Genomic DNA, 57,671 nt, shown 5'->3' on the forward strand with positions numbered 1-57,671 from the left:
CCGACAGGTCGTGGGAGAGTAGGACACCGCCGGAACACCCGACCACCCCCACACCCGGGGTCGGCAACAGCACCGACGGCTCGCAGGAGCCGTCACGAGATCGAGCAGGACCTCAACGGGCAGGACTCCGGCCGGAGCCCTGCCCGTTCGCATGTCCACAGGAGGTCGTCCATGTCGTCCGACCCGTCGGAGGGCGCCGGCGCTCGCGGAGGCGACGACGGCGGTCGGCGCGGCAGGACCGCGGGTGCACCACGCGACGACCAACCGTCCGGTGGCGGCCGTCCGCCCGGTGGCCGCAGTGGTCCCCGGACGGGCGGACCCCGCGGCGGCGGCCAGGGATCGAGCGGGCGCTCGGCGGGTCGCGATCGCGGTCCGCGCGAGGACCGTGGTGGCGAGCGCCCTCGCGGCGGTGGCCCCGACCGGCGATCGGCCGGCGAGCAGGGCTCCGGTCGTCCGGACCGCGGCGGCCCCCGTCGACCGAGCGGTGACGACCGTGGCGCCGGGCGCGGCGGGCAGCGCTCCGACCGCTCCGCGGGCCCACCGCGCGATCGTGGTGGAGCTCCCGGGTCCCGCGGACGCCCCGACGACCGCACGACCGGCGGTGGTCCGCGCGGTCCGCGCTCGGGTGGCGACGGTGGCCGGGACGAGCGGCGCGGCCCCGACCGGCGTGACGACCGGCCGCGCGACAATCGGCAGCGCAGCGGCTGGTCGCGGGACGACCGTCCCCAGGGCGGGCGTCCCCGGGACGACCGCCGCCAGGACGACCGCCGCCAGAACGACCGCGGACGCGACGACCGGCCCCGTGGTGAGCGCCCGCAGGGTGACCGCCCCCGGGGTGACCGTCCGCGCGACGACCGTCCCCGCGGCGACCGTCCGCGCGACGACCGCCCTCGTGGTGACCGCCCGCACGGCGACCGGCCTCGTGGTGACCGTCCGCGCGACGACCGGCCTCGTGGTGAACGCCCGCAGGGCGACCGGCCTCGTGGTGACCGTCCGCGCGACGACCGGCCTCGTGGTGACCGGCCGCGCGACGACCGCCGCTCGGGCCTCTCGGGCGGCCCGCGCCGGGACGAGCGGCCCGGCGCCGACCGTGGTCGTGGCGGACGTCCGGACGGCGGGCGCCGCGGACCCGACCGCGACCGCCAGGGCCCGCGCGGGGACCGTCCGTACGAGCAGACCCGCGATCGCGGTGACCGTCGCGAGGAGCCGGCGGTCCAGCGCCACCAGGACGCGGCGCCGCGTCCGGTCGCGCCGCCCCTGCCCGACGACATCACGCCCGACCTGCTCGACCAGGAGGCCCGCCGCGACCTGCGCGGGCTGCCGAAGGACCTGGCGGACACGGTCGCCCGGCACCTCGTCGCGGTCGGCGAGCTCGTCGACGACGACCCGGAGCAGGCCCTCGCGCACGCCCGCTTCGCGCGGCACCGGGCGAGCCGGGTGGCGATCGTCCGAGAGGCCGCGGGTCTCGCGGCGTACCACGCCGGCGAGTGGGCCGAGGCGCTCTCCGAGCTGCGGGCGAGCCGGCGGATGGGCGGTGACGGCCACCTGCCGGTGATGGCCGACGCCGAGCGCGCCCTCGGCCGTCCCGAGCGCGCGATCGAGCTGTCCCGCAGCCCCGAGGCCCGCGACCTCAGCACCGAGGACGCCGTCGAGCTCCTCATCGTGGTGTCGGGCGCCCGGCGCGACCTGGGCGAGTACGACGCGGCGGTGGTCGGGCTCCAGGTGCCCGCGCTCGACGCGTCCCGCGACGACCCGTGGGTGCCGCGCCTCTTCTACGCCTACGCCGAGGCCCTGCAGGCGGCCGGGCGCACCGACGACGCGGTCCGCGCGTTCCTCGAGGCCGCCCGCACCGACGTCGAGGGCGAGACCGACGCCGAGGAGCGGGCGATCATGCTCGGCGTCGGCGAGACGGCCGTCGCGGTCGACCCGGAGCCGGTGGACGCCGCCGAGGCCGCTGACGTCGACGACCTCGCCGCCGACGACGACGCCGACGACCTCGAGGCCGACGCCGCCGACGGCGAGGAGGCCGCCGTCGCGACGGACGCCGACGCCGAGGACACCGCCGTCGCCTCGGACGCCGTCAGTGGTGACGACGGCCTCGCCGAGGACCCCGCCGAGGAGGGCGAGGTGGACCTCGCGACGGGTGAGGCCGACGAGGTCGAGGACCCGGCGGCCGACGGGGGCGACGCCGACGACGAGGACGCCGCCGCGGCGGCGGGGCCCGCGCGCGAGGACGCGGCGTCGGGCACGGGGTCGGCGGGGTGAGGGGGCACGACGCGCTGCTCGTCGACCTCGACGGCACGGTGTACCGCGGGCCGGCGGCGATCGACGGTGCGGTCGAGACCCTCGAGGCCGTGCGGGCTCGGTTGACGGTCTCCTACGTCACCAACAACGCCTCGCGCGGGCCCGACGAGGTCGCCGACCACCTGCGCGAGCTCGGCCTGACCCTGGACACCGACGACGTCGTCACCAGCGCGCAGGCCGGCGCCGCGGTGCTGGCCGAGCGGCTCTCGCCCGGCGACAAGGTCCTGGTGGTGGGCACGGAGGCGCTCGCCGAGGAGATCCGTCTCGTCGGCCTGGAGCCGGTGCGCGCCGAGGAGGACGAGCCGGTGGCCGTGGTGCAGGGCCACTCGCCGGACACGGGCTGGCGCATCCTCGCCGAGGCGGCGCTGGCGCTGAACCGCGGCGCGGCGTGGGTCGCCTGCAACGTCGACCCCACCCTGCCGAACGAGCGGGGCCTGCTGCCGGGCAACGGGTCGATGGTCGCGGTGCTGCGCACGGCGTGCGCGCGCGAGCCCGACGTCGCGGGCAAGCCGGCCGCGCCGCTGCTGCAACAGGCCATCGACCGGGTCGGCGCGCAGCGCCCGCTCGTCGTCGGCGACCGGCTCGACACCGACATCGCCGGCGCGCACGCGGTCGGCGCCGAGAGCCTGCTCGTGCTCACCGGCGTCTCGACCCCGGCGGGCCTCCTCGCCGCGCCGGCCGGGCAGCGCCCCACCTACCTCGGTGCCGACCTGCGGGTCCTCGACGACGACCTCGCCCCGACCGCGATCGGCGACGGCGAGACCGGCGGCTGGACCGCGCGCCGCGACGGTGCCGCGCTCGTCCTCGAGGGCTCGGGCGGCGATACCGGCGACACCGGCGACACCACCGCCGCCCTGCGGGCCCTCTGCCGCGCGGCGTGGGCGTCCTCGGAGCCCCACGACACGGTCCGCGGCGGTGACGAGGCCGCCGAGAAGGTGATCAGCACGCTCGGGCTGACCACCGGCTGAGGCGTTAGCGTGGTGCCGGAGCACCGCCCACCGACCGCCCGGGAGCACACGCCATGACCGACGCGCTCGTCACCCTGCGCGACGCGGTCGCCGCGCTGCCCGCCGACGGGCAGGACGGGGCCGGGGAGCACGACGCGGCCGAGCAGGCCGCGCGGTTCGAGGCGGTGCACGACGCGCTGGTCGCGGTGCTGGCCGACCTGGACCGGACCTGAGCGCGGTGGCCCGGTCCACCGCGCGCCGGCTGCGCCTCGACGCCGAGCTGGTCCGTCGCGGGCTGGCGCGGTCGCGGGAGCACGCGGCGGGGCTGATCGCCGACGGCCGGGTGACGGTCGGCGGGACGGTCGCGACCAAGCCCGCCACGGCCGTCGAGACCGCGGCCGCCGTCGTGGTGCGCGAGGACGTCGACGACCCGGGCTGGGCGTCGCGCGGCGCGGGCAAGCTGCTGGGGGCGCTCGAGGCGTTCGCCCCGCAGGGTCTCGCCGTCGAGGGCCGCCGCTGCCTCGACGCCGGCGCGTCCACCGGCGGCTTCACCGACGTCCTGCTGCGCCGCGGGGCGCGCGAGGTCGTGGCCGTCGACGTGGGGTACGGCCAGCTGGTGTGGTCGCTGCAGACCGACCCGCGGGTCGCCGTCCACGACCGCGTCAACGTCCGCGCGCTGACCCCCGCCGACATCGGCGGGCCGGTCGAGCTGGTCGTCGCGGACCTGTCGTTCATCTCGCTGCGGCTGGTCCTCGACGCGCTCGTTTCCTGCACGGTGCCCGGCGGGGACCTCGTGCCGATGGTGAAGCCGCAGTTCGAGGTCGGTCGCGACCGGCTGGGCTCCGGCGGGGTCGTGCGCGACCCGGCGCTGCGGGCCTCGGCGGTGCTCGACGTCGTGGGCGCGGCGCGGGAGCGGGGGCTGGTGCTGCGCGACGTCGTCGCGAGCCCGCTGCCGGGCCCGTCGGGCAACGTGGAGTACTTCTGCTGGCTGCAGCGGGCCGACGGCGACACCGACGACGCCCTCGCCGCGGACGACGAGGCCCTGGTCCGCCGGGCCGTGGAACGGGGACCGGCGTGAGCGACGCGGACGAGGGGAGGGCGCCGGTGACCGGCGTCGGGACCGAGGGACGGGGCAACGGTGTTGCCGGGGTCGGCGGTGTCGCCGGCCCAGCGCCGGGCGAGCACGGCGTCGCGTCGGTGGAGACCCATCCCGAGGCCGACCGCCCGAACGGCGACGGTTCGGCGCGCAACGCGCTGCTCGTCGTCCACACCGGGCGGGAGGCGACGCGGCGCGTGGCGTCGGAGGCCGCCCGCCGGCTGGCCGAGGCCGGGTTCGCGCTGCGGATCCTGCCCGACGAGTACTCCACCGACGAGGGGCTCTTCGACGACCTGCCGCCGGCGCAGCGCCCGCGCACCGTCTCGCCCGACTCGGACGCGGCGCTGGGCATGGAGATCGTCCTGGTCCTCGGCGGGGACGGGACGCTGTTGCGGGCCGCGGAGCTCGCGCGGCACGCGCGGGTGCCGATGCTGGGGGTGAACCTCGGGCGCGTGGGGTTCCTCGCGGAGGCCGACATCGACGACCTCGACGAGGTCCTCGACGCCGTCGTCGCGCGCACCTACCGGGTCGAGGAGCGGATGACGGTCGACGTCGTCGCGCACCAGAACGGCACCGAGCTGGGCCGGACGTGGGCGCTCAACGAGGTGATCGTCGAGAAGATGAACTGGGCGCGGCTGCTCGACGTGGTGCTCGAGGTCGACGCGCGGCCGGTGTCGGAGTTCGCCTGCGACGGGGTGCTGGTGGCGACGCCGACGGGCTCGACGGCCTACGCGTTCTCGGCGGGCGGGCCGGTGGTGTGGCCCGAGGTGCAGGCGATGCTGCTGGTGCCGAGCAACGCGCACGCCCTGTTCGCGCGCCCGCTGGTGGTGTCGCCGGAGTCGTCGGTGGCTCTGGAGGTCTCCAACCGCGGCGACGCGGGCGTGCTCGTCTGCGACGGCCGGCGCACGATCGAGCTGCCGCCGGGCTCGCGGGTCGAGGTGGTCCGCGGCCGGGCCCCGGTGCTGCTCGCCCGGCTGCGCGTGCAGCCGTTCACCGACCGGCTGGTCCGCAAGTTCGGCCTGCCCGTCCAGGGATGGCGCGGCCGCCGGCCCTGACGATCCGGAGCATCCCTCCCCGTCGACCGCCCGTCACCGACCGTTCGACCATGTGTTCGATCGGATCGGCGTGTTCGGCCCCGGGGCGTCGGGGGTCGTGGTTATCGTGAGGCCCGTGCTCAGCGAGCTGAGGATCCAGGGCCTCGGGGTCATCGAGGACGCGACCCTCGACCTGCACCCCGGACTCACCGTGGTCACGGGGGAGACGGGTGCGGGCAAGACGATGGTGGTCACGGGGCTGCACCTGCTGGGGGGCGGCCGGGCCGACTCCTCGCGCGTGCGCCGCGGGGCCGCGCGCGCCACCGTCGAGGGCCGCTTCCTGCTTCCCCCGACGCCGGACGCCGCGGACGAGGGCGGTGAGGGCGCCGACGGCGCTGACGGCGAGGTCGGCGACGGTCCGCCACGCTCGGCCCTGCGCCTGGCCGCCGACGCCGGCGCGGCGCTGGACGACGACGGCAGCCTCATCGCCGCGCGGACGGTGTCCGCCGACGGGCGCTCGCGGGCGCACCTCGGCGGGCGGTCCGTGCCGATGGCGGTCCTGGGCGACGTCACCGACGCCGCGCTCGCGGTCCACGGCCAGCACGAGGCGCTGCGCCTGCTGCGCTCGGCCGAGCAGCGCGCGGTGCTCGACCGGTTCGCCGGCGCCGCGGTGGCCGAACCTCTGGCCGCCTACCGGCGCACGCGCACGGCGTGGCGGCGCGCGGTCACCGAGCTGGCCCGCCGCCACGAGCAGGCGCGCGAGCTCAGCCGCGAGGCCGACATGCTGCGCCACGGCCTCACCGAGATCGAGGCGGTCGACCCGCAGCCCGGCGAGGACGCCGAGCTCGTCGCCGAGGCCCGCCGACTCGCCGATGCCGACGACCTGCGGGCCACCGCCGCGGGCGCGCTCGCGGCCCTCGCCGGCCCGCCGGACGGCACGGGCGAGGAGCCGGACGCCGTCGGCCTGCTGGGCGAGGCGCGCCGGCGCGTGCAGGGCACCGAGGACCCGGTGCTCGCGGCGCTCGACCCGCGGCTCGCCGAGGCCGCCGCGCTGATCGGCGACGCCGCCGCGGAGCTCACCGACTACCTCGAGCGCCTCGAGGCCGACCCCCAGCGCCTCGAGCAGGTGCTCGCCCGGCAGGCCGCCCTCAAGGGGCTCACGCGCAAGTACGCCGCCGACGTCGACGGGGTGCTGGCGTGGGCGGACCAGGCGCGCGAGCGGCTCACCGGCCTCGACACCTCCGACGAGGCCCTCGCCGCGCTGGCCGCCGAGGCCGAGCAGCTCGCCGGCGAGCTCGCCGGCCACGCCGAGCGGGTGTCGGCCGCGCGCCGCGAGGCTGCCGACCGGTTCGGCGCCGCCGTGTCCGCCGAGCTCGACGGCCTGGCCATGGGGTCGGCGTCGGTGCAGCTCGCGGTGCGGGTCAAGGAGGCCGCACCGGGCGACGCGGCGGCACTCGAGGTCGACGGTGCCCGGGTGGTCGCCGGCCCCGACGGTGTCGACGAGGTCGAGCTCCTGCTCACCCCGCACGCGGGCGCGCCGGCGCTGCCGGTGCACAAGGGCGCCTCGGGCGGCGAGCTCTCGCGGGTCATGCTCGCGGTCGAGGTCGTGCTCGCCGGGGCGGACACCACGCCGACGCTGGTGTTCGACGAGGTCGACGCCGGGGTCGGCGGGCGCGCCGCGGTGGAGGTCGGCCGCCGGCTCGCGCGCCTCGCCGCCACCCACCAGGTCGTCGTGGTCACCCACCTCGCGCAGGTCGCCGCGTACGCCGACCGTCACCTCGTCGTCGACAAGGGCGGGCTCGCCGACGTCGCGGCCACCGACGGGGTCACGCGCAGCGCGGTCCGCGTGCTCGAGGACGGCGAGCGCACGGTCGAGCTCGCCCGGATGCTCGCGGGCACCGAGGAGACCGAGACCGGGCGGGCCCACGCCGAGGAGCTGCTCGCGGCGGCCGCGGCCGACCGCGCGGGGACGGAAGGCGAGCCCGGTACCGGGGCCCCGACCCCGATCAGTCGTGGTTCGGCCACGCGGAGTAACAGGAGCCGCCGGAGTCGCCGGGCCGGGTGACCGGCGGGACCCCCCTCGGCGCGTCGCCTCCGTCCCACGCGTCCCGCCGACCACCATCGACCCCATGGGCATCAAGTGGCCGCGCGGTCGGACGAAGGAGGCGGCGGTCGGGGTCGTCGGCCCGGCGCGCCTCGGGGGTCGCGCGGGCGGCGAGGTGTCCCCGGAGCTGCTGCGCCGGCTCGGCCGCGGCGACGTCGCCGTGATCGACCAGGTCGACCTCGACCGGGCCACCGCGCACGCGCTCGTCGACGCCGGGGTGGCCGGGGTCGTCAACGTCTCGCCGTCGATCTCGGGGCGCTACCCGAACCTCGGCCCGGAGATCCTCACCGACGCCGGGGTGGCGCTGCTCGACGACGTCGGCGACGCGGTGCTGCGCCGCCTGCGCGACGGCGCCACGGTCCGGCTCCACGACGGCGGGGTGTACCTGGGCGAGGAGGAGATCGCCCGCGGCTTCTCCCAGACGCCCGAGACGGTCGCCGACCAGCTCGCCGAGGCCCGCTCCGGGCTCGCCGCGCAGCTGGAGGCGTTCTCGGCGAACACCACTGAGTTCATGGGCCGCGAGCGCGCGATGCTGCTCGACGGCGTCGGCGTCCCGGGCCTCGAGACCTCGATGAACGGCCGCACCGTGCTGGTCGTCGCCCCGGGCCCCGACCGCGCCACCGAGCTGCGGCGCCTGCGGCACTTCGTGCGCGAGGAGCGCCCGGTGCTCGTCGGCGTCGGCGGCGGGGCCGAGTCGCTCAAGGCCGCGGGCTGGACGCCGTCGGTGGTCGTCGGGACCGCGCTGGAGATCGACCCGGAGCTCGCGCGCAAGGCCGTCGACGTCGTCATCCCCGCCGACCTCGACGGGCACATCGCCGGGCTCGCGCGCCTGCAGGACGCCGGCATCGACCCGGTCGGGTTCCCGTCGTCGGCGAACCCCGAGGACATGGCCCTGATCCTCGCCCAGCGCCACGGCGCCTCGCTGGTGGTCGCGTGCGGCTTCGAGGCCACCCTCTCGGGCTTCCTCGACCGCGGCCGCACCGGCAGCAACCCGTCGACGGTCCTGACGCGGCTGCGCCTGGGCCCGACGCTGGTCGACGCGTCGGCGGTCGCGGCCCTGCACCGCCACCGCGTCACCACCGGCGCGGTCCTGCTCCTGCTGCTGGCCGTCATGGCGGTCGGCGCGACGGCGCTGCTGGCCAGCGGTGTCGCCGAGGCGATCGTGATGCTCGTGCGCGAGGGGTGGACGGCGGCCCTCGGCGCTGCCCAGGCCGCCCAGGGGGTCCGGGGATGATGTCGCTGCGCTACCACGTCGTGTCGATCGCGGCGGTCCTCCTCGCGCTCGCGCTGGGGGTCGTGCTCGGGGCCTCGGCGCTGTCGGGCCGCGTGCTCGGCGCGCTGACCTCCGATCGCGACCAGCTCGCCGAGCAGGTCGTGCAGGTCCGCGGGGAGCGCGACGCCATCGGCGCCCACCTGCTCGCCACCGACCGCCTCGTCGCCGCCGGCGCCCCGTCCACGGTCGCGGGCGTGCTGCCCGGGCGCGGGGTCGCGGTCGTCGCCGCGCCCGGCGCCGATCCGGCCGACGTCGACGCCGTCGCCGACCTCGTCGCCCGCGCGGGCGGGCGCGTCACCGGCCGGCTGGCACTCACCGACGCCGCCGTCGCCCCCGAGCGCGCCGAGGAGCTGCGCGCACTCGTGCCGCGCCTGCTGCCCGCGGGCGCGCAGCTGCCGACCACCACCGACACCGGCACGCTCACCGGTTCCCTGCTCGCCTCGCTGCTCGTCACCCGGCCGCAGGGGATCGACGAGCAGACGACGGGCCCCGAGGTCACGACGGCGCTGCAGATCCTCGCCGACGCCGGGTACCTGGCCGCGCCGGACGCGGTGGACCCGTCGCCGGGCGAGCTCGCGCTCGTCGTCACCGGCGGGACCGCCGACCCGGCTCGCGACGCCGTGGTGGCGCGGATCGCGGGGGAGATGGACCGGGTCGGGGCCGGCGCGGTGCTCGCGGGCCGTGGCGGCTCGGGCGCGGTCGACGCCGTGCGCGCGGACCCGGCGATGCACAGCGGCCTGTCGACCGTCGACGCGCTGGAGGGACCGTCGTCGCGGGTGGCGACGGTGCTGGCCCTGCGCGAGCAGGCCGACGGGCGCACCGGCGTCTACGGCCCGGCCGCGGGCACGTTCATCCCGCAGCCCGCCGCCGGCTGAGGAGGGCCGCTCGGGCGGCGGGGCGACACGCTGTTACGGTGGGGTCCCGTGGATCGCGGACTCTCCCGACGGAGGATCGCCCGAACGGCCGTCACGACCGCGACGGGGTCCTGACCATGCAGCCGACGCGGACGACCAAGCACGTGTTCGTCACCGGGGGCGTCGCCTCGTCGCTCGGCAAGGGGCTGACGGCGTCGAGCCTGGGCCAGCTGCTCACCGCGCGCGGCCTGCGCGTGACGATGCAGAAGCTGGACCCCTACCTCAACGTCGACCCCGGGACGATGAACCCGTTCCAGCACGGCGAGGTCTTCGTCACCGAGGACGGCGCCGAGACCGACCTGGACATCGGGCACTACGAGCGCTTCCTCGACCGCGACCTCTCCGCGCGCGCCAACGTCACCACCGGCCAGGTGTACTCGAGCGTCATCGCCAAGGAACGCCGCGGCGAGTACCTCGGTGACACCGTCCAGGTCATCCCGCACATCACCGACGAGATCAAGTCGCGCGTGCTGGCGATGCGGACGGCCGACCCGGCGCCCGACGTCGTGATCACCGAGGTCGGCGGCACCGTCGGCGACATCGAGTCGCTGCCCTTCCTCGAGGCCGCGCGCCAGCTGCGCCACGAGGTCGGCCGCGACAACTGCTTCTTCCTGCACGTCTCGCTGGTGCCGTTCCTCGCGCCGTCGGGGGAGCTGAAGACCAAGCCGACCCAGCACTCGGTGGCGGCGCTGCGCAACATCGGTATCCAGCCCGACGGCCTGGTGCTGCGCGCCGACCGCCCGATCCCCGACGAGATGACGCGCAAGATCAGCCTGATGTGCGACGTCGAGGAGGACGGCGTCGTCGCCTGCCCCGACGCCCGGTCGATCTACGACATCCCGAAGGTGCTGCACGGCGAGGGCCTCGACGCCTACGTGGTGCGCCGACTCGGGCTGCCGTTCCGCGACGTCGACTGGACGGTCTGGGGTGACCTGCTCGACCGCGTGCACCACCCCACCGAGACCGTCGAGATCGCGATCGTCGGCAAGTACGTCGACCTGCCCGACGCCTATCTCTCGGTCACCGAGGCCCTGCGCGCCGGCGGGTTCGCGCACCGCGCGCGGGTCACGATGCGCTGGGTGCCCTCCGACGAGTGCGAGACCCCGGCCGGTGCGGCCGCGGCGCTGCAGGGCGTCGACGGCATCCTCGTGCCCGGCGGCTTCGGCATCCGCGGCATCGAGGGCAAGGTCGGCGCGCTCGACCACGCCCACCGCCAGGGCATCCCCGCGCTCGGCCTGTGCCTGGGGCTGCAGTGCATGGTCATCCACGCGGCGAGGTCGATGGCGGGGCTCGAGGGCGCCAACTCCGCGGAGTTCGACGAGACGACCCCGCACCCGGTGATCTCGACGATGGCCGACCAGACCGACGTCGTCGCCGGCGAGCGCGACATGGGCGGCACGATGCGCCTCGGCGCCTGGCCCGCGGTGCTGGCGCCGGACACGGTGACGCGCGCGGCCTACGGCACCGGGCGGATCTCCGAGCGGCACCGCCACCGCTACGAGGTCAACAACGCCTACCGCGAGCGCCTCGCCGACGCGGGGCTGGTGTTCTCCGGGACGTCGCCGGACGGCGGGCTCGTCGAGTTCGTCGAGCTGCCCCGCGACCAGCACCCGTTCTTCGTCGGCACCCAGGCGCATCCCGAGCTGAAGAGCCGGCCGACGCGCGCGCACCCGCTGTTCCGGGCCTTCGTGGCGGCGGCCCTGCGCTACGTGACGTCCCAGCGCCTGGACCTGGAGACCGACGGGCCGTACGGCCCGACCGGGGCAGGCGGCCCGGACGGCACCGACCTCACCGACGAGCAGACCGAGCGCCTCGACGAGCCGGCGCGGGCCTCCTCGTGACCGGGCCGCGGACGCCCGACACCCTCGCCGACCCGCACGACGGCCGGCCGCCGCACGACTTCGCCGTCGTCGACAGCGAGACGCTCTACGAGGGCCCGATCTTCGCGTTGCGCCGCGACGACGTGCGGATGCCCGGCGGGCGGGTGGCCGGCCGGGAGAAGGTCGAGCACTTCGGTGCGGTGGCCGTCGCGGCGCTCGACGAGGACGACCGGCTCGTCATGATCTACCAGTACCGGCCGGCGCTCGGGCGGCGCATCTGGGAGATGCCGGCCGGGCTGCTCGACGATCCGTCCGAGGAGCCGGTCTCCGCGGCGCGCCGCGAGCTGGTCGAGGAGGTCGGGGTCGAGGCCGACGAGTGGTCCACGCTGGTCGACATCGTCGGCTGCCCGGGCTTCGCCGACGAGTCGGTGCGGGTGTTCCTGGCCCGCGGGCTCCGGTCGGTGGAGCGCCCCGCCGGCGGCGACGACGAGGAGGCGGACCTCGTGATCCGCCGGATCCCGCTCGACGACCTCGTCACCGGCGCCCTGTCCGGCGCCCTGGTCAACGGGCCGTGCGTCGCGGGCGTGTTCGCCGCGGCGGCGGTGCGCGACGGCCGGTCCGAGGCCCGGCCCGTCGACGCCCCCTGGGTGGACCGGCCGAGCGAGTACGCGGCCCGCCGGGCCGCCCGGCGCTGAGCACCCTCCCACCCCCGCGCCCCACGACGTCACGGCCGGCCCGCCCCGGAGGGCGTGCCGGCCGTGGAGGGTGAACGGCGGGTCAGGCGGTGACGGTCTCCCGCAGGGTCGGGACCGACCGGGGGCCGGCCCCGCGCAGGAGGCGGAGGCCGAGGACGCCCATGGTCGCGATGAGGAGCAGGTCGGTGACGACCGCGACCGGCAGCAGGCTGAAGATGCGCCCGACCGGGAAGAGCAGCGCCGCCAGGGCGAACGCCGCCGCCACCGGGCGGGAGGCCCGGCCGGTGACGCCCAGCAGGATCGCGAGCGCGGCCATCGATGGCGGGAACAGCAGCCCGGGACCCCGCAGGGCCAGGGCGCCGACGAGGTCGACCTCGTCGAGACCGGGGGTGCCGAACAGCCCGGCCTGGATCCCGTCGACGCCGAAGGCGACGCCACCCGCGGTGCCGGCGAGACACAGGACGGTGAGGGCGGCCGCGGCGCGCGGGGCGGCCGGCTCGGCCCAGCGGGCGAGGCCCACCACCGCGACCGCGAACGCGATCATGGCGACGACCTGGACGAGCCCGCCGACACCGCCGACCCCGTGGCCCTCTCCGAGGGTGCCGTAGGCGACGGTGCTGGCGAGCAGGAGGACGGGGGCGACGATGGTGGCGACGGCGCTGACGCGCTCGAGCGGTGTCGTGGTCATGGCGACCAGTCCACCGGCCCGAGGCGTCCGGGCCGTCATCCGTCGTGGTGATCCGGGGTGAGCGCGGTGATGAGACGCGGGTGACCGTCAGATGAGGTGGTGCCGCCGGGCGAGGGCGACGGCCTCGCCGCGCGAGCCCGCGCCGAGCTTGGTCAGCACGTGCCGGACGTGGGTCTTGACGGTGTTCTCGCTGACCACCAGCCGCGCGGCGACGGCACGGTTGGAGGCGCCGTCGGCGAGCAGGCGCAGCACCTCCACCTCGCGCCCGGAGAGCACCTCGGCGCCGCCCGGCACCGGGACGGGGCTCGGGCCGCCGGGACCGTCGAGGGCGGCGAGCGCCGCCGCCACGGTGCGGCCGCCGACCTCCTCGAGCAGGGGTCGCACCTCGTCCCCGGCCAGCGCGAGCAGGCCGGGCATGCGCCACCGGCGGGCGGTCTCCACGACCTCGCGGGTCGCCGCCACCGCCTCGGCGTGCCGGGCCGCCGCGGCGAGCACCAGCGCCCGGTCCAGGGACGACGGGACGAGGTACGGCGCGAGCACCACCGGGCCGCCCTGCTCCAGGCACGCGGCGGCGGCGGCCGGGTCCCCGGCGGCCAGCGCCGCCTGGGCCCGCACGGCGGCCCCCGCGACCCGGGCGAGCGGGTGCCCGGCGGTGGTGGTGCTCCGCGCCAGGGCGTCGAGCTCCGCGGTGCGGCCCTGGCGGCGCAGGACGCGCGCGAGGAGCGCGTGGCGCAGGGGGAGGAGGTCGCGGTCGAGGTCGGTGGCGCTCGTGGTGTCGGGGCGGCAGCGGGCCTCGGCGAGGGCGAGGTCGCCGCGCGCGTGGGCGACGGCCGCCCGGACCCAGTCGAGGGTGGCGCGCAGGTAGGGCAGGCCGCCGAGTCGTTCGGGCAGGTCCGCGGCCTCGGCCACCGCGGTGTCGGCCTCGTCCCACCGCACGGTGAGCAGCCCGAGGTACGCCCGCTGCACCAGGGTGCCGAGCCGGATCAGCGGCGTCGGGTGCGGGTGCGCCTCGGTGCGCGCCAGGTGCTCGCCGACGAGGTCGACTCCGCCCTCGTGGCCGATCAGCAGGGGACCGAGGTGCCGGGCCAGCACCTCGAGGACGCCGTCGTCCCCCGACGCGGCCAGCGTGACGGCGGCCCGGCTGCGGGCGGCGCAGCCCGCCCCGTCGCCGGCGAAGGCGGCCGCGTAGGCGAGGGACACGTGGTGCTCGGCGCGGGCGGCGGGGGAGAGCGTGGCGAACGCCGGGTCGTCCTCGAGCCCGGCGAGGACCGGGACGAGGCGGGCGTGGTCGGCCGTCGCGACGTGCAGTGCCCGGGCCGCGAGCCACCGCGTGACCCGCTCGTCGGGGCCGGCGGCGGTGGCCGCGGCCAGCGCCGGCTCGAGCAGGGCCGTGGCCGCGGCGAGCTCCCCGCGCTGGACCGCGGCGAACCCCGCCAGCACGCCGAGGCGGGGCCGGGCGGCCACCTCGGCGGGCGGCAGGCGCCGGACCCAGGTCTCGAGGCGGTGGAGCTCGGTGGGGCGGGGGAAGCCGGTGCCGGCGAGCCCGGCCACCACGTCGGCGGCCTCCCCGGCGGCCCCGGCGGCCAGGAGGTGCTCGACGCGTGCCGCGGGGTCGGTGATCGCCGCGGCGGCGGCCCGGTGCAGGTCGGGGACGCGGTGCGGCGCCTCGGCGGCGAGGCGACGGCGCAGCGCCGCGCGCAGCAGGTCGTGGTGGCGCAGCAGGGGCCCGCCGGTCGGGTCGTCGACCGTCTCGTCGCTGCTGTCGGCGACGAGCACCAGCGGGCCGAGCCGGGCGCGGGCGTCCGCGAGCAGGGCCGGCGCGTCGTCGCGGCCGGTGACCGCGGCGCACACGTGCGGGTCGAGGACGTCGAGCACGGCGGTGTCGAGCAGGAAGCGGCGCAGCTCGGGCGTCGCCGCCCCGAGGACCTCGGCGTCGAGGTAGTCGTCGAGCGCGTCCGGCGCGGTGCCGAGCAGGCGCACGCCGGTGGTCCACCCGCCGGCCGCCGCGACCACCGCGCGCACCCGGTCGCGGGTCAGGCCCAGGCCGAGCCGGTCGTTGAGGAGGACCTCGGCGCGCTCGGGCGAGATGCGCAGGTCGGCGTCGTGCACCTCGTGGACCTGCGCCCGGGCGCGCAGCCGCGGCATCGGCAGGGGCGGGTCCCGGCGGGCGGTCACCAGCAGGTGCAGCGCGGGCGGGAGGTTGGCGACGAGGTAGTCGAGCACCGCGCGCACCCCGGGCGCCCCGACGGTGTGCAGGTCGTCGAGCACCAGGAGCAGCGGCGGCGGCTCGGCGACGACCAGGTCGTTGACCAGCACCCCGACCGCGCGCCGGGGGTCGGCGGACGCGGGCAGCCCGGTGTCGAGCAGCTGGCGCGACCCGGGCAGGCCGCCGTCGACCAGCGGGTCGAGCGCCCGGACGAGGAGCTCGACCACGCTCGTCGGGTCGTCGTCGAGCTCGTCGAGGCGCAGCCACCCCGAGCGGCGGGCGCTGCGCTCGACCACCGCCGAGGCGAGCGTGCTCTTCCCGGCGCCCGCGGCCGCGACGACGACCGTCACGGGGACCTCCCCGACAGCGCCCGCGGTCCGCGCGACCAGCTCCTCGTCGGGCACCGTGTCCGGCGCCGGCGGCGGGCGGAACAGCTTCGTGCGCGGCACCCAGTCCCACCGCGGCGCCCGGACGAGCGGCACCACCGGCGCGGCGTCGCCGGGCTCAGCGGCCATCGGGGTCCACCGGCCGCTCCGCCGTCGCCGCGGGCCGCGCCGTCCTGCTCATCGCGGTCATCGTGCCAGCGCGCGACGGTCGGCGGGAGCCGCCTCGATCAGGCGAGGCGGCGCAGGACCTCGCGGACCAGGTCGAGGGTCGCGTCGAGGCCGCGCGCGACGTACAGGAGGTCGACGAACACGTCGGTGAACCCCGTGGCGTCGACGAGGCGCCGGGTGCCGTCGGCGATCGCGGCCGCGTCGGCGCCCGCGTCGACGTTGACCCGCAGCGCGGTGCCGACCTCGGCGGGGTCGCGGCCGGCCTCGGTGGCGGCGCCGTCGACGTTGGCGCGGAACCGCCGCAGCGCCCGGGCCTGGCCCTCGATGTCGACGCCGGGCAGGCGGCCGACCGGCAGCCACCCGTCGGCGCGGCGCCCGACGCGGCGCAGCGCGGACTCCGTCCACGCCGAGAGGTAGAGCGCCGGGCGCTCGCGCGGGGTGTCGACGTGCGCGGCGGGCAGGGGGAAGCGCGGGCCGGTCAGGGGCGCGGGGGTGTCCGACCAGAGCGTGTCGAGGCCGTCGAGCAGCTCGTCGAGGCGGGCGCCGCGGTGGTCGAAGTCGAGACCGGCGCCGGCGTACTCCTCGGGCGACCAGCCGATGCCCAGGCCGGCGACCAGCCGCCCGCGGGCGATGGCGCTGATCGTGCCGAGCGAGCGGGCGAGCACCGCGGGCGGGTAGAGCGGGCCGACGAGCACGCTGGTGCCGAGGGTCGCGCGCGACGTCGCCGACGCCGCGACCGCGAGCAGCGCGAACGGGTCGAGGGCGCGGCGGAACTCGGCCGGGATCGTGTCGGTGCCCGCGTAGCCGACCTGCGGGTCGACGGCGGCGAGCAGGCGGTCGCCGACCCACAGGCTCGCGGCCCCGGCCACCTCGGCCGCGGCGGCGAAGTCGCCGATCCGGTCGGCCTCGTCGGCGGCGTCCCCGAACTGCGGCAACGTGGTCCCCAGGCGCACGGAGATCATTCTGGCCCGGCCGCGCGCGGCGGGCGCTGCGGGCCCCGGCGTCCCGCTATGGTCCGGCCATGAAGGTGGGCGTGCCGCGGGAGGTCAAGGACCACGAGGACCGGGTGGCGCTGACGCCCATCGGCGTGACCGAGCTCGGACGCCGCGGCCACGAGGTCGTCGTCGAGGCCGGCGCGGGCGAGGGGTCCGCCATCACCGACGACGCCTTCCGCGAGGCCGGGGCGACGATCCTCGAGCGGGCCGACGACGTGTGGGCGTCGAGCGACCTGCTGCTCAAGGTCAAGGAGCCCGTGCCCGAGGAGTACCACCGGCTGCGCCGCGGGCAGGTGCTGTTCACCTACCTGCACCTCGCGGCGTCGCGGGAGTGCACGCAGGCGCTCCTGGACGCCGGGGCGACCGCCGTCGCGTACGAGACCGTGCAGACCGCCGACGGCGCGCTGCCGCTGCTCGCGCCGATGAGCGAGATCGCCGGGCGCATGGCGCCGCAGGTCGGCGCGCACCACCTGGAGAACGCGCAGGGCGGGCGCGGCGTGCTGCTCGGCGGCGTGCCCGGCGTGCGCCCGGGCCGCGTCGCGGTCATCGGCGCCGGGACCTCGGGGCTCGCGGCCACGACGATCGCGGTCGGGCTGCGGGCGTCGGTCGAGGTGCTCGACACCAACGTCCGGGCCCTGCGCCGCGTCGACGAGATCTTCTCCGGTGCCGTGCGCACCGTGCTCTCCAGCGCACCGGAGGTCGAGCGCGCCTGCCGCGAGGCGGACCTCGTCATCGGCGCCGTGCTCGTGCCCGGCGCGCGGGCCCCGGTGCTCGTGTCGTCGGAGCTGGTGGGGCAGATGCGGCGCGGGTCGGTGCTCGTCGACCTCGCCGTCGACCAGGGCGGCTGCTTCGCCGACACCCACCCCACCACGCACGCCGAGCCGACGTACCGCGTGCACGACTCGATCTTCTACTGCGTCGCCAACGTCCCGGGCGCGGTCCCGACGACCTCGACCCGCGCGCTCACCGGCGTCACGCTGCCCTACGTGCTCGCGCTCGCCGACCAGGGACTGGCCAAGGCCGCGGCCGCCGACCCCGCACTCGCGAAGGGCGTCAACGTCGTCGACGGCGAGCTGACCACCCCCGCGGTCGGCGCCGCGCACGACCTGCCCGTCCGCGAGCTCTCCGAGGTGCTGCCGGGGGTGGCGTGACCGCGCCGGCCTCCGCCGTCCGCGTCTACCTCGACCACCTGCTCGTCGAGCGCGGCACGGCGGAGAACACGCTGGCGTCCTACCGCCGCGACCTCGCGCGCTACCTCGAGCACCTCGACGCCGCCGGCGTCACCGATCTCGCCGACGTCACCGAGCGCCACGTCGGCGACTTCCTCGTGGCCCTGCGCACCGGTGCCGGCGGGCGGGCGCCGCTGGCGACGGCGTCGGCGACGCGGGCGGTCGTCGCGGTCCGGGGTCTGCACCGCTTCGCGCTGGCCGAGGGCATGGTCGCGGTGGACGTGGCGCGCGAGGTGCACCCGCCCGCCCCGCCGCGCCGGCTGCCGAAGGCGCTGGACGTCGCGACGGTCGACCGGCTGCTGACCACGCGCGGGGGCGAGTCCGACGACGTCGCCGGCGTGCGCGACCGCGCCCTGCTCGAGCTGCTCTACTCCACGGGCGCGCGGATCTCCGAGGCCGTCGGGCTGGACGTCGACGACGTCGACACCACCGAGCGGTCGGTGCGCCTGGCCGGCAAGGGCGGCAAGCAGCGGATCGTGCCGATCGGTCGGCCGGCGCTCGCGGCGCTCGAGGCCTACCGCGTGCGGGCCCGCCCGGCGCTGGCGGCGCGGGGGAGGGGCACGCCGGCGCTGTTCCTCAACGCCCGCGGGGCGCGCCTGTCGCGCCAGAGCGCCTGGGCGTCGCTGCGCGAGGCCGCCGACCGGGCGGGCGTCGCCGGCGCGATCTCCCCGCACACCCTGCGGCACTCGTTCGCCACGCACCTGCTCGACGGCGGCGCCGACCTGCGCGTGGTGCAGGAGCTGCTCGGGCACGCCTCGGTGACCACGACGCAGATCTACACCCAGGTCACCGTCGACACCCTGCGCGAGGTCTTCGCGATGGCGCACCCGCGGGCCCGTATGTGAGTGATCTTCCCGGCCATAGCCGGGAAAATCACTCACATACCTCCGGTCAGCCCAGCGGCTCCAGGCGCAGGGGGAGGCCGTCGGCGGGCACGGGCAGCGAGGTGTTGTCCCAGCGCGGGGTGTAGCCCGGCGCGACGGTGATGCGGTGGTGGCGCAACAGCTCGTGCAGGATCGCCGTCACCTCGAGCGAACCGAACAGCATGCCCAGGCACTTGTGCACGCCGCCGCCGAACGGGATCCAGGCGTCGCGGTGGCCCTTGTCCTCGCGGCGGTGCTCGGCGAAGCGCTCGGGGTCGAAGACGTCGGGGTCGGTCCAGATCGCCGGGTCGAAGTGGTTCGCCGCGCCCGCGGCCATGACCAGCTGGCCCGCCGGGAGGTGGTGGCCGAGCAGGGCGGTGTCGCGCGTCGTGCGCCGCATGACCACCGGCACCGGCGCGGCCAGACGCAGCGACTCCCGGATGACCAGGTCCAACGTCGTCAGCGACTCGAGCGCGGCCCGGTCCGGGGGTGCGTCACCGAGCGCCAGCGACTCCGCCCGCGCCCGCTCCTGCCACGCCGGGTTGGCGGCGAGGTAGTAGGCGGCGGCCGCGCTGGTGATCGTCGACGTGTCGTGGGCGGCCATCATCAGGAAGATCATGTGGTTGACGACGTCGTCGTCGGTGAACGCCTCGCCCTCCGGGGTGCGGGCGCGGCACAGGGCGGCGAACAGGTCGTCGCCGTCGCTCTCCCGCTTGCCCGGCAGCGCCGCGCGGAAGTACCGCTCGAGCAGCGCCCGCCCGCGCAGGCCGGCCCGGAAGCGGGTGCCGGGCAGGTCGCGGCGCACGATCGCGCTCGCCGCCTGCACGCACGCCATGAACGCCTCGTTGACGGCCTCGGCCTCGGGGCCCGAGCGGTCGTCCATGAAGACGTGGGTGGCGACGTCGAGGGTCAGCCGCTTGAGCATCGGGTAGATGCGCACCTCGCGGCCGCGGGGCCAGGTCGGGATGGCCTCGCGCAGCACCGGCACCGTGCGGTCGACGTACCCGCGCACCCGCGGCGCCGTGAACGCCTCCTGCATGACACGCCGGTGCACGCGGTGCTCGTCGCCGTCGAGGAGCATGAGCCCGCGGTGGAAGAAGTCGTCGACGAGGAACCGCCAGCCGTCCTGCGAGTACGCCTTCTCCGGGTTCGTCAGCACGGCGTGGGTGGCCTCGGGGCCGGCGGCGATGACGACGTGCTCGCCCGCGAACCCGCACCACGACACCGGCCCCAGCGTCGCGTGCCGGGCGCGGGTGAAGGCGTGGCCGAAGCGGATGTAGGTCAGCGTGTGCCCGACGACGGGCGGGCCGGCGTCCCCGGGGACGGCGTCCAGGCCCGAGCCGGCGGGCGGTTGCGCGAGCGGCACGACGCGACGCGGCCGCGACCGCTCCAGGATGCGGCGGTCGACGCCCGTCGGCATCGGCGTGAGCACGACGGACGACAGGCGCTCGCCCGTCGCGGTGCGGACCACGGACACGGCCACCTCCGGGGCGTGGGCTGGTGCCCGGAACGCTAGACACAGACGGCGTTCGTGTCCACGGGGCAGACACGGAGGTGGTGAACGTCTACCCTCGCGCCGTGCCCAGCTCCTTCGCCGCCCGCACCCGGGGACTCGTGCGCGACGAGGCGCAGGAGCGGGCCGCGGAGCTGCTGGTCGCCGGCGGCTGGCGCGGGCTGCGGCTGCAGGACGTCGCCGACGGCATCGGGGTCAGCCGCCAGACGCTCTACAACGAGTTCGCGAGCAAGCAGGGCCTGGCCGCGGCGCTGGTCCTGCGCCGGACCGAGGAGTTCCTGGGCGAGCTCGAGGCGGCGCTCGACGGCGAGGACGACCTGTACCGCGCCTGGTCGTCGGCCGTGCGGACCACGCTCGACACGACCGCCCGCGACCCCCTGCTGCGCGTGCTGCTCACCGGCCAGGGCGCCGAGGAGCTGCTGCCGCTGCTGACCAGCGAGGCCGAGCCGCTGGTGGCCGCGGCGCGGGACCGGGCCGCGGCCTTCCTCACCCGCCGGCGACCCGGGCTCGACGCGGCCACCACGACCGCGGCCGCCGAGATCGCCGCGCGGCTCACGATCAGCCACGTCGTGCTGCCGCTGCACCCGCCCGACGTCGTCGCCGACCAGATCGCGACGACGGTGGTCCGCTACCTGGATCGTGCGTGATCTCCTGAGCCATGGCTCAGGAGATCACGCACGTGCCGGCGCCCGGCCCACCAGCACGACACCCAGGGCGCCGAGGGCGGCGACGAGGGCGAAGACGTAGAAGCCCCAGGGGTAGGCGACGCCGGCCTGGAGCAGCGCGCCGCCGATGATCGGCCCGCTGATCGCGCCGAGCCGCCCGACCCCGCTGGCCGTGCCCAGCGCCGTGCCCCGCACCTCGGCGGGATAGAGCTGCGACACGTAGGCGTACACCAGCACCTGTGCCGAGAACACGAAGATGCCGGCGAGCAGCACGCTGACGTACACGCCGATGCCGGGCAGCCGGATCGACAGGAGCGCGAGGAAGAGGGTCGCCGCGGCGAACCAGGCGATGGTCGCCGGACGGACGCCGATCCGGTTGGCGACGGTGCCCGCGAGCAGCAGGCCCAGGATGGCGCCGACGTTGAGCACGAGCAGCAGGGCCAGCGCGGCGCCGAGCTCGTAGCCCGCCGAGCGCATGATCTCGGGCAGCCAGGTGTTGAGGCCGTAGACCAGCAGCAGGCCCATGAACGACGAGATCCAGAACGCGATGGTCGGGCGCGCGAGGCCCTCGCGGAAGAGCGTCGCGACCGGGTTGCGGCGCTCGCTGCGGGCACCGCGCCAGCTCGAGTCCCGCGACCCGCCCCGGCGCTCCAGGTACTCCGCCGACTCCGGCAGCCGCATGATGATCAGCGGCAGCAGCACCACCGCCGGGATCGCGCCGGCCACGAACATCGCCTGCCAGCCCAGCGAGCTGATGAGCAGGATGCCGAGCAGCGCGGTCAGCACCGCGCCGACGTGGTAGCCGGTCATGAGGATCGTCGTGGCGCTGCTGCCGCGGCCCCGCGGTGCGTACTCGGCGACGAGCGCCAATGCGACCGGCAGCACCCCGCCGAGGCCGAGGCCCGCGAGGAAGCGCAGCACGCCCAGCACCTCGGGGTTCGGGGCGAAGGCGCACGCCAGCGTGAGCACCGAGAAGCCGGCGACCGTCCAGATCATCGTCGCCCGGCGCCCGATGACGTCGGCGATCGGCCCGACGGCCAGGGCGCCGGCCATGACGCCGAGCAGGCCGACGGTGACGACCACCGAGGCGCCGGCGGGGTCGAGGTCCCAGCTCGGGTCGCGCAGCAGGACCGGCAGCACGACGCCGAGGACGACGAGGTCGAAGCCCTCGAGGGCCACGGCGGACCAGCACAGCGGGCGCACCCAGCCCGCGCCGGGGCTGCGGGTGCCCGGGCCGGGCGCGGCGGTGGTCGGCTCGGTCGTCATCGCTCAGGTCCTCGTGGTCGACGGACGGCAGGGGAAGCGGAGAGTATGCGAGCGGTCACACCACGGCGTCGCCACCTCTTCCGTTGACCGGGAGATCGTGACGGATCGGGCAGGGACACGTGGCCCTCGGTCACGGACGTGACGCAGCCCGCGGCGTGCTCGGCGCGTCGCGCACCAGCGTGGGGGACGCCGTGCCTACGCTGATCGCACGAGCACGCGGCCGGGCACGCGAGGGAGGGACACGCGATGTCGAACCCGCAGCCGGTCCTCTGGCCGGCCACCGACCAGCCCCCCGAGAACCCCCCGGAGCAGACAGCCGAGGTCCCGCCGGGCCGCCCGCGCCGGTTCGTCCCGGTCCCCGGGCCCCTCGACGGGCACGGCCCCGCGACCGTCCTCGCGATGTGCAACCAGAAGGGCGGCGTCGGGAAGACGACGTCCACGATCAACCTCGGCGCCGCGCTCGCCGAGTACGGCCGCCGGGTCCTGCTCGTCGACTTCGACCCGCAGGGCGCGCTCTCGGTCGGCCTGGGCGTGCAGCCCCACCAGCTCGAGACGACGATCTACAACCTCCTCATGGAGAAGGGCACGACGATCGACGACGTCATCCGCCCGACCACCGTCGAGGGGATGGACCTGCTGCCGTCGAACATCGACCTCTCCGCGGCCGAGGTGCAGCTGGTCACCGAGGTCGGCCGCGAGCAGTCGCTGGGCCGCACGATCGCGCCGGTGCTCGACCGCTACGACTACGTCCTCGTCGACTGCCAGCCGTCCCTCGGCCTGCTGACGGTCAACGCGCTGGCCTGCGCGGACGGGGTGCTCATCCCGCTCGAGTGCGAGTTCTTCAGCCTGCGCGGGGTGGCGTTGCTGATGGACACGATCGAGAAGGTGCAGGACCGGCTGAACCCCAAGCTCGAGATCACCGGCATCCTGGCCACCATGTACGACCCGCGGACGCTGCACACGCGCGAGGTGATGACCCGCGTCGTCGAGGCCTTCGGCGAGCTCGTCTTCGACGCCGTCATCAACCGCACCGTGCGCTTCCCCGAGACCACGGTGGCCGGCGAGCCCATCACCCGGTGGGCCACGCGGTCGGCCGGCGCCGAGGCCTACCGCGCCCTGGCCCGTGAGGTCATCGCCCGGTGACGCTGACGCCGGAAGCCCCCGAACGCGTCCGGTTCCAGGTCAGCCTGGACAACTTCGCCGGGCCGTTCGACCTGCTCCTGCAGCTCATCGGCCGCCACGAGCTCGACGTCACCGAGGTCGCGCTCTCCCGCGTCACCGACGACTTCATCGCCTACACCGCGGCGCTGGGCGACGACGCCGACCTCGAGGAGACCACCGGTTTCCTCGTCGTCGCGGCCACCCTGCTCGACCTCAAGGCCGCGCGGCTGCTGCCCCAGGCCGAGGTCGAGGACGAGGAGGACCTCGCGCTGCTCGAGGCCCGCGACGTCCTGTTCGCGCGCCTCCTGCAGTACCGCGCCTACCAGCAGGTGGCGGCCCTCTTCCGCGAGCTCGAGGGCGCGGCGCGCATGCGCTACCCGCGCGCGGTGACGCTGGAGCCGCGGTTCGCCGAGCTGCTCCCGCCCGTGCAGCTGGGCGTCGACGCCGACGGGTTCGCCGAGATCGCGGCCGCGGTGTTCCGGCCCAAGCCGCCCCCGACGGTCGGCCTGGACCACCTGCACGCGTCGACGGTGTCGGTGCCCGAGCAGGTCCGCATCCTCTCCGGGCGCCTGCAGGCGGCGGGCGCGGCGACGTTCGCCGAGCTGGTCGCCGACTGCGAGCAGGGCATCGAGGTCGTGGGACGCTTCCTCGCCGTGCTCGAGATGTACCGCGCCCGCGACGTCGCCCTCGACCAGCCGGAGGCGTTCGCCGAGCTCCGCGTCCGCTGGGCACCGGGTGGTGACGCGGGCAGCGCCGGGATGGTCGAGGAGGACGCGTGACCGATCCCCTCGAGGAGATCGAGGAGGCGCTGACCTCCGACACCGAGCTCGTCGCCGCGCTCGAGGCCGTGCTGCTCGTGGTGGACGCGCCGGCGCCGACCGACCAGCTCGCCGACGTCCTCGGCCAGCCCGTGGCGCGGGTCGGGGACGCCCTGGAGACGCTGGCCGCCGAGTACACCGAGCGCGAGCGCGGCATCGAGCTGCGCGCCACCGGCGAGGGCTGGCGGCTCTACAGCCGCGACCGTTTCGCGCCGTACGTCGAGCGCTTCGTCCTCGACGGCCAGCGCACGCGCCTGACCCGCGCGGCCCTGGAGACGCTCGCGATCGTCGCCTACCGCCAGCCGGTGACGCGGTCGCGGGTGGCGGCGGTGCGCGGGGTCAACGTCGACGGCGTCATGCGCACGCTGGCCGCCCGCGGGCTGATCATCGAGGCGGGCACCGACGTCGGCGGCGGGACGCTCTACCGCACCACCGAGCTGTTCCTCGAGCGCCTCGGCCTGCAGTCCATCGACGAGCTGCCGCCGATCGCCCCGCTGCTGCCCGACGTGGACGACATCGACGAAGAGGGCACCCGCGAGGAGTGAACGAGACCCGGAAGACCACCGGCGGCGTCATCCGCGGCACCCTGACCGACGGGATCGCCGCCTTCCTCGGCGTGCCGTACGCGGCGGCGCCGGTGGGGGAGCGGCGCTTCGCCCGCCCCGAGCCGGCGCGCTGGGACGGCGAGCGCGACGCCACCGCGCCCGGCCCGACGGCGCCGCAGGGTCGGACCGACGTCCCGGGTCTGCCCGACATCAGCCCGATCGTCGGCCCCGGCTGGGTGCCCGGCGCCGACTACCTGACCGCGGACGTGCGCACGCCCGACGCGGGCGGCGCGGGCCTGCCGGTGATGGTGTTCGTGCACGGCGGGTCGTTCACCGCCGGCACCGCCCGCGCCCCCGTGTACGACGGCACGCGGCTCGCCCGCGAGGGCGCCGTCGTCGTCTCCGTCAACTACCGCCTCGGCGTGCCCGGGTTCGCGGCGCTGCCCGGGGTCGTCGCCAACCGCGGGCTGCACGACCAGATCGCGGCCCTGCAGTGGGTGCGGGACAACGCGGCGGCCTTCGGCGGCGACCCGGACCGGATCACGGTGTTCGGGGAGTCGGCGGGCGCGCTGAGCGTCGCCGACCTCCTCGTCGCCGCCCCGCGGGGCCTCGTGCGCCGCGCGGTGGTGCAGAGCGGCGGGGGCTCGCAGGTCCTCGCGCCCGCCCAGGCCGCGGTCGTGACCCAGGCCCTGGCCGACGAGCTCGGCGTGGACCCGCACGCGCTGGTCGACGTCCCCGACGAGGGCCTCGTCGCCGCCGTCGCGCGGCTGGGCGAGCACCCGCCCGACCTCGCCGTCCAGGGGCTGCGCGACCCCCTCATGGGCCTGGCGCTGCTCGGCCCGGTGATCGACGGCGACCTGCTCGACGGCCCGCCCGTGGACGCCGTGGCGGCCGGCGCGGCGAGCGAGGTCGACCTGCTCGTCGGGCACAACGTCGACGAGATGGCCCTCTACCGGCTCTTCGACGAGGCGCTGGGGCTCGCGCCGCCGGGCGAGGAGGCCCTGCGCGCCACCGTCGCGCGCCTCCACGACGACCCCGACCGCGTCGTCGACACCTACCGCGCCGCGGTGCGGGGCGCGACGCCGGCCGCGTTGCACGAGGCGATCCGCACCGACTGGATGTTCGGCGTGCCCACCCGCCGTCTCGCCGACGCACACCGCGGGCGGACCTGGCGCTACCTGTTCGCCTGGGGCCAGGACGGCCTCGGCGCCTGCCACGGCCGCGAGCTGCCGTTCGTCTTCGACGCCGTCGGGCACGTCGACACCGGCGCGCTCGCCGTGCCCGACACCGAGGAGACCCGCGCGCTCGCCGCCCGGATGCGGACGGCGTGGGTGGCCTTCGCGCGCGACGGCGACCCGGGCTGGCCGGAGTACACCGCCGAGACGCCGACGACGCGCCGGTTCGCCGCCGAGGACAGCGAGACCGACACCCCCGACGGCCCCGAGCAGGAGGTCTGGGACGGGGTGCGCTGAGCAGGCCGTAGGCTGGAGGGCCGGGTGAGCGGAGGAGTGCGGTGAGCGGGTCGGAGGGCGGCGAGGGTGTCCGCCTGCAGAAGGTGCTGGCGGAGGCGGGCGTCGCCTCGCGGCGGCAGGCGGAGATCCTCATGCGGGAGGGCCGCGTCGAGGTCGACGGCAAGGTCGTCACCGAGATGGGCATCCGGGTCCACCCGGACACCGCGGTGATCCACGTCGACGGCTCGCGGATCGTCACCGACACCGAGACCGTGCACCTCGCGCTGAACAAGCCCGAGGGCATGCTCTCGACGATGTGGGACGAGCAGGGTCGCCGCTGCGTCGGTGACGTCGTCCTCGAGAAGGCCGAGGGCCAGCGCCTGTTCCACGTCGGGCGCCTCGACGCCGCCACCGAGGGTCTGCTGCTGCTGACCAACGACGGCGAGCTGGCGAACCGGCTCATGCACCCCTCGTACGAGGTGCCGAAGACCTACCTCGCCGAGATCCGCGCTCCCATCCCGAAGGACCTCGGGCGCCGGCTGCGCGAGGGCGTGGATCTCGAGGACGGGCCGGTCGCGGTCGACAGCTTCCGCGTCGTCGACCGCTCGGGCGCGCGGGTGATGGTCGAGGTCGTGCTGCACGAGGGCCGCAAGCACATCGTGCGGCGCCTGCTCGACGCCGTCGACAAGCCCGTGGCACGCCTCGTGCGCACCGCCGTCGGTGACGTCCGCCTCGGTGACCAGCGTCCTGGCACCCTGCGCAAGCTCGGCCAGGACGAGGTCGGGGCGCTGTACAAGGCCGTCGGGCTCTGACGAGCCGCCGTCGGCGCGTGACGTGCGCCGGACGGGGCGGACGTCACACCCGTCCGCAGGGCACAATGGTCTTCCGAACGCTGTGTGGCCGACGTTCGGGAGGCGCGGGGATGGACGGGACGTTGCGCGGGGTGGTCGCCGTCGACGGGCCCTCCGGGACGGGCAAGTCGACCACGGCGCGCGGGCTCGCGATGCGGCTCGACGCTCGCTATCTCGACACCGGGGCCATGTACCGCGCCGTGACGCTCGCGGTCCTGCGCGCGGGGCTGCCCCTCGACGTGGCCGCCACCGCGTCCGACGGCGACGACGACGTGGTGGGCGTGGCGCTCGGGGCGCGGGTCACCGTGTCCACCGACCCGGCCGAGCCGCGGGTGCGCCTCGACGGTGAGGACGTCGACGCCGAGATCCGCGGCACCCAGGTCACCTCGGCGGTGTCGGCGGTCTCGGCGCTCACGGCGGTGCGCGCGCACCTCGTGGCCGAGCAGCGCCGCATCGTCGACGAGGCCCTGGCCGACGGGGCCGGCATCGTGGTCGAGGGACGCGACATCGGCACGGTCGTCCTGCCGGACGCCGGGCTGAAGGTGTTCCTCACCGCCTCCGAGCTGGTCCGCGCGGGCCGGCGGGACGCGGAGAACACCGCCGCCGGACGCTCCGGTGGGCCGGACACCCGGGCCGACCTGGCCCGGCGGGACAAGCTCGACTCCTCGCGCGCGGCGTCCCCGCTGCGCGCGGCGGAGGACGCGGTCGAGGTCGACACCTCGACCCTGGACATCGAGGGCGTGCTCGCACGCCTGCAGCACCTGGCCGAGGACCGCGGACTGGTCACCGGCCTCGCCGACGCGGGAGTCGGCAGACACGGAGGATGACGTGAGTCAGGAAGGGCCCGCTTCGCTCATCGGCGAAGGCACGGGCGATCTTCCCGACGACGCCCGCCCGGCGCAGCCGGTGCTGGCGGTCGTCGGGCGCCCCAACGTGGGCAAGTCGACGCTGGTCAACCGCATCCTGGGCCGCCGCGAGGCCGTGGTCCAGGACGTCTCGGGCGTGACGCGCGACCGCGTCGCCTACGACGCGCTCTGGAACGGGCGGCGCTTCACGCTGCTCGACACCGGCGGGTGGGAGCCGGACGCGAAGGGCATGCAGGCCGCCATCTCGGCGCAGGCCGAGACGGCGATGCGCACCGCGGACGTGATCCTGCTGGTGGTCGACGGCCAGGTCGGCGCCACGGCGGTCGACCAGGCGGTCGCGCGCACGCTGCGCCGCTCCGACCGCCCGGTGATCCTCGCCGCCACGAAGATCGACGACTCGCGGGGCGAGGGCGAGATCGCGGCGCTGTGGCGCCTCGGGCTCGGCGAGCCGCACCCGGTCTCGGGCCTGCACGGGCGCGGGTCGGGCGACCTGCTCGACCTGGTGCTCGAGGCGATGCCCGAGAGCCCCCGCGACGACGTGGACCTCGAGGGCGGGCCCCGGCGCGTCGCGCTGGTCGGGAAGCCGAACGTCGGCAAGTCGAGCCTGCTCAACCAGCTCACCGGCGAGACCCGCTCGGTGGTCGACGCCGTCGCCGGCACGACCACCGACCCCGTGGACTCGCTGGTCGAGATCGACGGCGAGACCTGGAAGATCGTCGACACGGCGGGCCTGCGGCGCAAGGTCGGGCAGGCGTCGGGCACCGAGTACTACGCCTCGTTGCGCACGAAGGCCGCGATCGATGCCGCCGAGGTGACCGTGCTGCTGCTCGACGCCTCCGAGCCGATCAGCGAGCAGGACCTGCGGGTCGCCTCGCAGGTCGCCGAGGCAGGGCGGGCGCTGGTGCTCGCGATGAACAAGTGGGACCTCGTCGACGAGGACCGCCGCCACGCCATGGTCCGCGAGCTCGAGCGGGCGCTGGTGCGGTTCCCGTGGGTCGAGCGGGTCAACATCTCGGCGCGCACGGGCCGCGCGGTGCAGAAGCTCGCGCCGGCCATGCGGACCGCGCTGGAGAACTGGGACCGGCGCGTGCCGACCGGCCAGCTCAACCAGTGGCTCGCCGACGTCGTCGCCGCCACCCCGCCGCCGGTGCGCGGCGGCAAGCAGCCGAAGATCCTCTACGCGACGCAGGCGCAGAACCGCCCGCCGACGTTCGTGCTGTTCACCTCGGGCTTCCTCGAGGCGGGGTACCGGCGCTTCCTCGAGCGCAAGCTGCGCGAGACCTTCCCGCTGACCGGCACCCCGGTGCAGATCAACGTGCGGGTGCGCGAGAAGGGGAAGCGCGGGGGTCGCGGACGCTGATACATTCCTAGGACTTCGCCGTCCTGAGGAGTGATCGACGTGCACGATCTCGGACCCACCGCGCAGCAGATGGCCCGTGTCGTCGCCCGGGTGGGCGACGACGACCTCGCCCGCCCGACCCCGTGCGGAGAATGGACGGTGCGCGACCTGCTCGGGCACCTCCTCGCCTTCGCCGGGCACTTCGTGCGGGTCGCCCGGCACGAGGAGACGCAGGCCGGCGGGGCACCGGAGCAGCTGCCCGACGACTGGCGCACCGAGCTCGACGCCCGCCTCGACGACCTCGTCACCGCCTGGCGCGAGCCCAGCGCGTGGGAGGGCGAGGGCCAGGCCGGCGGGTTGTCGATGCCGCGCGCCGACCTCGGGGTCGTGGCGCTCGAGGAGCTGGTGCTGCACGGCTGGGACCTCGCGCAGGCGATCGGCACGGCGTACGAGGTGCGCGACGAGGACCTCGCGATCGTGCGGGGTTTCGTCGCGACCTTCGAGCACGCGCCGCAGGAGCAGCGCACCGGGCTCTACGGGCCGGTGGTGAGCACCGACAGCGGGAGCGAACTCGAGCGGGTGCTCGCCCTCGCCGGGCGCGACCCGCGGCGCCCGCTCACGACCGCCGGCTGAGCCCTCGCCCCGCAGGCTCCCCGCCGATCGTCGGAGTTTGCCGCGGCCGCGGTCACCGGCCGGGCGCAGGCGCCCACGGTTCGTGGCCGCGCCCGGGCGGACGAGCGATCACCGTGACACCTCGACGGCGGTGTGTCCGCCGCGACCGTCCGAGCACGATGGATCTTGTCGGGTCGCGGTCGTCGGGGTCGCGAGCCGGTCGACGGGTCGGGAGCCACCGTGACCGCAGTGATCACCCTGGACGGCTCGACCGGCGCACGACCGCTGAGCTACTGCATCGCGGAGTGCCGGCACCGCGTCGTCGTCAGCACGCCGCGCGCCGAGCCGGAGCTGTGGGACGAGTACCTCGCCGGGGCCGCGCGCAGCTACGCCGCCCACGGGGTCGGCGGGGTGGTGGACCTCGACCGGGTGCGGGAGGGCGCGTCCACGGCGCTGTTCGTCGTTGTTCTCTCGCCGGACGACCGCGTGGTCGCCGGCCTGCGCTCCCAGGGGCCCTACACCAGCGCCGATCAGGCGCACGCCGTCGCGGAGTGGGACGGGCACCCCGACCAGCCGCTCGTCCGGGCCCTGATCGAGGAACGCCTGCCGTTCGGGGTGGTGGAGTCGAAGACCGTGTGGGTGGAGCGCGACGTCCCGGACCGCCGCGAGATCGTCAGCGGCGTCGCCCGGGTCCCGCTGCACGCCTCGATGATCCTCGGGGCCCGGTACGCGTTCGGGACGGCGGCGGCCCACGCACTGCCGATGTGGGCCGCGACCGGCGCGCTCGCGGTCGGCGGCCTCGCGACCGCCGGCTACCCCGACGTCCGCTACCGCACGAACCTCCTGTGGTGGGACCGCTGGGACCTGCCCGCCACGGTCCCGGACGGCGTCCGGCGCGCCCTCGACCTGGAGACCGCGCAGCTGCTGTCGCCCGCGATCCCGGCCGTCCGGCGGTGAGCACCACCGGGCCGACCGACGAAGACGGGTGGCGGGCCGTCCTCCTCGACGAGGCCGTCCCCGCCGACGCCGAGGTCCTGGCCGGCCTGCGGGCCGACCCGGGCGTCACGGTGATCGACCGGCGGGAGGCCCAGCACGCCGACCTGGCCGGCATCCGGTCCGGGGCGCGCGGGCCGTCGAGCACCTGGGCCTTCTACCCGTGGCGGCGCACGGTCGTCGCCGTCCTGGGGGAGGAGGACTTCCGCCGGCTGCGCCTCGACCGGAACCGGAACAAGATCACCGCGGCCGAGCAGGACCGGTTGCGCCGGTTGCGGATCGGCGTGGTGGGCCTGAGCGTCGGGCACACGATCGCGCACACGCTCGCCCTGGAGGGGCTGTGCGGCGAGCTGCGGCTGGCCGACTTCGACGCGGTGGAGGTCTCGAACCTCAACCGCCTACCGGCGACGCTGCTCGACCTCGGTCTCAACAAGGCGGTGGTCGCGGCCCGCCGGATCGCCGAGCTCGACCCGTACCTGACCACGGTCGTGGAGCCCGACGGCGTCACCGACGACGGCCTCGCGGCGTTCCTCGACGGGCTGGACGTCCTCGTCGAGGAGTGCGACTCCCTCGACGTCAAGGTGCGGTTGCGGGAGGAGGCGCGCCGCCGGCGCATCCCGGTGCTGATGGAGACCAGCGACCGCGGCCTGCTCGACGTCGAGCGCTTCGACCTCGAGCCCGATCGCCCGCTGCTCCACGGCCTGCTCGGCGACGTGGACTCGGCGGGGCTGCGCGCGCTGTCGGCCGAGGACAAGGTGCCCCACGTCCTGCGGATCCTCGGGGCCGCGGACCTGTCGGCGCGGACGGCCGCCTCCATGGTCGAGGTCGGCCGCACGCTGACCACGTGGCCGCAGCTGGGCGGCGACGTCACGCTGGGCGGGGCGACCGTCGCCGCGGCGGTGCGCCGGCTGGGCACCGGGCGCGCGCTGGCCTCCGGGCGCGTCCGCGTCGACCTCGACGAGCGCCTCGACGCGCTCGGTCCCGTGCCCATCGAGCAGTCGCCGGTCGAGCGGCCGCCGGTCGACGAGCCCGCGCCCGTGCCCCCGGCGACGGCGGGGCGCGGGCCCGCGGTGGTCGACGCGGTCCTCGAGGCGATCCGTCGCGCCCCGTCGGGCGGCAACGTCCAGCCGTGGCGGGTCGAGGTCGGGGCCGGCGTGGGAGGCGCCGGCGATCCCGTGGTCCACCTGCGCCTCGACCGCGAGCGCACGACGACGATGGACGTCGAGCACCGCGGCAGCTACGTCGCGCTCGGCGCGGCCCTGTTCAACGCGCGCACCGCGGCCGCGGCCGCCGGCGCCCTCGGGCCGTGCCGGCTCTTCGGCGACCCCGCCGACCCGGACCTCGTGGCGACGCTGCGTCTGGGGACCGACGGCGACGAGCGCCTCGCGGCCGCCCACGCCGGGGTGCTGCGCCGGGGGACCAACCGCGCGCACGGCCGGCCTGCGCCGCTGGCCGACGAGGCGGTCGCGGCGTTGCGGGAGGCCGCACACGCCGAGGGCGGGCGGGTGCACCTCGTCACCGGCGACGACCTCGTCGCCGTGGGGGAGACGCTGGCCGCGTCGGACCGCGTGCGCTACCTGACCGAGCGGCTGCACCGGGAGATGTTCGCCGAGCTCGTCGAGCCCGGCGCCGCGCGGACCGACGTCGGCATCGAGACCCGGACCCTCGGCCTGGACCCCGCGGACCTCGCGAAGCTCGCCATCGCCCGGCGCCCCGAGGTCATGGCCCTGCTCGCCGACTGGGACGCCGGGGTCGCGCTCGGCGAGGACACCCGCGACCGGTTGGCGTCGAGCTCCGCGCTCGCGGTCGTGACCGTCGCGGGGTCGGCGCCGGCGGACTTCGTGCGGGGCGGCGCGGCGGTCGAGGCGGTGTGGGTCGCCGCCGAGGACCGGAGCCTCGCGGTGCACCCGACGTCGCCGGTGTTCCTCTACGCGACGTGTCCCGGCGACCTGGTGACCCTGTCGCCGCGGTACGCCGACCGCCTCGCGGCCCTGCAGTCCGCCTTCCGGGACGTCGTCGGCCTCGCCGCCGGGGAGACGGTGGCCCTCGTCCTGCGGCTGAGCCATGCCGACGTCCCCGCGCCCCGCAGCCGCCGGCGTCCGCTGACCGAGATCTCGTCGATTACCTGAACGGCCGCACGACGGCTACGCTGCGTGGCGTGGACCGTACGCCGAGTGAGATCGCGCCGACGAACCTCGACGAGCTCGTCACCCGCGTCGCGACCACGCTCATGGGCGTCGACTCGACGACCCTGCGGACCGCCAGCGAGGAGGTGCTGCAGGTCCTGGTCTCCTACTTCGAGGTGGACCTGAGCTTCCTGCGCTTCCACGACGCCGCGCGGCGGGCGACCGTGCTGATCGCGGAGTGGCCGCCCCGCGAGGTCGTGCCCGACCCGGACCCGCTCGGCGTCATCTTCTTCGAGTCCGCGGACCCGTCCTTCGCGGCGACCGAGCACCTCGTCGACGTCTACGCCGTGCGTCCCTCCGACTCGGAGGGCTACCAGGAGCGGGTCAGGCAGGGTTCCGGCGTGGACGCCACCTCGGCCGTCTCGATCCCGCTGCGGTCGGGCGGGAGCACGACCGGCATCTTCGGGTTCGTCAAGTACGGCGACCGGGGGTGGAGCGCCGAGGAGACCCGTGCGCTGCGGACCATCGCCACCCTCATCGCCCAGATGCAGGCCCGGCTGCTCGCCGAGGACCAGCTGCGCCACATCGCCCACCACGACGAGCTCACGGGCCTGCCCAACCGCCGCGCGCTGCTCGCGCACCTGCAGGCGACGCTGACGTCGCCGCCGCCCGGGCCGCGGGCGCTGCTGTTCATCGACGTCGACCGGCTGAAGGCCACGAACGACTTCCTCGGGCACGACGCCGGCGACCGCTTCATCATCGCCGTCGCCGAGCGCATCCGCGCCGCGACGGGTGTCAACGACATGGTGGCCCGGCTCGGGGGCGACGAGTTCGTCGTCGCGCTCGCGGGGTCCGCCGACGAGGCGCAGGCCGCCGCGGTCGCGGCGCGGGTCCAGCGCGCCATGGCGGAGCCGATCCGCCTCGGCGGTCAGTCGCTGCGGCGCACCGTCAGCGTCGGGATCGCCGTGGCGCACGCCCCGACCGCCGAGGTCGGGCTCTGGCTGCGCAGCGCCGACCAGGCCGTGCTCACCGCCAAGGAGCACGGCGGCAACGAGGTCGTCACCTTCACCACGGAGATGCGGGTCCGCGAGGAGGTGCGCCTCACCGTCGAGATGAGCCTGCTCTCGGCGATCCGCGACGGCACCCTCGCCATCCACTACCAGCCCGTCGTCGACCTGCGCACCGCGTCCGCGGGCGGGGTCGAGGCGCTCCTGCGGTGGCACCACCCCACGCTGGGGCCGGTGTCGCCGGAGCTGTTCGTCGGCGTCGCCGAGGCCACCAACCTGGCCGGCGAGCTGGGCCGCTGGGTGCTCGACGGCGCGTGCCGCCAGCTGGCCGCGTGGCGCCGCGACCGCCCCGACGTGGTCGGCCCGGGCTTCACGATGGCGGTCAACGTCTCGCCGGTGCAGCTCCTCGCCATCGACTTCGTCGACGCCGTCGCCGAGGTGCTGGCCCGCCACGGCCTCGACGGGCGCGACCTCGTCCTCGAGGTCACCGAGCACGCCGTCGTCGGCGACCTCGACGCGGCGTCGGCGACGCTGCGCGGCCTGCGCCGGCTCGGCGTGTGCGTCGCCATCGACGACTTCGGCACCGGCTACAGCTCGCTGGCCCAGCTCAAGGCGCTGCCGGTCACCATCCTCAAGATCGATCGGACCTTCGTGCGGGACCTGGGCCGGACCGCCGAGGACCTCTCGATCGTCCGGTCGATCGTCGGGCTGGCCCACTCGTTCGGCCTCGACCTCATCGCCGAGGGCGTCGAGACCGAGCTCGCCGCGCGGACGCTGCTCGACATGGGCTGCACGACGGCCCAGGGCTACCTGTTCTCGCGTCCCCTCCCGCCCGACCAGCTCCTCGCCTGGGTCACGGCCCCGGCGAGGCCCGCCGTCCCGAGCCCGCGCTGAGACCGGTTACCGGCTCCGCTGCTCCAGGGCGTCGACCGTGGCGCGGGCCCCGTCGGTGTGCAGGGCCTCGAGGTGGGCGCGGTAGGCCGTCGTGAAGCGCTCGTCGTCGACGAGGTCGCCGAACAGGTCCCGGTCCTCGAGGAACGCCAGCGGCTCGTCGGGGTAACGGCGGGCGGCGGCGATGCGCTCCTCGGCGCGGCCGGTGTCGACGACCTCGATCGGCTCGCCGCTCTCGTCCACCCCCTCCGCGTAGCGGGCCCACGCCGCGACGACCAGCGCGGAGCGCTCGATCTCGCCGCCCTGCTCGAGGTTGATCCGGATGACCGGCACCAGCCACGTCGGGATGCGGTCGGAGCTCTCGGCGGCCAGGCGGGCGAGGGTGTCGCGGATCGCCGGGTTGGCGAAGCGCTCGATGAGCGTCGCCTTGTAGTCGTCGAGGTCGACGCCGGGCACGGGCGCGAGGGTCGGCGTGCCCTCGCGGTCCATGTAGGCGCGGGTGAAGCCGGCGAACAGCTCGTCGCCCGCCACCTCGTGGGCGTACCGGTAGCCCGCGAGGTAGCCGAGGTAGGCGATCGCCTGGTGGCTCGCGTTGAGCAGGCGCAGCTTCATGAGCTCGTAGGGCTCGACGTCGTCGACGACCTGGACCCCGACGTCCTCGAACGGTGGGCGCCCGGCCGCGAACCGGTCCTCGAGCACCCACTGCGTGAACGGCTCGCACACCACCGGCCAGGCGTCGACGATCCCGGTGTTGGCCTGCAGCTCCTCGCGGTCCTCGTCGGTGGTGCGCGGCGTGATCCGGTCGACCATCGAGTTCGGGAACGGGACGTTGGCCTCGATCCAGTCGGCGAGCTCCGGGTCCTTCCGCCGTGCGTAGGCCGTGATCATGGCGTGGGCGACGTGACCGTTGCCCTGGATGTTGTCGCAGGACATCACCGTGAACGGCCCGGTGCCGTCGTCGCGGCGCCGGCGCAGCGCCTCGACGAGGAAGCCGAACGTGGTCCGCGGCGCGGTGCCCGGCTCCGCGGCGATGTCCGCCTGGATGGCGGGGTCGCGGTCGTCGAACTCCCCGGTGCTCGCGTTCTTGTGGTAGCCGCCCTCGGTGACGGTGAGGCTGACGATCCGCGTGGCCGGGTCGGTCATGCGGTCGAGCACGGCCTCGGGGTCGTCGGGCGCGTAGAGGTAGTCGACGATCGACCCGATCACCCGCGCCTCGCGCCGGCCGTCGGCGTGCTTGAGCACGAGGGTGTACAGGTCGTCCTGCGTCTCGGTGACCTCGGCCATCTTCTTGTCGGCCTCGAGCACGCCCACGCCGCAGATGCCCCAGTCCAGGGCCTTGCCCTGGTTCATGAGCTCGTCGAGGTACATCGCCTGGTGCGCCCGGTGGAACCCGCCGACCCCGAAGTGCACGATGCCCACCGACACCGCGCCGCGGTCGTAGCTCGGGCCCGGGACATCCGCGGGCAGGTCCGCCAGGTTCGCCGCCGTCAGCGTCGTCGCAGCCACGCCCCCACTATGTCGCGGATCACCGACACCGCGCATCCGCCGAGGTCAGCGCACGAGCACCGGGGGGTCCGGCTGGGCCTCCAGCGGCGGCTGCACCACGGTCTGCGGCGGCGGGTCGCCCAGCGGCGGGAGCAGCGGCTGCCGCGGGGTCCCGCCCCCGCCGACGCTGCCCGGACCGTTGTTGTCGACGACCTGGAGCAGCGGGCGGAGCCGCTTGACGTCCTCGGCCCACGGGTTGTCGGTGACCTCGGACTCGACCTCGAAGTCGTAGCCCCAGTCGTCACGGAACTGCTCGCGCATCGACCCGGCCGGCCCGACCTCGGCGTTGAGGGCGAACTGCGGCCCGTTGGTGTCGTCGACGACGTACGCGCCGTAGTTCTGCAGCGTCCACGCGAGCTGGCGGGCGGGCTCGGTGGTCAGGCCGATCGCGGCGATGTCGACCGACGGCGGCAGCGCGAGCAGGGCCCCGAGGCGCATCGCGCCGTTGCGGTTGTCGCCGTCGGTGCCGTAGTTGCGCGGTCCGCCGCGGTCGCTCTTGCGGGCGGGCCAGCGCGAGCAGCTCGCGGAGTCCGTGCACCGGGCGAGCTCGCCGCGGCCGTAGACGTTGACCTTGAGGACGTGGCGCGGCCCCTCCTGCCCGGGCCGCAGCTCGCCGAGGCGGATCGACCCGCCGAGCGCGGAGAGGCCCGACCCGCCGTGCGCGCCGTCGATGCCCGGGCCGTAGAGGTCGGTGTCGGGGAAGTAGACGATGCTCGTCGCGGGCCCGCCGGCCTCGCAGCGGGCGAGGGGCTGGACGTTGATGACGGTGCGCCGGTCGGCGCCGAGGATCGCGGCGCTCTGGTTCTTGTTGTCGCTGGGCAGCACGTAGCCGGCGGGGATGGGCGCGGTCCGCAGCAGTCGCGACGGGTCGGCCGCGCACCGGTCGCCGCCGAAGCCGCCGCGGCTGTAGAGGATCGGCGTCTCGGGCGCCTCGGGGGTGAGGACGATCGGTTCGTCGTCGACCTGGGGCACGCGGCCGCTGGTCAGGCCGCCGGGCAGCGGTTGGAGCCCGGCCGGGACGTAGACCGCCCCGCTCCCGATCGGCGTGTTCCAGATGCTGTCCGACGCGAACGGCTGGAGAAGCGGGTCGCGCTCGCCGGGGCCGACGGTCCCCGGCGTCGGGTCGTCGCTGGTGGTCCCGCCGCACGCGGCGAGCACGACGGCCATGACGGCGAGCAGGACGAGCGACGCACGGCGGCGCCCGGTGGCAACACGGATTCCCCCCATGCCACCCATGCCTACCGCACGGCGGTCACGCCATGACCCCCGGGCCGTGGCCCCGGGTCGTGGCCGGAGCGCCGCCGTGGGGTAGCCTTTCGACGTCGCGCTCCAGGGCGCGGGCGATCGGGACGTGGCGCAGCTTGGTAGCGCACTTGACTGGGGGTCAAGGGGTCGCAGGTTCAAATCCTGTCGTCCCGACAGAGCACCAGAACCCCGTTGACCAGGGCAGAAGCCCAGGTCAGCGGGGTTCTTGACGTTCGCGGTGTGGGTCATGGCATCGGGTTGCCCGACGAGGTGCTCGGCAGCATGCGCGGCACCCCGACCTGGAGCAGCCTCGAGGCGGTCGCGCACACCATGGTGTACGACGGCCCCGACACCGTCGCGGCTGCGGGGTTTGGGCTGGCGCGCGGCGCGCTCGAGCACCTCCTGGCGCGCCCCGAGGCCGGTACGCCAGCCGCGGCCGGCGCCGTCGAGGTCATCGCGGTCGGACTCGACGGGCTGCTCCGAGCTGCTTCTTCCGTGACCGCGCGCCGCTGTGACCCCGGCGAGTCCCGCGTGCTGCGCGCGCCGTCGCGGCGCCCACCGGTGCCCCACCGTTCCGTGCCGCCGCCGACGACGAGATCGCGGAGCTGGAGCCCCTACGGGCACATCACGGCATCGAGGTTGTCCGACCGTCTAGACGGTCGGTACTCTGGCGGACATGACGGTGCGCGACAAGGTGCTGGAGGCGCTCGAGTCCCTGGTGCTGGAGGGGAACCCCGAGCCGACGTTCGACGAGGTCGCGGCGCGCGCGGCGGTGAGCAAGGGCGGGCTGCTCCACCACTTCCCGGATCGTGCTGCCCTGACCGCCGGTCTGCTGCGACGGATCGTCGAGCGCACCGACCGGCAGATGGACGACGCCGCCCGGGTGGGTCGTGCCGCCGTGACGTGGTTGCGGCTCTCGGCGGAGGACGGCGCCGACCAGCAGACCGCGCGGGCGCTGCTGTCCCTGGTCCGCATGAGTGCGAGCGGGCGGGTCGACCTGCCCGACGACGTGGCCGAGGCGATCGGGCGCTGGCAACGCGCGATCGCGGCCGAGCTCGCCGATCCGGTCGAGGCCTTGCTGGTCCGCCTGGTCGGCGACGGGCTCTTCCTGGCGGCCCTGACCGGGCAGGCCGTGACCGGTGACGAGCTGGAGGAGCTCGTGGCCCGGGTGCTCCCCACCGCGGCGCGGGGAGCACCGTCGCGATGAGCGCCTCGCTGGTGGGTGTCGTCGCGGGCCTGGCCCTGCTCGACGCGCTGAACCCCGCGACGATCGGCCTGGTCGCGCTGATCCTCCTCTTGCCCACGGAGTCCACCGGGCCCTCGGCGACCGCTCGCCGCGGGTCGCCGGTCGCCCTCGGGGCGGGCGTCGCGGTGGGGGCGGCGCTCACGGTGTTCGCGGTCGGGTGCGCGGTCTACCTGGCCGCCGACACCGCTGCGGTCGCCGGCGGGCTCGTGTGGGTGCGGCGTCTCGCCTTCGGTGCCGCCGGCGTCGTCCTGCTCGTGACCGCGCTGCGCCGGCTGCGTCCGCGGGACGTGTCGGCGGTCGCGCTGCCCGGATGGTTCTCGGTCTGGACCGCGGTGCCGACCGGCGTCCTGGTGACCGGCGCCGACCTCCCCAACGCCTTTCCCTACTTCATCGCCATCGAGCGCATGGCCGCCGCCGGGATCGGTGTGGGCGCGGCGACACTGCTGCTGGCCGGGTACGCCGTCGTGTACTGCCTGCCCTGTCTGGTCCTCCTGGGGGTCGGGCAGCGGTGGGGCGACCGGGTCCGCGGAGGTCTGAGCGGCCTCTACCGCCGCTTCGGGGCGGCTCGCCGGCTGCCTCGCAGCGTCCCTCTCGCCGCCGCCTATGGGGCGGGCGCCGTCGCCCTGATCGCCGTGGCCGCCTCGGCGTGAGGAGTCGATCTCACCCGGCGCCGCCGCACAGGGATGCCGCGCGGCGAGGGAGGTCGTCGCGGCGTGCAGCGTTGGTCCCCAGCGACGCGGCTGACGGGTCGGAATCGTCGACGCGGCCGACACCCCGACCCGGCTGTCCGGTCGAGGTCGACCACGAGCGGATCGGCGGAGTTCTCGCGGTAGGCGACGACCCCGCCGGCTGAGAACCCCGTCATCGCCGCCACTCGAGGCGCCACGCTCCCTTGCCCCGGTAGCGACAATGGGTCCCAAGCGGGGTGTCGGGAGCGCGCCCGCTCGGCCACCTGTTGAGGTGCTGGATGTACCAGGAGATGTCGGTCCACGAGCTCGCCGCGGGGCTCGAACGCCGTGATGTCGTGCTGCTCGACGTCCGCGACGCCGAGCACTTCGCGGTCGGCCACATCCCGGGCTCCGTGCCCGTCTCACTGCCGGAGCTGCCGGGTCGCCTCCGAGACCCCGACGACGAGCTCTGGGCGCGCCTGTTCGGCGCGCGACGGCCCGTGTTCAACCGGGTGTGCATCGTGGGCGATGCCGAGCGCAGCATCGATGCCGTCGCCATCCTGGGCGAGGTCGGCATCGAGTCCTCCGTGGTGGCCGGCGGAACACGGGCGTGGAGCGCAGCCGGCCGCCCGCTCAACCGCCATTGGTGACCGACCTCAGCTCTCCGGGGCCAGGGTGGCGAGCTCGTCGGCCGTACGGGTCCTGGTGCATCGGTACTGGCGAGTGCTGCTCACGCTCGTCAGGTCCGAGTCGGCGCACGGCGGACCCCGAGGCGTCGTGCGGTAGCTGTGGTCCAGCGTGCCGAGCTTCAGACCGCGCCCTTCACGCGCGGACCATCGCTCGTGAGGGCCTTCAAGCGAAGCAGGGCATCAGCCAACGTGGGGCCACGTCGCTGCCCCGAAAGGCACAGCAAAGCGATGGTGAGTGGATCAAACCGTTCCTGCGGAACGTGTGATCCGCCACCTCGATAGCCTACCGTCGTGAACGGGGAGGCGAAGGCGCCGGACGCGCCGGATCAGGGGGACCCCCCGAGCATGTCGATGCCGGAGGCCACCACCGGACGGCACGCCCGCACGGGGGACCGAACCCTCCGGGCGCCCATCGTCGGCATGCGGGCCTCACCGGCAGCTGGCCGCGCCGATCGAGGGTCGAGCGCCCGCGATGGGTTCACCAGCGGCCCACCGCCGAGTGGGCCGTGGGCGCAGCTCCAGAGCATGCGCGCCGCGGTGCGATCACGCGCCCGCGGTCCGCTGACCACTCGTCTCCTGTCCGGCACCGCCGCACTTCCCGTGCTCGCCGGCTTCACCGGTGCTCTGATCGATTGGGGTACCACCGTCGCCGCAGTCGCCTGGGGTGCCGGCGTAGGCGGCGGCGCGGTCGGGTGGCTGTTCTTGGCCCGCTACACGCGGGCGTTCCTACGCAGCCCCGCACACACGCTCGCGCCTGGCGAGCTCGTCCTCCGTGAGGACGTCCGCCGACGGGCCCACCAGATCACGCGCTGGTGTGCCGCCGGGGTGCTCGTCCTGGCGGTCGTCGATCTCGCCAGTGAGCCCCTCACGGTGCCTCCGCTCGGGTGGGTCCTGGTCCTGCTCGGCCTCGGGGGCACCGTCGCCGCACTGCCCGCAGCCGTCGCGACCTGGCGAGGGCTCGGACCGCCCGAGGATGCGCCGGTGCGCACTGCGTCGTTCGTCCCTCATCCGCACCTCGTGCCCGGCGACGAGGGGACCGTCCCCGCCACGCCGCTGCCCCACCAACGGCTTCGACGCTGAGGGGACCCGAGCGCAGCTCGGACCGCCGTGGGTCAAGCCGAGGCGCGGGCGGCGGCCGTCATGTCGACGCTGCGCGTCTCGGGCAGCGCCGCGGCACACGACACGCTGATCAACGCCAGGATGCAGAGCATGATCCCGATGGCGAACGGCCCGAAGGCGGCAGCGAGCGGGGTCGCGATCAGGGGTGGCACCGCACCCCCCAGGATCGCCGAGAGGTTGTATGCCGCACCGGCTCCGGTGTAGCGGTGCCGGGTCTCGAAGAGCTCGGGCAGCAGGGCCCCTGCCGGGCCGTACTGCACGCCCACGATCGCGAGAGTCACCACGAGCCCGAGGCCGAACGCCCACCCGGTGCCGATGCCGAGCACCGGGAACAGCAGCAGCCCCCACGCCACCGCGACCGCGTTCGCGGCCACCACGAGGCGCTTGCGGCCCACGCGGTCGGAGAGCCACCCGCAGACGATCGTGGTCGCGCCGAAGGCGATCCCGGCGACGATGCCCATCGTCAGTACTGTCGGCCGGCTGAGCCCGGCGCCTGACGGGCTGGTCCCGAAGCTGGTGAGGTACGCGGTCCCCATGTAGAAGAACGCGAAGAGCGCGATCCCCGAGCCGCCGCCAAGCAGGATCGCCCGCCCCTGCGTGCGGATCGCGGAGAGCAGCGGCGTGGTGCCCAGCAGCGCGGACGCCTCCGGGCCGCCACGGGCCTGCTGGAAGACCGGCGTCTCGCTGATCTTGAGGCGGACGTAGAGACCCGCGCCCACCAGCACGATGCTGAGCAGGAACGGGATCCGCCAGCCGTAGTCGAGGAAGACCTGATCGGCGTCTCCGAGGGTGAGCCCCGTAACGAGGAAGGTCGCGCTGGCGAGCGCGAACGCGATGGGCGCCCCGAGCTGGGGGAAGATCGCGTAGACGCCCCGCTTGCCCGGCGGGGCGTACTCGGCGGTGAGCAGCACGGCGCCGGCCCACTCCCCGCCCACCGCGAAGCCTTGCGCGAAACGGAGCACGACCAGCGCGATCGGCGCCGCCACCCCGATCGTGGACGCGCCGGGGAGCAATCCGATGACCACGGTCGCGGTCCCCATCACGAGCAGCGTCACGACCAGCGTGCGCTTGCGCCCGATGCGGTCGCCGAAGTGCCCGAAGAACAGCGCACCGACCGGCCGGGCCACGAACGCCACCGCGAACGTCGCGAAGGACGCCACGAGGCCGGCGGTGGCGCCCAGGGCCGGGAAGAAGATCTTCGGGAAGACCAGCGCCGCGGCAGTGCCGTAGATGAAGAAGTCGTAGAACTCGATCGTGGTCCCGACTGCGCTGGCGAACGCGACGCGCTGCAACGTCTTCCGATCGACCGACTCGTTCTTCGGGACCTCGGTCATCGTCATCTCCCCACGTTCGCGGTTGCCCCCGCCCGGCGAGACTAGCGGACTGTGACCTGCGTCACGACTCGACGGGCGACGACCGCTGCACCACCACCGGCCGAAGCGATGGCTGACATCGAGGCGTGCGTGAACCCTCGAGCAAGCACGCTCGTCGCGGGGATGGCCGACCCGCACTGCCGCTCGGAAGCACAGTTGTTGCCGGGCCACGACACGAGCCGGCAGCCGCCGGCGTCCGCAGGAGCCGTTCCCGTGAGCAGCTGCCATGTCGAGCCGGCCGCCGGCGACGACCGGAGCCTGCCGCACCTGACGCTGGCGAAGCCGTTGCCGTGTGCGCGAACCTGGGGGAAACCGGGCGGGAGCCCGGTATCGAGCAGGAAGGAGCAAGGGGGTGGTGACGTTGGAGGACAACTTCGGCGCCGAGGCCGTCGCGCGGGTGTCAGCGCGCGTTGCCCATTCCCAGTACCTCTGCGACGTCGCGATGAGCCTGCTCGAGACCACGGAGCAGAGGTTGAGCCGCCGACGGCTCGCCGGCGGAGGGTACGCCACCGAGGCGCCGCGCCCGCGTCGACCTGTGCGGTCGGAAGAGCCGGCCGACCACGCCGACGGCCGTGCGCGTGCCCATCCGACTCCGGTGGACCAGCCGCGCACTCCGCGGTGACCGGCATGACCTCCAACGGGCCGCGTCACGCGCCCCCGGGTCTGCAGGACGACCGGCGGCGACCAGCGACGTGTTGCTACCCGTCCTGCGCGTCCTCCGCCTCGAGAAGGCTCTTGAGGGCAAGAAGGTCCTTGTGGTTGGCCCGACGCATGGCCGCCGACATGAGAGGGGCGCTGAGGCTCGAGAAGCCTGATGGCTCTCCGTGGTTCCGCAAGACCATCCGTGTACCGCCGTCGGCGGTGTCCTCCCAGGTGTAGGTCGTCTCCATGGGGAACGGTCCCTGGGTAGTGCTCATCACGAACCGTCGGGCGGGCTCCAGCTCTCGGACCTCGTAGGTGTAGGCGAGTCGTCGGCCGAGGAAGTGGGCGACGAACGCGATCCGTGACCCGGGACGGACCGGCCCAGTCGTCTCCCACTCGACAGACTTGATGTTCCTGTACCACCGCGTGGCGTTGTCGGGGTTGGTGGCGAACGCCGCTACCTCTGCGCGCGGCCGCTGGATCGTGATCGTGCTCCGGACATCGACTCGTGCCACGCACGAAGGATGGCAGCGCCATCACCGGCTCGGCGAGGATCGACTGCAGATCGGTCGTCCCGACGTGATCCGCTCCTCTCCACGCGTCACTGGTCGGGCAGGTTCACGGCGCGCTCCTCACGAGGTCGGCGTGGTGGACGGCGGCGACGTCGGGGTGGGCGCGCAGGCGCGCCTTGAGCAGGTTGTCGCCGAAGGTGCCGGAGATGACGTTGTCCGGGTCCTGGGTGACCCCGCGCGCATGGTCCGCGAGCGCCGGGGGCAGCGTGATGCGCGGGACGGTGGAATCGAGGGCGGGGTTGAAGAAGAAGGGGATCGACAGGCGGGTCTCGCCCGGCGGCGGTGAGACGACGCGGTGCCTCGTCGCCCTGAGGTAGCCGTCGGTGGCGAACTCCAGGAGCTCGCCGATGTTGACCACGAAGGCGCCCGGCAGGGCGGGCACGTCGAGCCACGCGCCGTCGTGCTCGACCTGGAGACCGGCCTTGCCCGGCTCGACCATGAGCAGGGTGAGCACCCCGGGGTCGTTGTGGGCGCCGACACCCTGGCCCCGGTCCTCCCGGCCCGGGTAGCGGACCAGCTTGATCAGCGTGGAGGGGCGGTCCCCGAAGGTGTCGTCGAAGACGTCGGCGGGGCTGCCGAGCGACAGCGCCCACGACCGCATCAGCCGGCGGGCGACCGCCGAGCACCGCTGCTCCCAGTCGAGGAACACCGTCCGCAGCTCGGGCTGGGCCGCCGGCCACGGGTTCGGGCCCTCGAGGCGCATGTAGGCCGGCGCGGCCGGGTCGTCGACCGGGGCGCGCTCGGCGCCGAGGTCGATCTGCTCGCGCCAGTCGACCCGGCCGCCGGTGAGCTCGCCGCCGGTGCGGGTGTAGCCGCGGAAGTGGGGGCTACGCAGCATCTCGACGCCCTGCTTGTCCTCGGCGGGCAGGGCGAAGAACCGCTCGGCGGTGGCGAAGGCGCGGGCGGTCACCTCGTCGGGGATCCCGTGGCCGACGAGGTGGAAGAACCCGACGTCGTGGGTGGCGGTGCGCAGGGCGTCGCGGAACGCCTGCGCGGAGGCCTCGTCGCCGTCGAGGGCCGACATGTCGAGGACGGGCAGGCTCGCCGAGACCGGGGCGTGTGTCACGGGGTTCCTCCTGGGCTCGGCGACGCCGCGATGCTAGCCCGGGTTCCGGCCTGCTCATCCCCGTGCGAAGGACCTGCGGCTAGGTTCGTGGATCGTGACGATTCTTCCGGTCGACCGGGCGATCCTCGCGGCGCTGCAGGAGAACTCCCGGATCTCCAACCGCGAGCTGGCCGCCCGTGTCGGTCTGGCCGAGTCCACCACCCATGAGCGCGTGCGTCGCCTCGTCGACGCCGGGGTGATCACCCGCTTCACCGCGGAGGTCGACCCGGCGGCCCTGGGTCGCCCGATGCAAGCGCTCATCGCGGTGCAGCTGCGTCCGCAGAGCGCCGAGGTGGTCACGCGGTTCCTCGACGCCGTCGTCGACGACCCGTGCGTGCTCGACGCGACGGTGCTGTCGGGGGAGACCGACGTGCTGATCCGCGTGGCGGTCGCGTCGAGCGAGGACATCCGGACGTTCGCGTGGCAGAAGGTGACCTCGGTGCCCTCGGTCCGCTCCATCCAGACCCACATCGTCTACGAGCACCGGCGGGGTCCGACGCTCACGGCGGGCGCGCAGTGAGGTCCTGACGGCGCGAGAACGCTGTTCAGCGAGCGACTCGCCCCGTCAGCTCCACGGAGTGAGCGGACGCGGGCCCCGCCTGCCGTCGACCACGATGTCGACGCGCTCGTCGAAGAAGCAGACCATGTCGGCGACGGGGACGGCGTCGGGCAACGGGTCGGGGTAGGTCCAGGCGACGTCGGTCGGGGTGCCGGCCGCCGTGGTGTCGGTGGCGGTGTCGGGGACGGCCCAGTAGGACGCGACACCCTTGTAGGCGCAGGTCGTTCGGGTGGCGCTGGGGTGCAACAGATCGAGTCGCACATCCTCGGGGGGCAGGTAGAACCGGACCGGCAGGCCGGTCTCGAAGAGCAGGTTCGGCCGTTAGCTCTCGGCGAGGACCTTCCCGTCGCGCTCGATGCGGACATGGCGGTCGCTGCGCAGGACGTCGATGCGGGCCAACGGATCGTGCGGGTGGCCGATGACGCGTTGAGCTTCCTCGAACCACTCGTCGAACGCGTCCCAGTCGAGCACGACGAGGTCGGCGAGGTCGGGGTCGGCAAGCCGGAACGCTGCCCCGATCCGTTCGTGGTCCGAGGTCCGCACGGTGAGCACCTCGCCTACGGCGGTGTGGTGACCGAAGCCGGCCTCGGGGGTGAGCACTTCGATCGATCTCTCGCCCATCAGTACCGGCCCGCCCCGCGTGTCCCCGTCGCCGGGGCGGCCCGGGACGAGGTCGGCGCCGACGTCGGCCACCGGCACGGCGTACTGCGGGACGACGCGTCGGGGCTCCCAGAGCAGGACCGCCCGGTGGGAGTCGACGACGGTTGTGCCCGCGATCGTGGCGCGCACGTGTTTCGCGGTCGGGATGTAGCGCAGCTCGGAAAGCCCGGATTCGAACCGGGCGAGGCGTGTCGCCATCAGAGGAGCCTGCTCCCGTCGGGCCCGCCCCTCAACACCCGGGGACCGACCTCGACGAGAGATCTCTCCCGGTCCCGGCGCGCACTTCAGGAGGTCCGATCGGCGCCGATGAGCACGTAGCACATGAGTGCAGGCTGGTCGGAGCGGTTGTGCCAGGCGTGGCGGGTGCCGCGCTGGACGACGCACGCGCCGGGGGTCAGCTTGACCTCCTGGCCGTCGTCGAGCTCGAGGTGCAGCTCGCCTTCCAGGCAGATCCCGTAGTCGACGCTGTCGGTGGTGTGCATGCCGGGGGCGTCGGGCTCGAAGACGTCCATCAGGCCGGGCAGCTTCTCGGCCGCTTCGGCGCCCAGCGCCTCGGGATCGCCGAGTTCCTCGGGTGCCGAGGACTCGGGCGCCCACCGCAGGAAGAGGATGCGCGTCCCGCCCGTGCCGGGGAAGAACGGCCACAGCCTGGGCTGCGCGGGCTCCGAGCCCACGGTCGCCGTGCCGTCCTCGGTGCCCCACAGCATGTAGAACTCGGACCCGGGGATCGCACCGACCGTGATCGGGTCGGCGGGCTCGTCGGTGACGAACACCGACCTCCCGTCCGACTCTCGCCCGGTGACGATCAGTCGTGGCTGGATGCCCATGGGCCCTCCTCGAGCACGTGGCCGGCAGGCGCGGTCGCCGCGGCGGCCGGGTGAGCAGCCGGCGCGGTCAGGCGCTACATACTGAGCGCATAGTCAGTGGCGGCGGTCACCACTGTCAACCGGAACCGGCCGTCAGCCGCCGGGTCGCGCCAGCACCATGCGCAGCGCGAGCTCGGCGTACTCGTCGGCGAGGGCCTTCGGGGAGTCCGGACCGTCGAGCCGGTACCAGCGCACCAGGTCGACGCCCAGAGAGATGATGACCCTGGCCGCGCGGTGGACGTCGGGGACGTCGAACAGCCCGGCGCGGACACCGCGTGCCACCGCACCTCGGAAGACCTGGTTGATCTGCTGGCGCAGGTGCTGCACCTGCTCGAAGTGCTCGGGCTCCAATCCGGAGAGCTCGTACTGGCAGATCCGCGCCACCGTGTGGTGGCGCGCGTGCCAGGCGACGAACCGGCGCACCAGCTCGGCGACCTGCTCGGCCGGCTCCAGCTCGTCGGTGTCGTCGCCGAGGCCGGCCAGCGCGCGCTCGTGCCCGACCCGTGTGATCGCGAACAGCACGTCCTCCTTGGTGGAGAAGTGCACGTACAGGGCTCCGGGGCTCAGGCCCACCCCGGCGGTGATGTCGCGGGTGGTGGTGGCGTGGAAGCCGTTGCGGGCGAAGCACAGCACCGCCGAGCTCAACAGCCTCTGCGCGACCTCGGCGAACTCCGGGCCCCACAGCTCCGCGGACGGCTGGTCGATCGTGGCGCCGACGACCCGGGCCCGGCGGTGCGCCTGTCTCAGCGCCATGCGGTCCACCACCTCTCCGCGCGCCCCGACGGCTCGCCGCGACCATCCTCGGTCACGGCCACCCGGCACCCTCGCTCGACCTTGACACGAGTCTCAGCTCACAGTGACTATGCGCTTAGTCACTCACAGCGTAGCGAGTCCGGCAGGAGGAGCGCATGCGCACAGGCATCGTCGTCACGGCGCGTCCGGGCGTGGAGGACCTCGCCGTCCTCGCCGAGGAGCTGGGATTCTCGAGCTTCTGGGTCTACGACACCCCGATGGTCAACGGCGACCCGTTCGTCTCCCTCGGCCTGTGCGCCAAGGCGACCAGCCGCATCCGGCTCGGCGTCGGGGTGACCTCGCCGGCCCTGCGGTCCGCCCCCGCCGCGGCGGCCGCGCTCGCCAGCCTCAACGCCCTCGCCCCGGGCCGCATCATCTGCGGCATCGGGACCGGCAACACCGCACGTCGGACCCTCGGGATGCTGCCCACGACGATGGCGGAGCTCGAGCGCTTCACCGGGCAGCTCCAGGACCTCTGCGCGGGGCGATCCACCGAGTACCGGGAGAAGGACCGGGTCCGGGACGTGCGCTTCCTGCACGTCGGCCCGTACGTGAACACCGACGACCCCGTCGAGTTCGTCGTCGCCGCGTTCGGCCTCAAGGCCGCGGCGATCGCCGGCCGCCGCGGCGCCGGCGTCATCTCCTTCGGCCTGCTGGACCCGGCCGCGTGGGAAGGCTTCGACCAGGCCCGCCGCGAGGCGGCGCAGGCGGCCGGCACCCCGCTCGACGTCGACTCCTACGTCATGACGTCGGTCCACGTGCTCGGCCAGGGCGAGGACCGCCACGGCGACGCCTCGCGCGACGCCATGGGCCACATCGCCCTGGCCCTGCTGACCTTCGCCGCCGACAACCCGGCCTTCGGCGACGCCCTCAGCGACGAGGAGAACGCGGCCGTCCGGCGCCTGCTCGACCGCCGCGGCACCACCGCCACCGCCACCGACCGCCACCACGTCCTCTACCGCGGCTACCTCGGGCGCATCGACCCCGAGGACCGCGACCTCGTCGTGCCCTCCCTGGTGGACAAGCTGGGCCTGGTCGGCACCCGCGACGAGCTGACGTCGCGCATCGCCTCGATGGAGCAGGCCGGTATCGACGAGATCGTCATCCAGCCCGTGGTCGACCCCGAGGTCGAGATGCGCGAGCTGGCCAAGCTCGTCGGCTGAGGTGCCCTCCGACAGAGAGGTGGTGGATGCCATGGTCGACCCTGCGACCAGGACCAGGTCGGCACCGGAGGACGCGTTGATGCCGGCCGCGTTCCTCGGGCACGGCAACCCGATGAACGCCCTCGCGGTCAACCGCTACACCACGGCCTGGCACTCCCTGGGCACCGCGGTGCCGCGTCCGCGCGCGATCCTGGTGATCAGCGCGCACTGGTACATCAACGCCACCGCCGTCACCGTCATGCCGCGGCCCCGCACCATCCACGACTTCTACGGCTTCCCGGCCGAGCTCTTCGACGTGCAGTACCCGGCACCAGGCCTGCCCGAGCTCGCCGAGGAGGTCAGCGACGTCGTCCACCCGACGTGGGTCGGGGCCGACGTGGACAGCTGGGGGATCGACCACGGGACCTGGTCGGTGCTCCTGCACGCCTTCCCCGACGCCTCGGTCCCCGTCGTGCAGTTGAGCATCAACGCCGACAAGCCCTTCGACCACCACCTCGAGCTCGGCGCGAAGCTCGCCCCGCTGCGACGACGTGGCGTCCTGGTGATCGGCAGCGGCAACGTGGTCCACAACCTCGGGGCGATGGACTGGGGCCTGGCCGACGACGGTTACGACTGGGCCCGGCGGTTCAGCGACGTGTCCCGCGAGCGGATGCTGACCGCACCGACGGAATTCGCCACCCTCGACGCCCACGCCGACTTCCGGCACGCGGTCCCGACTCCGGACCACTTCATCCCGGCGCTCTACTTCGCGGGACTGGCCGGCGCGAGCGCTGACCCGGCGGTGGACGTCCTCGTCGACGGGTACGCCTACGGGTCCCTGTCGATGACGGCCTACACCCTCGACGCGTCCTGTCCCGACGTCTCCGGCGGGGACACCGTGCCCCAGCCGCCGGCGGAGCTCCCGCCGGACGGGTCGAACATCTGAGCCGATCCGGTGCTCGGGCGGCTACCGCCCGAACTCCCAGACGATCACCCCCGGCAGACCCACGTAGGCCGCGCGGTTGGCGTCGGGGATGAGGTCGGCCGTGGGCGTCGCGACGGCCTCGGCGGAAAGGCACGGTTCGGCGTGGGCGCGGACGGTGAGGCCCGCGTCCAGCGCCGCCGTCGTGTAGTCCGAGGGCAGGTGGGCGTGCAGCCGCATGAAGGCCCGGCACTGGTCGGTCGGGAACTGCGCCTGCCAGCCCAGCATCACCAGGAACGGGTGGACGTCGCTGACGACGATCCGTCCGCCGGGCCGCACGACGCGGGCGAGCTCGCCGATCGCCGTGGCCAGGTCGGCGACGTGGACGAGGGCGAGGGCGCAGACGGCCGCGTCCACGGAGGCGTCGGGCAGGGGCAGCGCGGTCAGCTGTCCCTCGAGGAAGCGGGCGTCGGGGAGCTTGGTGCGGGCGCGGTCGAGCATGGCCGGGGACTGGTCGACGCCGACGACGGTGTGCCCGCGGTCGGCGAGGTGGGCGGCCCAACGGCCGGTGCCGCACGCGGCGTCGAGGGCCTCGCCGGCGGGGAGGTCGTCGAGCAGGCGCCGCAGCGGCGGCTCCTCGATGCCGAACAGCCGCAGGGGACGGTCGTAGGTGGGCGCCCACCGGACGTAGCCCTCGGTCAGGTCGAGCTCGGCACCGAGGTGCTCGGTCCTGGGGGTGCCGTCGAGCAGCGCCCGTGTCTCGGCGAGGCGTGCCGCCCGGGCGTCGGCCGCGTCGGCGTAGAGCGTCCGGAGCAGGGCGAGGCCCCCGACGCCGACCATCAGCTCCTCGAGCGTGGGTCCCGGATCGGTCACCCCGCGCACGCTACCGGCGGGACCACCTACCTCGGCGGTCGCGAACCGGCCCGGTCGGCGAGGGCGAGGAGCTCCCGGTGGAGGCGGTCGGGCTGTTCGAGGGGCAGGAAGTGGGTGCCGACGAGGGGCACGAACCGGGCCTGCGGGATGGTCCCGGCGACGGCGCAGATGTCGACGGCCGCGGCGGCCACGTCGAGGGTGCCGCCGACGAGGGTCACCGGGAAGGACACCGAGCCGGTGTCGACGGCGGGGTGCTCGCCGCCGGCGAGCAGGAGCTCGGAGTACCGCGTCCAGTCGTGTCCCACGAAGTGGCGCGCGACCTCCGCCGAGGCGCCCGGGTCGGGCAGCGGCGGGACGTGACGGGCCCCGAGCGACCGCGCGGCCGCCACCGTCGGGGCGGCCAGCGCCGCTGCCGGCGGCCCGACCAGGCGCAACAGCCACGCGGCGGTACGGCCGGCCTGCTCCCGCAGGACTCCCGGCACACCCGGCGGGCCGAACGCCCGGAACGACCGGCCGGGCAGCCCGCCGATCCCGAGGATGCCCGCCACCCGATGGGGACGGTCACGGGCGAACTCGAAGGCGACGTCGACCCCGAGCGACCACCCCAGCAGCAGGGCGCGCTCGACGCCCGCGGCGTCCATCGTGGCCTCGAGGTCGTCGGCGTGGTCCTCGACGCGGACCCGGGCCGGGTCCGCGGGACGGCCGGAGCCGCCGAGCCCCCGGTGCGACCAGGACACGGCCGCGAACCCGCAGTCGGGCGTCGCCAACCGGGGCCACGCGGCGGGCGGCGCCCCCAGCCCGTTGCTGATGACGAGCGGGACGCCGTCGGCGCCGTTGCTCCAGGTGCGCAGCACGGTCCCGTCACGGCTGGTCGCGGTACCGGTCGACGACGTGCTCTGCACGGCGGGGGACGGGGAGATCACGTGACACCTCTCGTCGGTTGCCGTCGTCGGGACACGACGGCGACGAGGGCGGGACGCTAGCCGCCCGCGGGCCGGGACGAAGAGACGCGCCCGACCGGCCCAGAGCCCTCCCGCCGCGGCGACGGCGGCCGCTCGCTGATCGGGATCTCGTCGCGGGCCGCCTCCCCACGCGATGATGAGCCCGCCGTCGATCCCACCGCGAGGGAGGCCACGTGTCGGACGAGGACGAAGGTCACGGCGGTCATGTTCTCGACGACCCGCTGCGCACGAAGGGCACGTCGTTCACCCACGACGAGCGCCGCGAGCTGGGTCTGCTGGGGCTGCTGCCGTACGCGGTGACGACGCTCGACGAGCAGGTGGCGCGCTCGTGGGGCGAGGTGCGCCGCCAGGCCACCGACCTCGACCGCTACATCTACCTGCGCGCCCTGCAGGACCGGAACGAGCGCCTGTTCTACGCCGTGCTCGCCGCCGACGTGTCGACGGCGCTCCCGCTCGTCTACACCCCGACCGTCGCCGAGGGCTGCCGGCGCTTCTCGGAGATCTGGCGCCGGCCGCGCGGTCTGTACCTGTCCTGGCCCGACCGTGACCACCTCCGCGAGGCCCTGCGCAACCGTCGCCAGCGCGAGGTCGACGTCATCGTGGTGACCGACGGGCAGCGCATCCTCGGCATCGGCGACCAGGGCGTGGGCGGCATGGGCATCCCGGTCGGGAAGCTCTCGCTCTACACGCTCATCGGCGGCATCGACCCGGCCCGGACCCTGCCGGTGCTGCTCGACACCGGCACCGACAACCCCACGCTGCTCGACGACCCCTTCTACCTGGGCTGGCGCCACCACCGGATCGGCGAGGACGACTACGTCGCGTTCGTCGAGGCGTTCGTCGCCGCGGTGCAGGACGAGCTGCCCGACGTGCTGCTGCAGTGGGAGGACTTCGCGACGCCGCACGCCCACCCGATCCTCGAGCGCTACCGCGACCGGCTGCTGACCTTCAACGACGACATCCAGGGCACCGCCGCCGTGGCGCTCGGGGCCCTGCGCGGCGCGACCGAGGTGGCCGGGGTGCCGCTGCGCGACCAGCAGGTCGTCATGCTCGGCGCCGGGTCGGCGGGCGTCGGGGTCATGGAGATGGTCCGCCAGGCCATGGTCGACCAGGGCCTGTCCGCCGACGAGGCCCGCGCCCGCTGCTGGATCGTCGACGTCCGCGGCCTGCTGACCACCGACCGCGACGACCTCTCCGACGCCCAGCGCGCGTTCGCCCACGACTCGGCGGACGTCGCCGGCTGGGGCGTGGACGGGCTGCCGGCGCTCGCCGACGTGGTGGAGCACGTCGAGGTCGGGGTGCTGGTCGGCCTGTCCACCGCGCAGGGCGCCTTCACCGAGACGATCGTGCGGACGATGGCGGGCCGGGTCGAGCGGCCGATCATCTTCCCGCTGTCCAACCCGACCGACAACGCCGAGGCCCGTCCCGCCGACCTCGACGACTGGACCGACGGGCGTGCCCTCATCGCCACCGGCTCGCCGTTCCCGCCGCTGCACCGCGACGACGGTGAGGACGTCCCGGTGGCCCAGTGCAACAACGTCTACATCTTCCCGGCCGTCGGCCTCGCCGTGACCGCCGCCCGCGCCACCCGGGTCACCGACGCGATGATGCGCGCGGCGGCCGGCGCGCTCGGCGCCGCCTCGCCCGCCCTGTCCGACCCCCACGCGCCCCTGCTGCCGCCGTGGGCCGACGTCCGCCGGGTCGCCGACGACATCGCCCTCGCCGTCGCGAAGCAGGCCGTCGCCGACGGCGTCGCGCCCGCCGCGTCCGACGACGACCTGCGGGACTCCGTCCGCCGTACCCGCTGGGAACCGACCTACGGGCCGGGCTGACCGGATGCGGGCGGGGTGGTTCGCGGAGTTCGGTGACGCGTCGGTCATGAGGGTCGGGGAGCGGCCGGCACCGGGCCCGCCGCGGGGGACGCAGGTCCTCGTCGGGGTCGAGGCGAGCAGCGTCAACGGGACCGACCTCGGCCTGCGCCGCGGCGACCTGCCGCCGGTGACGTGGGGGCGCATGCCGTTCGTGCCCGGCTTCGACGTCGCCGGGCGGGTGCTCGCGGTCGGGCCGGCCGCGACGGCGTTCTCGCCCGGTGATCGCGTCGCCGCGCTGCTGCCGCACCGCGGGGGAGGGCTGGCCGAGCAGGTCCTCGTCGCGCAGGACCGGGCCGCCCGGGTCCCCGACGGGGTCGCCGCGACCGACGCGGCGGCGGTGACGCTGGCGGGGCTGACGGCGCTGCAGGCCCTGCACCGTCAGGGTCGTCTCCGGGCCCGGCGGCACGCCGACGGCGGCCCGCCGCGGGTGCTGGTGTCCGGAGCCGCCGGCGGCATCGGGTCGTTCGCGGTCCAGCTCGCCGCGCTCGTGGGCGCTCGGGTGACCGGCACGACCAGCGCGGGCAAGGTCGCGTGGGTGCGGGACCTGGGCGCGCACCGGGTGCTCGACCGCCGCGCGGGGGACCGGGACGCCCAGCTGGCCGACGCCGGCCCGTTCGACCTCGTGCTCGACGCGGCCGGGCGCTCCCGACACCGCGAGCTCGCCCCGGTCCTGGCCCGGGGCGGGATCGTGGTGTCGGTCCGGCCGCTGCACCCCGACGTCCTGCGCTCCCTGCGTCCCGGGCGCGGCGACTTCACCGCGGTCCGTACCGCCGCCCGGAGCGCGGACCTCGCGGCGCTGCTGCACCTCGTCGCCACCGGCCGGCTGCGGGTGCCCGTCGAGCACGTCGTCGGGCTCGACGACGTGGCGCAGGCCCACGAGCTCGCCGAGACCGAGGGCCGCGGCAAGGTCGTCGTGGACCTCACGACCTGACCGGGCTCACCGCCCGCGCAGCACGACGTCCTCGTACCGGGTGGCGGCGACCAGGGCAGGCTCGAGCAGGTCGTGGTCCTGCATCCAGGCCTGGGACCGCCTGAACATCTCGCGGGTGTAGGGCTGGGACACGATGCGCTCGCCCGGGCCGAACCGGCGGACGTCGACCAGGGCGGCGAGGTCGTCGGGCATCTCGCGCGCCCAGTAGTGCGTGTAGCGCTGCGGCTCGAGGTCGATCTCCTGCTGAGCACGGAGGAGGGCGCGGAAGTAGCGCCCGGCATCGTCGGGGTCCACGTCCGAGGACAGGAAGAACCCCATGACGAACGTGGTGTCGACGAGCTTGGTGTGGCCACGCTGCTCGAGCACGTAGGCGCCGGCGCCCCACACGTTCACGGCGCGGAGCGATCCGTCGAGCAGCCCGCGGACCCGGTCGAACGGCCGGCCGACGAACGCCAGCCGCGTGACGTCCCGCGGCAGGAAGGGTTCGAGCCCCTGCAGGGCGGAGTAGTGGCTCCCCGAGTGGTAGCCGACACCGACCTCGACGCCGGCGAGATCCGCGGGTTCGCCCAGGCCGGAGCCGGGCGCGACGTAGATGCCCGCCGGGCAGACGGAGTACGCGTCGCCGTACATCCGGCCGTGGTGCTCGCTGGCCGCGGCGTTGACCGCCCAGTGGCAGGCCGACGACACCTCGGCCGTGCGGCCCCGCGCCATGTCCTCCAGGGCCCCGCTGCGCACCTCGGGCGGGGCGTCGTCGCCGCGCCGCACGGGTCCGGTGCCGCCCGCGAAGCCGGCCTCCTCGAACTCGTGGTCCAGCCCCTCCTCGGCGAAGAAGCCGTGCTCCTGCGCGACCCACTCCTGCAACCGCACGTGCGGCTGGATCCGGAACACCATCGTCGTCACCTCTCGGCGTGCGTCGGGGAGATCGGAGCCAGGTCGTCCAGCGGCACGTCGACATCGGCGAGCCGGCCGGTGTCGACGGCCGCCCCGGAACGGATGAGTCGCTGGATCGGCGCGGTGACGTCCCAGACGTTGACGTTCATGCCGGCCTGCACCCGGCCGTCGGCGAGCCAGAAGGCGATGAACTCGCGGGCGGCGAGGTCGCCGCGGACCACCACCTCGTCGTACCCGCCGGGCTCGGCGTAGCCGGTGTACTCCATGCCGAGGTCGTACTGGTCGCTGAAGAAGTACGGCAGCCGGTCGTAGCCCGCGTCGCCGCCGAGCATGGACCGGGCCGCGGCCGGGCCGCCGTTGAGGGCGTTGGCCCAGTGCTCGACGCGCAGGTGGCGGTCGTAGGCGGGGTGGAGGAGCCGGGCGACGTCACCGGCGGCGTGGACGTCCGGGTCCGAGGTGCGGTGGTGCTCGTCGACGACGACACCGTCGTCGACCCGCAGGCCACCCGCCTCGGCGGGCCCGGTGTTCGGGGTGATCCCGACACCGACCACCACGGCGTCGGCCTCGATCTCGGTGCCGTCGCCGAGGCGGACCCCGGAGACCCGCCCGTCGCGGCCGAGGATCTCCGCCAGGCCGGTGTCGCAGCGCAGGTCGACGTCGTGCGCGCGGTGCAGGTCGGCGAACACCGGAGCGATCTCGGGTCCGAGCACCCGCAGCAGCGGCAGGGACGCGGACTCGACGACGGTCACCGCGACGTCGGCGAGACGCGCGGCCGCGGTGACCTCGAGCCCGATCCACCCCGCCCCGACGGCGACGAGCCGCCGCGACGTACGCAGCGACTCGGCGATCCGCTCGCTGTCGGCCAGGGTGCGCAGGTGGTGGACGCCGGCGAGGTCGGTACCGGGCACCGGCAGGCGGCGCGGGGACGACCCGGTCGCGAGCAGGAGCGTGCTGTAGCCGATGCGGTCGCCGTCGGCGAGGACGAGCTCGTGCGCGTCGGTGTCGACCGCGGAGGCCGGCACGCCCGGGCGCAGCTCGACGCCGTGCTCGGCGTACCAGTCGCGGGGGTGGACGAACACGCTCTCGCGCTCCGCCCGGCCCTGGAGGTACTCCTTGGAGAGCGGGGGACGCTCGTACGGTCGCTCCTGCTCGTCGCCGACGAGCACCACCCGGCCGGTGAAGCCCTCGTCCCGGAGGGTCTGGGCGGCCTTCGCGCCGGCCAGCCCCGCCCCGGCGATCACCATCGTCACGTCGTCCGCCATCGCCGTCCCCTTCCCGTGTCGCGGCCGGTGTCAGTGCACACCCGCGCGGCCGGTGGTGAGAAGCGTCCCGGGCGACGGCCGCCCCCGCGTGACGGACCCCGGAGATTCCCCGCGCCGAGGTGTCCGTCCCGGGGCGTGCTGTTCGTCCACGAGGTGTGGCCGCAGGATGGAGCCGGCCCGAGCACGAGGAGCGATCATGACGATGTACGCAGCGCTGATCTACGCCGCCGACGTGGACTGGTCGGCGCCCGAGCACGCCGACGAACTGGCGGAGTACGGGGAGTTCGGCCAGGGCGCGGCGGCGGTGATCCGCGGCGGGGCCGCGCTGTACCCGACGTCGACCGCCACCACGGTGCGGGTCGCGGGCGGCAAGGGCGGCGACGTCGTCACCGGCGACGGCCCGTACGCCGAGACCAAGGAGGTCCTGACCGGCTTCTACCTGCTCGAGTGCAGCGACCTGGACGAGGCCGTGGCCACCGCGGCCCGCATCCCCGCCGCCTGGCACGGGGCGGTCGAGGTCCGGCCCGTCATCCCGATGTGAGCGAGCCCGACGACATCGCTGCCGGCCACGCCGCCCTCGTCCGCGTCGTCCGCGACGAGGGCCGGCGTGTGCTGGCCACCCTCATCCGCACCGTCGGCGACTGGCAGGTGGCCGAGGACGCCGTCGCCGACGCGGTCGAGCGTGCCCTCGCGACGTGGCCTCGCACCGGTGTCCCCGAACAGCCACGGGCCTGGCTGATCGTCACCGCCAAACGCTGCGCCGTCGACCTGCTCCGCCGGGAGCACCGGCGGGCCGAGAAGGAGGCGTCGGCGATGGAGCTCCTGCCGCCGCCCGGGGACCGGGACGTCGACACGATCGACGACGACCTGCTCCGGCTGGTGTTCACGTGCTGCCACCCGGCGATCGAGC

At 75.2% G+C, this 57,671-nt stretch carries 53 protein-coding genes, 1 tRNA gene and 1 pseudogene (1 of these 55 running past the window's edge); 36 read left to right on the top strand and 19 right to left on the bottom strand.

Going from position 1 to position 57,671, the window contains the following annotated elements:
• Positions 1–1,425 (bottom strand): annotated as a pseudogene (locus PH190_RS11520) (hypothetical protein); the annotation flags it as partial.
• A 12-nt stretch (positions 1,426–1,437) separates the two neighbouring features.
• Between PH190_RS11520 and PH190_RS11525 the strand changes: the two are divergent.
• From PH190_RS11525 to PH190_RS11570, 10 genes are all read left to right on the top strand, one after another.
• A complete protein-coding gene (locus tag PH190_RS11525) occupies positions 1,438–2,265 on the top strand; it encodes a hypothetical protein (protein ID WP_274231654.1) in 828 nt (275 codons plus the stop codon).
• Positions 2,262–3,272: an HAD-IIA family hydrolase gene (locus tag PH190_RS11530; protein ID WP_274231655.1), complete on the top strand. Its 1,011-nt coding sequence runs from the start codon at positions 2,262–2,264 to the stop codon at positions 3,270–3,272. Before PH190_RS11525 ends, PH190_RS11530 begins: the two co-directional genes overlap by 4 nt.
• 53 nt (positions 3,273–3,325) lie before the next feature.
• The gene (locus PH190_RS11535) at positions 3,326–3,484 is read left to right on the top strand and encodes a hypothetical protein (RefSeq protein ID WP_274231656.1); all 159 of its coding nucleotides are present in this window, start codon (positions 3,326–3,328) and stop codon (positions 3,482–3,484) included.
• A gap of 5 nt (positions 3,485–3,489) precedes the next feature.
• Positions 3,490–4,329, top strand: coding sequence for a TlyA family RNA methyltransferase (locus PH190_RS11540; protein ID WP_274231657.1), 840 nt, complete (start codon positions 3,490–3,492; stop codon positions 4,327–4,329).
• Between the two features lie 119 nt (positions 4,330–4,448).
• Positions 4,449–5,402 carry an NAD kinase gene (locus PH190_RS11545; protein WP_274231882.1) on the top strand — a complete coding sequence of 318 codons (954 nt, stop codon included), beginning with the start codon at positions 4,449–4,451 and terminating at the stop codon, positions 5,400–5,402.
• A gap of 115 nt (positions 5,403–5,517) precedes the next feature.
• Positions 5,518–7,446, top strand: coding sequence for a DNA repair protein RecN (gene recN, locus PH190_RS11550; protein WP_274231658.1), 1,929 nt, complete (start codon positions 5,518–5,520; stop codon positions 7,444–7,446).
• A gap of 64 nt (positions 7,447–7,510) precedes the next feature.
• Positions 7,511–8,719 (top strand): putative cytokinetic ring protein SteA, encoded by a 1,209-nt coding sequence (gene steA, locus PH190_RS11555; RefSeq protein ID WP_274231659.1) that lies wholly within the window; start codon positions 7,511–7,513, stop codon positions 8,717–8,719.
• Entirely contained in the window at positions 8,716–9,633 is a 918-nt protein-coding gene (locus PH190_RS11560; RefSeq protein WP_274231660.1) for a copper transporter, read from the top strand. The genes steA and PH190_RS11560 overlap by 4 nt, the downstream gene beginning before the upstream one ends.
• Positions 9,634–9,743: 110 nt before the next feature.
• Entirely contained in the window at positions 9,744–11,513 is a 1,770-nt protein-coding gene (locus tag PH190_RS11565; protein ID WP_274231883.1) for a CTP synthase, read from the top strand.
• A complete protein-coding gene (locus PH190_RS11570; protein WP_274231661.1) occupies positions 11,510–12,187 on the top strand; it encodes an NUDIX domain-containing protein in 678 nt (225 codons plus the stop codon). The genes PH190_RS11565 and PH190_RS11570 overlap by 4 nt, the downstream gene beginning before the upstream one ends.
• 82 nt (positions 12,188–12,269) lie before the next feature.
• Here the strand turns inward: PH190_RS11570 and PH190_RS11575 are convergent, their stop codons facing one another.
• The 3 genes from PH190_RS11575 to PH190_RS11585 all read right to left on the bottom strand — a co-directional run bounded on the left by PH190_RS11575 (position 12,270) and on the right by PH190_RS11585 (position 16,588).
• The gene (locus PH190_RS11575; RefSeq protein WP_274231662.1) at positions 12,270–12,875 is read right to left on the bottom strand and encodes a hypothetical protein; all 606 of its coding nucleotides are present in this window, start codon (positions 12,873–12,875) and stop codon (positions 12,270–12,272) included.
• Between the two features lie 87 nt (positions 12,876–12,962).
• Positions 12,963–15,596 (bottom strand): helix-turn-helix transcriptional regulator, encoded by a 2,634-nt coding sequence (locus tag PH190_RS11580; protein ID WP_274231663.1) that lies wholly within the window; start codon positions 15,594–15,596, stop codon positions 12,963–12,965.
• A gap of 98 nt (positions 15,597–15,694) precedes the next feature.
• Positions 15,695–16,588, bottom strand: a complete 894-nt coding sequence (locus PH190_RS11585; RefSeq protein ID WP_274231664.1) for a TIGR03619 family F420-dependent LLM class oxidoreductase — start codon at positions 16,586–16,588, stop codon at positions 15,695–15,697.
• 68 nt (positions 16,589–16,656) lie between these two features.
• On the opposite strand from PH190_RS11585, the gene ald reads away from it, so the two are divergent.
• Positions 16,657–17,781: an alanine dehydrogenase gene (ald, locus tag PH190_RS11590; RefSeq protein WP_274231665.1), complete on the top strand. Its 1,125-nt coding sequence runs from the start codon at positions 16,657–16,659 to the stop codon at positions 17,779–17,781.
• On the top strand, positions 17,778–18,704 hold the full coding sequence (gene xerD / locus PH190_RS11595; protein ID WP_274231666.1) for a site-specific tyrosine recombinase XerD: 927 nt from the start codon (positions 17,778–17,780) through the stop codon (positions 18,702–18,704). The genes ald and xerD overlap by 4 nt, the downstream gene beginning before the upstream one ends.
• Before the next feature lie 46 nt (positions 18,705–18,750).
• Here the strand turns inward: xerD and PH190_RS11600 are convergent, their stop codons facing one another.
• Entirely contained in the window at positions 18,751–20,142 is a 1,392-nt protein-coding gene (locus tag PH190_RS11600) for a cytochrome P450 (RefSeq protein WP_420791638.1), read from the bottom strand.
• 158 nt (positions 20,143–20,300) lie between these two features.
• On the opposite strand from PH190_RS11600, the gene PH190_RS11605 reads away from it, so the two are divergent.
• Positions 20,301–20,882, top strand: a complete 582-nt coding sequence (locus tag PH190_RS11605; RefSeq protein ID WP_274231668.1) for a TetR/AcrR family transcriptional regulator — start codon at positions 20,301–20,303, stop codon at positions 20,880–20,882.
• Between the two features lie 24 nt (positions 20,883–20,906).
• On the opposite strand, the gene PH190_RS11610 is transcribed toward PH190_RS11605, so the two are convergent.
• Positions 20,907–22,166, bottom strand: coding sequence for an MFS transporter (locus PH190_RS11610; RefSeq protein WP_274231669.1), 1,260 nt, complete (start codon positions 22,164–22,166; stop codon positions 20,907–20,909).
• A gap of 246 nt (positions 22,167–22,412) precedes the next feature.
• Here PH190_RS11610 and PH190_RS11615 point away from each other — a divergent pair, with 246 nt between their 5' ends.
• From PH190_RS11615 to PH190_RS11665, 11 genes are all read left to right on the top strand, one after another.
• Entirely contained in the window at positions 22,413–23,309 is an 897-nt protein-coding gene (locus PH190_RS11615; protein ID WP_274231670.1) for a ParA family protein, read from the top strand.
• Positions 23,306–24,106: a segregation and condensation protein A gene (locus tag PH190_RS11620; protein WP_274231671.1), complete on the top strand. Its 801-nt coding sequence runs from the start codon at positions 23,306–23,308 to the stop codon at positions 24,104–24,106. The genes PH190_RS11615 and PH190_RS11620 overlap by 4 nt, the downstream gene beginning before the upstream one ends.
• A complete protein-coding gene (gene scpB / locus PH190_RS11625; RefSeq protein WP_274231672.1) occupies positions 24,103–24,690 on the top strand; it encodes an SMC-Scp complex subunit ScpB in 588 nt (195 codons plus the stop codon). Before PH190_RS11620 ends, scpB begins: the two co-directional genes overlap by 4 nt.
• Positions 24,687–26,162 (top strand): carboxylesterase/lipase family protein, encoded by a 1,476-nt coding sequence (locus PH190_RS11630; RefSeq protein WP_274231673.1) that lies wholly within the window; start codon positions 24,687–24,689, stop codon positions 26,160–26,162. Before scpB ends, PH190_RS11630 begins: the two co-directional genes overlap by 4 nt.
• 41 nt (positions 26,163–26,203) lie before the next feature.
• Positions 26,204–26,953 (top strand): pseudouridine synthase, encoded by a 750-nt coding sequence (locus PH190_RS11635; RefSeq protein ID WP_274231674.1) that lies wholly within the window; start codon positions 26,204–26,206, stop codon positions 26,951–26,953.
• A gap of 110 nt (positions 26,954–27,063) precedes the next feature.
• Entirely contained in the window at positions 27,064–27,819 is a 756-nt protein-coding gene (cmk, locus tag PH190_RS11640; RefSeq protein ID WP_274231675.1) for a (d)CMP kinase, read from the top strand.
• A gap of 1 nt (position 27,820) precedes the next feature.
• Positions 27,821–29,218, top strand: coding sequence for a ribosome biogenesis GTPase Der (gene der, locus PH190_RS11645; protein ID WP_420791632.1), 1,398 nt, complete (start codon positions 27,821–27,823; stop codon positions 29,216–29,218).
• 39 nt (positions 29,219–29,257) lie between these two features.
• Positions 29,258–29,830 carry a TIGR03086 family metal-binding protein gene (locus tag PH190_RS11650; protein WP_274231676.1) on the top strand — a complete coding sequence of 191 codons (573 nt, stop codon included), beginning with the start codon at positions 29,258–29,260 and terminating at the stop codon, positions 29,828–29,830.
• Between the two features lie 219 nt (positions 29,831–30,049).
• Entirely contained in the window at positions 30,050–30,766 is a 717-nt protein-coding gene (locus PH190_RS11655) for a hypothetical protein (protein ID WP_274231677.1), read from the top strand.
• Complete coding sequence (locus tag PH190_RS11660) at positions 30,763–32,931, top strand: Rv1355c family protein (RefSeq protein ID WP_274231678.1); 2,169 nt, start codon at positions 30,763–30,765, stop codon at positions 32,929–32,931. Before PH190_RS11655 ends, PH190_RS11660 begins: the two co-directional genes overlap by 4 nt.
• Positions 32,932–32,960: 29 nt before the next feature.
• Positions 32,961–34,829 (top strand): putative bifunctional diguanylate cyclase/phosphodiesterase, encoded by a 1,869-nt coding sequence (locus PH190_RS11665; RefSeq protein ID WP_274231679.1) that lies wholly within the window; start codon positions 32,961–32,963, stop codon positions 34,827–34,829.
• 6 nt (positions 34,830–34,835) lie between these two features.
• Here PH190_RS11665 and PH190_RS11670 read toward each other — a convergent pair whose 3' ends face one another.
• Both PH190_RS11670 and PH190_RS11675 read right to left on the bottom strand, forming a co-directional pair.
• Positions 34,836–36,332 (bottom strand): mannitol dehydrogenase family protein, encoded by a 1,497-nt coding sequence (locus tag PH190_RS11670; RefSeq protein ID WP_274231680.1) that lies wholly within the window; start codon positions 36,330–36,332, stop codon positions 34,836–34,838.
• Between the two features lie 45 nt (positions 36,333–36,377).
• Complete coding sequence (locus PH190_RS11675) at positions 36,378–37,598, bottom strand: hypothetical protein (RefSeq protein ID WP_274231681.1); 1,221 nt, start codon at positions 37,596–37,598, stop codon at positions 36,378–36,380.
• Between the two features lie 118 nt (positions 37,599–37,716).
• On the opposite strand from PH190_RS11675, the gene PH190_RS11680 reads away from it, so the two are divergent.
• The 5 genes from PH190_RS11680 to PH190_RS11700 all read left to right on the top strand — a co-directional run bounded on the left by PH190_RS11680 (position 37,717) and on the right by PH190_RS11700 (position 41,299).
• Positions 37,717–37,790: transfer RNA gene (locus PH190_RS11680), tRNA-Pro, on the top strand.
• A gap of 502 nt (positions 37,791–38,292) precedes the next feature.
• Positions 38,293–38,823 carry a TetR/AcrR family transcriptional regulator gene (locus PH190_RS11685; RefSeq protein WP_274231682.1) on the top strand — a complete coding sequence of 177 codons (531 nt, stop codon included), beginning with the start codon at positions 38,293–38,295 and terminating at the stop codon, positions 38,821–38,823.
• Positions 38,820–39,512 (top strand): hypothetical protein, encoded by a 693-nt coding sequence (locus PH190_RS11690; RefSeq protein WP_274231683.1) that lies wholly within the window; start codon positions 38,820–38,822, stop codon positions 39,510–39,512. Before PH190_RS11685 ends, PH190_RS11690 begins: the two co-directional genes overlap by 4 nt.
• Positions 39,513–39,829: 317 nt before the next feature.
• Positions 39,830–40,180, top strand: a complete 351-nt coding sequence (locus tag PH190_RS11695) for a rhodanese-like domain-containing protein (RefSeq protein WP_274231684.1) — start codon at positions 39,830–39,832, stop codon at positions 40,178–40,180.
• Between the two features lie 564 nt (positions 40,181–40,744).
• Entirely contained in the window at positions 40,745–41,299 is a 555-nt protein-coding gene (locus PH190_RS11700) for a hypothetical protein (RefSeq protein ID WP_274231685.1), read from the top strand.
• Positions 41,300–41,331: 32 nt separating this feature from the next.
• Here PH190_RS11700 and PH190_RS11705 read toward each other — a convergent pair whose 3' ends face one another.
• The 3 genes from PH190_RS11705 to PH190_RS11715 form a co-directional block, all read right to left on the bottom strand.
• A complete protein-coding gene (locus tag PH190_RS11705) occupies positions 41,332–42,672 on the bottom strand; it encodes an MFS transporter (RefSeq protein WP_274231686.1) in 1,341 nt (446 codons plus the stop codon).
• A 737-nt stretch (positions 42,673–43,409) separates the two neighbouring features.
• Positions 43,410–43,868 carry an SRPBCC family protein gene (locus PH190_RS11710; protein ID WP_274231687.1) on the bottom strand — a complete coding sequence of 153 codons (459 nt, stop codon included), beginning with the start codon at positions 43,866–43,868 and terminating at the stop codon, positions 43,410–43,412.
• A gap of 103 nt (positions 43,869–43,971) precedes the next feature.
• On the bottom strand, positions 43,972–44,991 hold the full coding sequence (locus PH190_RS11715; RefSeq protein ID WP_274231688.1) for an isopenicillin N synthase family dioxygenase: 1,020 nt from the start codon (positions 44,989–44,991) through the stop codon (positions 43,972–43,974).
• A gap of 94 nt (positions 44,992–45,085) precedes the next feature.
• Between PH190_RS11715 and PH190_RS11720 the strand changes: the two genes are divergently transcribed.
• Complete coding sequence (locus tag PH190_RS11720; RefSeq protein WP_274231689.1) at positions 45,086–45,550, top strand: Lrp/AsnC family transcriptional regulator; 465 nt, start codon at positions 45,086–45,088, stop codon at positions 45,548–45,550.
• Between the two features lie 45 nt (positions 45,551–45,595).
• On the opposite strand, the gene PH190_RS11725 is transcribed toward PH190_RS11720, so the two are convergent.
• The 4 genes from PH190_RS11725 to PH190_RS11740 all read right to left on the bottom strand — a co-directional run bounded on the left by PH190_RS11725 (position 45,596) and on the right by PH190_RS11740 (position 47,868).
• Complete coding sequence (locus PH190_RS11725) at positions 45,596–45,901, bottom strand: DUF427 domain-containing protein (protein ID WP_274231885.1); 306 nt, start codon at positions 45,899–45,901, stop codon at positions 45,596–45,598.
• 9 nt (positions 45,902–45,910) lie between these two features.
• Positions 45,911–46,447: a hypothetical protein gene (locus tag PH190_RS11730; RefSeq protein ID WP_274231690.1), complete on the bottom strand. Its 537-nt coding sequence runs from the start codon at positions 46,445–46,447 to the stop codon at positions 45,911–45,913.
• Positions 46,448–46,533: 86 nt separating this feature from the next.
• Positions 46,534–47,076, bottom strand: coding sequence for a cupin domain-containing protein (locus PH190_RS11735; protein WP_274231691.1), 543 nt, complete (start codon positions 47,074–47,076; stop codon positions 46,534–46,536).
• Between the two features lie 132 nt (positions 47,077–47,208).
• Positions 47,209–47,868, bottom strand: a complete 660-nt coding sequence (locus PH190_RS11740; protein ID WP_274231692.1) for a TetR/AcrR family transcriptional regulator — start codon at positions 47,866–47,868, stop codon at positions 47,209–47,211.
• 155 nt (positions 47,869–48,023) lie between these two features.
• Here PH190_RS11740 and PH190_RS11745 point away from each other — a divergent pair, with 155 nt between their 5' ends.
• On the top strand, positions 48,024–49,070 hold the full coding sequence (locus tag PH190_RS11745; RefSeq protein ID WP_274231693.1) for an LLM class flavin-dependent oxidoreductase: 1,047 nt from the start codon (positions 48,024–48,026) through the stop codon (positions 49,068–49,070).
• 79 nt (positions 49,071–49,149) lie between these two features.
• The gene (gene ygiD, locus PH190_RS11750; protein WP_274231694.1) at positions 49,150–49,995 is read left to right on the top strand and encodes a 4,5-DOPA-extradiol-dioxygenase; all 846 of its coding nucleotides are present in this window, start codon (positions 49,150–49,152) and stop codon (positions 49,993–49,995) included.
• 21 nt (positions 49,996–50,016) lie between these two features.
• On the opposite strand, the gene PH190_RS11755 is transcribed toward ygiD, so the two are convergent.
• Both PH190_RS11755 and PH190_RS11760 read right to left on the bottom strand, forming a co-directional pair.
• A complete protein-coding gene (locus PH190_RS11755; RefSeq protein ID WP_274231695.1) occupies positions 50,017–50,844 on the bottom strand; it encodes a class I SAM-dependent methyltransferase in 828 nt (275 codons plus the stop codon).
• Positions 50,845–50,870: 26 nt separating this feature from the next.
• Positions 50,871–51,767 (bottom strand): alpha/beta fold hydrolase, encoded by an 897-nt coding sequence (locus PH190_RS11760; RefSeq protein WP_274231696.1) that lies wholly within the window; start codon positions 51,765–51,767, stop codon positions 50,871–50,873.
• A gap of 212 nt (positions 51,768–51,979) precedes the next feature.
• On the opposite strand from PH190_RS11760, the gene PH190_RS11765 reads away from it, so the two are divergent.
• Positions 51,980–53,638, top strand: a complete 1,659-nt coding sequence (locus tag PH190_RS11765; protein ID WP_274231697.1) for an NAD-dependent malic enzyme — start codon at positions 51,980–51,982, stop codon at positions 53,636–53,638.
• 46 nt (positions 53,639–53,684) lie between these two features.
• Complete coding sequence (locus PH190_RS11770; RefSeq protein ID WP_274231698.1) at positions 53,685–54,608, top strand: NAD(P)-dependent alcohol dehydrogenase; 924 nt, start codon at positions 53,685–53,687, stop codon at positions 54,606–54,608.
• Between the two features lie 6 nt (positions 54,609–54,614).
• Here the strand turns inward: PH190_RS11770 and PH190_RS11775 are convergent, their stop codons facing one another.
• Both PH190_RS11775 and PH190_RS11780 read right to left on the bottom strand, forming a co-directional pair.
• Positions 54,615–55,499 (bottom strand): ABC transporter substrate-binding protein, encoded by an 885-nt coding sequence (locus tag PH190_RS11775; protein WP_274231699.1) that lies wholly within the window; start codon positions 55,497–55,499, stop codon positions 54,615–54,617.
• A gap of 5 nt (positions 55,500–55,504) precedes the next feature.
• Positions 55,505–56,761 (bottom strand): NAD(P)/FAD-dependent oxidoreductase, encoded by a 1,257-nt coding sequence (locus PH190_RS11780; RefSeq protein ID WP_274231700.1) that lies wholly within the window; start codon positions 56,759–56,761, stop codon positions 55,505–55,507.
• Positions 56,762–56,957: 196 nt separating this feature from the next.
• Here PH190_RS11780 and PH190_RS11785 point away from each other — a divergent pair, with 196 nt between their 5' ends.
• Complete coding sequence (locus PH190_RS11785) at positions 56,958–57,302, top strand: YciI family protein (RefSeq protein WP_274231701.1); 345 nt, start codon at positions 56,958–56,960, stop codon at positions 57,300–57,302.
• A 14-nt stretch (positions 57,303–57,316) separates the two neighbouring features.
• Positions 57,317–57,671, top strand: the 5' end (the start) of a protein-coding gene (locus PH190_RS11790) for an RNA polymerase sigma factor (protein ID WP_420791639.1). The gene runs 893 nt beyond the window's last position; the window shows 355 of its 1,248 coding nt (coding positions 1–355); its start codon is at positions 57,317–57,319; its stop codon lies off the right edge, out of view.

The sequence above is a fragment of the Actinomycetospora straminea genome, assembly GCF_028737255.1.
In the GTDB taxonomy this organism is placed as follows: Bacteria; Actinomycetota; Actinomycetes; order Mycobacteriales; family Pseudonocardiaceae; genus Actinomycetospora; species Actinomycetospora straminea.

Excerpts from the sequence above, each read along its gene's own strand:
- steA (WP_274231659.1), top strand. The coding sequence starts at position 7,511 with ATGGGCATCAAGTGGCCGCGCGGTCGGACGAAGGAGGCGGCGGTCGGG.
- PH190_RS11690 (WP_274231683.1), top strand. The coding sequence starts at position 38,820 with ATGAGCGCCTCGCTGGTGGGTGTCGTCGCGGGCCTGGCCCTGCTCGAC.
- cmk (WP_274231675.1), top strand. The coding sequence starts at position 27,064 with ATGGACGGGACGTTGCGCGGGGTGGTCGCCGTCGACGGGCCCTCCGGG.
- PH190_RS11675 (WP_274231681.1), bottom strand. The coding sequence starts at position 37,598 with ATGGGGGGAATCCGTGTTGCCACCGGGCGCCGCCGTGCGTCGCTCGTC.
- PH190_RS11775 (WP_274231699.1), bottom strand. The coding sequence starts at position 55,499 with ATGGTGTTCCGGATCCAGCCGCACGTGCGGTTGCAGGAGTGGGTCGCG.
- PH190_RS11535 (WP_274231656.1), top strand. The coding sequence starts at position 3,326 with ATGACCGACGCGCTCGTCACCCTGCGCGACGCGGTCGCCGCGCTGCCC.
- PH190_RS11705 (WP_274231686.1), bottom strand. The coding sequence starts at position 42,672 with ATGACCGAGGTCCCGAAGAACGAGTCGGTCGATCGGAAGACGTTGCAG.
- PH190_RS11615 (WP_274231670.1), top strand. The coding sequence starts at position 22,413 with ATGTCGAACCCGCAGCCGGTCCTCTGGCCGGCCACCGACCAGCCCCCC.
- PH190_RS11600 (WP_420791638.1), bottom strand. The coding sequence starts at position 20,142 with ATGCCGACGGGCGTCGACCGCCGCATCCTGGAGCGGTCGCGGCCGCGT.
- PH190_RS11740 (WP_274231692.1), bottom strand. The coding sequence starts at position 47,868 with ATGGCGCTGAGACAGGCGCACCGCCGGGCCCGGGTCGTCGGCGCCACG.
- PH190_RS11610 (WP_274231669.1), bottom strand. The coding sequence starts at position 22,166 with ATGACGACCGAGCCGACCACCGCCGCGCCCGGCCCGGGCACCCGCAGC.
- PH190_RS11700 (WP_274231685.1), top strand. The coding sequence starts at position 40,745 with ATGCGCGCCGCGGTGCGATCACGCGCCCGCGGTCCGCTGACCACTCGT.
- PH190_RS11785 (WP_274231701.1), top strand. The coding sequence starts at position 56,958 with ATGACGATGTACGCAGCGCTGATCTACGCCGCCGACGTGGACTGGTCG.
- ald (WP_274231665.1), top strand. The coding sequence starts at position 16,657 with ATGAAGGTGGGCGTGCCGCGGGAGGTCAAGGACCACGAGGACCGGGTG.
- PH190_RS11685 (WP_274231682.1), top strand. The coding sequence starts at position 38,293 with ATGACGGTGCGCGACAAGGTGCTGGAGGCGCTCGAGTCCCTGGTGCTG.
- PH190_RS11575 (WP_274231662.1), bottom strand. The coding sequence starts at position 12,875 with ATGACCACGACACCGCTCGAGCGCGTCAGCGCCGTCGCCACCATCGTC.
- PH190_RS11560 (WP_274231660.1), top strand. The coding sequence starts at position 8,716 with ATGATGTCGCTGCGCTACCACGTCGTGTCGATCGCGGCGGTCCTCCTC.
- PH190_RS11735 (WP_274231691.1), bottom strand. The coding sequence starts at position 47,076 with ATGGGCATCCAGCCACGACTGATCGTCACCGGGCGAGAGTCGGACGGG.
- PH190_RS11695 (WP_274231684.1), top strand. The coding sequence starts at position 39,830 with ATGTACCAGGAGATGTCGGTCCACGAGCTCGCCGCGGGGCTCGAACGC.
- PH190_RS11780 (WP_274231700.1), bottom strand. The coding sequence starts at position 56,761 with ATGGCGGACGACGTGACGATGGTGATCGCCGGGGCGGGGCTGGCCGGC.
- PH190_RS11745 (WP_274231693.1), top strand. The coding sequence starts at position 48,024 with ATGCGCACAGGCATCGTCGTCACGGCGCGTCCGGGCGTGGAGGACCTC.
- PH190_RS11770 (WP_274231698.1), top strand. The coding sequence starts at position 53,685 with ATGAGGGTCGGGGAGCGGCCGGCACCGGGCCCGCCGCGGGGGACGCAG.
- ygiD (WP_274231694.1), top strand. The coding sequence starts at position 49,150 with ATGCCGGCCGCGTTCCTCGGGCACGGCAACCCGATGAACGCCCTCGCG.
- PH190_RS11730 (WP_274231690.1), bottom strand. The coding sequence starts at position 46,447 with ATGGCGACACGCCTCGCCCGGTTCGAATCCGGGCTTTCCGAGCTGCGC.
- PH190_RS11580 (WP_274231663.1), bottom strand. The coding sequence starts at position 15,596 with ATGGCCGCTGAGCCCGGCGACGCCGCGCCGGTGGTGCCGCTCGTCCGG.